The sequence below is a fragment of the Nocardia sp. NPDC060255 genome (genome assembly GCF_042727395.1).
GTDB lineage: Bacteria > Actinomycetota > Actinomycetes > Mycobacteriales > Mycobacteriaceae > Nocardia.
Genome location: NZ_JBHXAU010000019.1, coordinates 126,103 through 181,627, shown reverse-complemented (window position 1 = coordinate 181,627; position 55,525 = coordinate 126,103). Strand labels below are relative to the sequence as shown.

Genomic DNA, 55,525 nt, shown 5'->3' with positions numbered 1-55,525 from the left:
ATCGGGTCGGCCGGTCGATCCGCGCCGACATCCCCGCTGTTGCCGCCTCGTTCCTGGCCGAGCAGCCCATGGTGGTGATCGCCGCCGCCGATGACACGGGCAGGCTGTGGGCGAGCGAACTGGTCGGGCCGCCGGGCTTCGTGCATGCCGTCGACGCGGACACTATCGCCGTCGATACACGGCCTATCGCGGGAGATCCGTTGCGGGAGGCGCTGACTCACCCCGCTCGAATCGGCATGATCGCCCTGCAACCGCAGCGGCGCAGGCGGATGCGCATCAACGGCACCGCGACCACCGCGCGCGGCGGCTTGCTCATCGATACCGAGCAGGTCTACGCGAACTGCCCGAAGTACATCACCCGCAGGCACATCGAGTCGTACCGGCCGGATGTCGAGCCGCCACTGCCGCGGCACAGCACCGAACTCGATGCACGCCAGCAGGCGACTGTCACGGCGGCCGACGCGTTCTTCGTCGCCACCGCCGACACCCATGGCAACGCCGACGCCTCGCATCGCGGCGGCAATCCCGGCTTCCTGCAGGTGCTTTCACCGACTCGGCTGCGCTGGCCCGACTACCGGGGCAACTCGATGTTCATGACACTCGGGAACATCGAGGTGAACCCGCGCTGTGGCATCCTCATCCCCGACTGGGCCACCGGCGGCACCCTCCAGCTCACCGGAACAGCCGAGTTGACCTGGGCACCAGAAACTTTCGCCGCCGGTGCGCAATGCTCGATCGACTTCACCATCACCGAGGTCATCGAACGCCCCGGCGCGGGCCCGCTGCGCTGGGGTCCACCCGAACTATCCCCGGTCAACCCCTGAGCTACCTCAAGATAAGGAGTCGTTCGTGCGACCTCCACTGCCACCCTTCGACCTCGAATCCGCCAAGGTCAAGGTGCTCGCCGCCGAAAACGCCTGGAACACCCGCGATCCGGAGAAGGTCGCCGCCGCCTACACCGCGGACTCGGTGTGGCGTAACCGGGACGAGTTCTTCACCGGCCGCCCCGCCATCATCGAATTCCTCACCCGCAAATGGGCTTCGGAGAACGGCTACGCGCTCCGCAAGGACCTCTGGGCCTTCGAAGGCAACCGCATAGCGGTGCGCTTCCAATACGAATGGCACGACGAATCCGGCCAATGGTGGCGCAGCTACGGCAACGAACAGTGGGAATTCGCTCCCGACGGTTTGATGTCCCGCCGAGAGGCCAGCATCAACGACGTCCCCATCCCCGAATCCGCCCGCCGCATCTTCGGCCCCCGCGCCTCCGGCGACGACTCGGCCTTACCTCAGCAGTAGCTCGCCCAACGGGACATGATGGCGGCAAAGTGCGAGTGAGTCTGCCACCATGTCCCGGTTGATCATGACCGGGCGACTGTTGGCTGGCTGCCTCCGGCCGCGCGCACCGAATATGTTGGCGCGCACGAGATCATCAGCGAATGCATGCGCGGCACGAGAGTCCATGCGCTGCGGCAGAGCGCGGGTGCATGGTGGGCGGCCTAGATGTGGTGAGCCGAGACGGCGCCGTCCGAGGTGGACGGCGCCGTTGTCGGGCAACCCGTATCAGGCGGCGACGACCTGCTGCTCGATGTTGTCCAAAGTCACGATGGGGCGTTGGCGGTGGAACAAGACGAAGGCGATCACTCCGAACACGATGCCGACGGCCGCGGCGACCGTGAACGCCGCATCGAGCCCAGCTGTGAAGTGCGCCAATGTCATAGCCTGGTCCGCACCCGCGACCCCACGGAATACCGTGCCCAGCACCGCGACTCCGAGCGCGAGCCCCAGCTGCCGTGCCGTATTCACCGCTCCCGCCGCGGTGCCACCCTGGTGCGGCGGCACCGCCGCCATACCCACCGATACGAGCGCGGGCGCGTTGATGCCGATTCCCGCGCCGATCACCACGAGCCCGGGAATCAGTGCCGGCCAGGATGATCCGGCGTCGATCAACGTGAGCAGTCCGGTGCCGATGCCGACCAGCACCAGTCCCGCGCCGATGGTCCACTTCGGGGGAGCGTCGTGCATCAACCGGCCGAACACCCCGGCGACCAGGAACGCGGTCGCGGCCATCGGCAGCATCGCCAATCCCGCGTGCAGCGGCGTCATCCGCAATTGCTGCTGCAACCAGATCGAAACCAGGGGAGTGCTGGCGAAAGCTGCGAACGTCTGCCCGCTCGCCCCGAGCAGCGTCGCCCCGAAGTCGCGATTGCGCAGCAGCGCCAGGGGGAACATCGGTGCCGCACTGCGGGATTCGACGACCGCGAAGACCGCCACCGCGACGACGCCCAGTACCAGCGCGCTGACCGCGCGACCCTCCGACCAGCCGTGCTCACCGCCGCGGATGACGCCGTAGGTGAGCGCGGTCGCCGCGGTGGCGAAGGCGAGCATCCCGGGCACGTCGACGGCCCGGTCCGCCCGCCGCACCGAAGCGGGAAACACGCTGGCGGTCAACGCGATCGCCAGCACCGCGATCGGCAGGTTGACGAAGAAGATCCACCGCCACGACAACGCCTCGGTCAGCACGCCGCCGAGCACCACCCCGATGCCCGCCGCCGCACCGGACACCGCACCCCAGACGCCGAAGGCGATGCCGCGGTCGCGTCCGGTGTAGGTCGAGTGCAGCAGTGATAGCGTGGTCGCGAACATGGCCGCGCCGCCGATCCCCTGAAGTACCCGCCCCGCAATGAGATTCGACGCGGTGTCGGCGATTCCGCAGCCGAGCGAGGCGAGCGCGAACAGGACGAGCCCGGCGAGATAGGCGCGTTTCGCGCCGACCCGATCGGCGAGCGAACCGAGCACGAGCAACAGCGCCGCCAAGGCCAGCGCGTAGCCGTCGACCACCCATTGCAGGTTGGACAGCCCGGCGTGCAGATCGGTCGCGATCTCGGGCAGCGCGACATTCACGATGGTGACGTCGATGAGGAGCATCAGCGTGCCGAGGCACGCGGCGAGCAGGGGGAGCCATTTCTTCACAGGGGGCCTCCACGGCGGAATCGAACGATATCGACGCCAAGCGTGCGGCAATCGAACGTATCGCCATAGCCGGGCGACCTATCACGTTAGATTCCTCCTATGCCGCACGATATCGTCTCGGAATCCTCCGCACTGGACGTTCTGGATCGACAGATCCTGCACGCGCTGGTGCACGACGCCCGGATCCCGTTCGCCAAGCTCGGCGCCATCCTCGACGTCTCCGAGCAGACTGTCGCGCGGCGCTACCGTTCGCTGCGCGAGCGCGGCATCATGCACGTGTCCGGGCAGGTGAACGCGGTGCCGCTCGGGCACGCGCGGTGGGTGCTGCGGATCAAGTCGACACCGGACAAAGCGCTGCGGCTGGCCGAATCATTGGCCAGATTCCCGGATTTGAGCTGGGTCACGCTGCTGTCCACCGGTTCCGAGGTGACCTGTGTCAGCAGGCCGCGCTCCCTCGAACGCCGCGACGCGCTGCTGCTGCACACGCTGCCGCGGGCGAGTCAGGTGCGTGAGGTCACCGCGCACGAGGTGATGCACCGGTTCGAGGCCGACGAGGAATGGCCGCGCTTCAGTCACCTCTTCACCGACCAGCAGCTGCGCGACCTGGGTCCGCAGCGTTCCAGACTGGCGGGTACCGGACCGGATACACCGCCGGACCTGACGCGCGAGGACGAGGCGATGCTCGCGTTGCTCGGCCGCGACGGGCGCGCGCCCTACGCGCAGATCGCGGCCGAAACCGGTTGGACCGCACCACGAGTCGCGCGGCGGATGACCGAGCTCGCCCAGTCCGGCGTGCTCTATTTCGACCTCGATTTCGCGACCGAACGGATGGGGCACACCGTGCGCGGGGCGCTGTGGCTGCGGGTCCGCCCGGCCGATCTGGACGCGGTCGGCCGGGCGATGGCGACCCACCCCGAGATCGTGTTCGTGGCCGCGACCACCGGCCCGACCAACATGATGGCGTCGATCCTCTGCCGCGACACGCCCCACCTCTATCGCTACATCACCGAACGGCTCGGCGCGTTGGACGGCATCACCGACCTCGAGGTGACACCCTCGCTGCGCGTGTTCAAGCAGGCACAGACGCTGCTCGACAGCGACCGGGTGTCGCTGGTGCGCTGACCCGCGGCGTTTGCCGAGACCGCGAAGTTCGAGCGCGTGTTCGTGGGCGCGTCGCTTGACTCGAACACGTGTTCGTCTAATCTTGGCGCCAGAACTTGTCGGTGCCGCCCTCTAATGTTGGCGCCAACCACAGCAGAGACTTACCCGTCGAAAAGGGGATCAAGACATGGCACCACAGGCGTACGACCGCGACAAGGCTCTCGAACTCGCTCTTGCTCAGGTGGAGAAGAACTTCGGCAAGGGCGCGGTCATGCGTCTCGGTGATGAGGTACGTCAGCCCCTCGCGGTGATCCCGACCGGCTCCATCGCGCTGGACGTGGCGCTGGGCATCGGCGGCCTGCCGCGCGGCCGCATCGTCGAGGTCTACGGCCCGGAATCCTCGGGTAAGACCACCGTCGCGCTGCACGCGGTGGCCAACGCGCAGGCCGCGGGCGGTGTCGCCGCGTTCATCGACGCCGAGCACGCGCTCGACCCCGATTACGCCAAGAAGCTGGGTGTCGACACCGACGCGCTGCTCGTCTCGCAGCCGGATACCGGTGAGCAGGCGCTGGAAATCGCGGACATGCTGGTCCGCTCCGGCGCCATCGACATCATCGTCATCGACTCGGTGGCCGCCCTGGTGCCGCGCGCCGAGATCGAGGGCGAAATGGGTGACAGCCACGTCGGTCTGCAGGCCCGCCTGATGAGCCAGGCGCTGCGCAAGATGACCGGCGCGCTCAGCAACTCCAACACCACCGCCATCTTCATCAACCAGCTGCGCGAGAAGATCGGCGTGATGTTCGGTTCTCCCGAGACCACCACGGGCGGCAAGGCGTTGAAGTTCTACGCCTCGGTCCGCCTCGACGTGCGCCGCATCGAGACGCTCAAGGACGGCACCGACGCGGTCGGCAACCGTACCCGGGTGAAGGTCGTGAAGAACAAGGTCAGCCCGCCGTTCAAGCAGGCCGAGTTCGACATCCTCTACGGCCACGGCATCTCCAAGGAGGGCTCGCTCATCGACATGGGGGTCGAGCACGGCTTCGTGCGTAAGTCCGGCTCCTGGTACACCTACGAGGGCGATCAGCTCGGCCAGGGCAAGGAGAACGCCCGCAAGTTCCTGCTGGAGAACGTCGACATCTGCAACGAGATCGAGAAGAAGATCAAGGAGAAGCTCGGCATCGGCGCCGATGTGACCGCGGATGCGGCTGCCGCCGAGGTCCCCGCCGATTTCTGATCCGATGAACAGCCGACGCCAGTCCCCACCGCGCCGGACCGCGCCCGACGAGTCGCGGTCCGAGCCGGTGCAGGAGATGCGCCGCCGGCTCCATGAACTCCTGTCCGCCTCTGGTGCCGCCACCGATCCGGTTGGATCTTGGCCCGGCGAACAGGACCCCGGACGAGTTCGTTCGGCCGAAGGTGGTTCGGCCGAAACGGACACGTTGGGAACTCGGTCGAGCGCGTCCGATCCGCAGCGGGCGCGTTCGACTGGGTCCGGCCGCGGACGACGAAAGTCGTCCCGGCGCACAGACTCCCAGTCGGCTGACTCCGAACATGCCGAAGGCCGATGGGCGGATCCGGTGGCGGCCGGATCCGAGCGGGGTGCCCGCTCTACGGAGCTCACCCCGCCAGGCGGGACGGTCGAGCAGGCGAAGGAGGCATGTCTTCGCCTGCTCGCCGTCCGCGCCCGCAGCCGCGCCGAACTCGCGCAACGCCTCGCGGCCAAGGGCTACAGCCCCGAGATCACCGACCCGGCCCTCGACCGGCTCACCGAGGTCGGCCTGATCGACGACGCCGCCTTCGCCGAAGAGTGGGTGCACGCCCGGCACACCTTCTCCGGCAAGGGCAAACAGGCGCTCGCCCAGGAACTCCGCCGCAAAGGTGTCGCCGATGCCGACGCCGCGCCCGCCCTCGACGCCATCAGCTCCGACGACGAGGAATCCCGCGCCCGCGACCTCGTCCGCCGCAAACTCCGCAGCATCCCACCCGGCCTCGACCGCGACAAAACCATCCGCCGCCTGGTCGGCATGCTCGCCCGCCGCGGCTACAACCAGTCCACCGCCTTCACCGTGGTGAAATCCGAACTGTCCCAAGCCGAAATCGACACCTCGGACCTCGACCAGGACTAACGGCAAGTCACTTCCTCACTGGACGTCAGTTCGGATATTCGACGCCGTCAGGCCGCTGCCCCTCCGCAGCGTCGTCGAGGACCATTGCCGCCTTGGCCTCTCCGGGAGCGGGCCAGCGTTCTGTCGGTAAGACCCAGCGGGCGTAGGTGTTTTCCGGGTTCACCGTGATCACGTCGCAGACTTGCACCACCATATCCAGCTCGTCGGCCAGATGGGCGAGGGTTGGGATGACGACGGCATCCGCGCGTACCCGTGCGATTGTGTTCAGTAGCTGTGACACCGGCTCATCGGTGTGCGCGCCGAAGGCCACGATCTTGGCCAGTTCGTAGCCGAGTCTCTTTGCCACACTGCGGATCTGCGTCTCGTCCCAGACCTGCGATATCCCCGACACATCGCGGCGCAGATAGCCGATCGCGGTAGGCCGTCCCCACATCCCCAGTTGCCCTCTCGTCGGTTGCTCGTCTCCGTGCAATCTCCGAGATTAGAAGTGGCCAGTGCCGGTTGGATAGCATGTTGCGAAAGGTTGCGAGAGTGATGCACCGTGCGGCTACACGGCTCGGCCGCGCTGGCGGATTCCACTGCGCAGCATACATATTCAGTAGTTCCCAGGTGTACTTTTCCCTTGACCCGCGGTCCGGAAAGGCGCGACAATCGACACGCTCGGGGCAACAGTTCGCAACATCCCATGACAAGGGGTCAACGATGCGTCTGACTTTTATCGGCGAGGATCCGGGCTCGAATCCGAACGGTTCGCCCACGGTGTATCGCACCGACCGCGATTCGTGGATCGTGCAGGGATGGGTAGTGACCGACCCCGAGGCGCTGGCCCACATGAACATTCCGCAGGGCGAAACCTGCGTGGAGATCCCGGACCGGATGATTCAGTTCTTCAGGAAGGGGGACCGTGGCATCGATAGCCTATGAAGAGTTCGAGCGATTACTGGACGAGTTCGTTGTGGAGTCAATGCATCTGGAGACTCGGGACACCTATAGAACGGCGGTCGAGCTGCCACACATCGCACAGTGGACCGCCGGCGAGCCCGACGACCTGGTCTGGCTGCAGGACTGGTGCGCAACGGTCCGCGACCATGTGTCGGCGGGCCGGTCGGTGCGCCGAGCCAGGATCGTGTCGGAACCGCTGAGCGATTATCAGCGCTGGTCCCACAGCATCGCCGCGCCGATGGTGGCGGCGGGCGAGGACATTCGCTGGGTGCCGCGGCGCTTGACGTCGTCGGTGGCCATCCCGGGCAACGACTTCTACCTCCTGGACAACCGACTCGTGGTCTTCCTCCACTACGCGGGCAGCGGCGTGGCCACCGACCAGGTCACCTCCGTCGATCCGCACGATATTCAGCTGTGCCGCACCGCCTTCGAGGCCGTGTGGCGGCTGTCCATACCGCACCGTGACTACCGGCCCAGCTAGTTCCGCGCAGGAGGCCCGACGGGCCCTCGGCAGTCGGCTGCGGGAGATCCGCAAAGCCGCCGGTATCACGATTCGTCAGCTCGGCGCAGAGACTGGTCAACATTTCACTCGGGTCTCCAAGATCGAGAACGGTGTGCAGTTCCCGACCGATCGCGACATCCGCGCCTGGTGCCAGGTCTGCGCCGCCGTCGATCAGGAACTCGACCTGGTCGCTACCCTGCGCGCGGTCGACTCGGCCTACCTGGAATACCGGCGGCAGAGCCGGGCGGGCATGAAGCGGGTGCTCGGCGCCCACACACCCGAGCGGTACCAGGCGACGAAGGTGTTCCGCATCTACGAACACAACGTCATTCCGGGACTGTTCCAGACGGCGGAGTACACCGCGGCCATGCTGTCGTTCTGGATCCGCTTTCTCGACACCCCCAACGACATCGAGGAAGCCGTCGCCGTGCGGATGGAGCGGCAACGCGTCCTGCATCGCGGCGGCAAACGGTTCGTGGCCGTGCTCGAGGAGCAGGCGCTGCGCACCTGGTTCGGCACGGCGGAAGTTCAAGTGGGACAGCTGGGTCGGCTGCTGGAGCTGATGTCGATGCCGAACATCTCGCTCGGCATCATTCCCCTGATGATCGAACGCGAGGCGGTCGGTTCCACCGGCTTCTGGATCTTCGACGACGCCATGGTCGCCCTGGAAACGCCGACCGCGGGCATTCAGGTCACCCAGCCCGCCGAGTGCGCGATGTATGCGCGCATGTTCGAGGTGCTCAAGGGCGCGGCCGTCTACGGCCGCGACGCACGAGGACTCATCCTGCAGGTGCTGAGTGAACTGGACGGATAGCGGTCACAGTCCAGGGATCGTGACGAAGACGGCGCCCAGACTGTCCTGGCGGAAGAAGATGTCGGCCGGGGGATTTCGGAAGGACGGGATGCCGGAGTCGGGGAGCCAGGTGTAGTCCACCAGTTGCAGCGACAAGGGTCCGGCCGGTGCGACCACCTGGACGTCGATGCCGTCAGCAGCGGGTGCGTAGAACTGGAAGCCAGTTTTCGGCACCGGCGTCACGTCGCGGCCCGCCACCCGCAGCGAGGTGGGCGCGTTCTCGTAGCGCAGGGCGATGCTGGTCGCGCCGCGGTGGGAACGGAGCCGGAGCTGGACGGTGCGTTGTCCGGATTCTGTTGTGTCGGAGAGGATTTGGGCGGTCGGCGGCGAGAGTTTCTCGGCAGGCGCGAGGCCGCTCGCGACGATGGTCGGCCAGAGCTGGGCGAATCGCTGACCGGGCTCGGTGTCGTTGACGAGGTGGCGGGTCCAGCGATCGGGAGTCTCGCGCGAGAGCCACAGCGCCTCGTTCCGGTCGGCGTCGAGCGCGTAGATGAGCTGCGACGGCAGCGGATGCTGATCGTCGAAGCGGTCCACCGCCAGCCCGGTGGCCGCGAGCACCAGCGCGAGGACGAACGCGGCCGACGGAATCGCCCAGCCGCGCCGATCCGGCCACGCCTGAGTGAGGGTGAGCAGCAGCAGCCCGCCGAGCAACACCACCGCAGGCGCGACCAGGAACGGGGCCGTGGTGATGCCGGTCTGCAACGCGGGCCATGTTGCGCTGCCGACAAATATCGCCGCCGGGACGAGGAAGACGGTGAGCACTGGCAGCCGCCAGCGTTCGGGCACCGCGAAGGTGGCCGCCACCCCCAGCGTCGCGCCGAGGGTGGGCACCACCAGTACGTGTGCGGTGGCGGGCGCGAGGATCGCGAGCACCCCGCCCAGCAACGCCAGGCAGCACAGCAGCCCGGCCACCGCGGCGGTGGTGCCGAACAGGCGTCGCGCGATGGCATACCAAGCGACGAGCACCGCCGCGGACAGCACGAGGATCGCCACGTAGTAGAACTCGGGCCGATACGGGTCGCCGATCAGCGGCCGGTACTCCGGCCGAATGACCTGCACCACTTCCCACAGCCCGTACACCGCGCCGGTCGCCAGCGGCGCCGCGACGAAAGCGGTAGCGGCAGCACCGAGTATCCGCCGCACACTGGTCTCGCCCGCCCGCCGGAGCTGCCAGCACAGCCACGCCACACCGACGACGGTGACCGCCGCCAGCGCGATGATCACCCAGAACGGCAGCACCACAAGCAGACCGAACGGCAACTGGAAGTACGTGCGATCGGTGTCGTCCGCGGCGGTGAGATCCTTGCCGCCGAACTCCTCGATCAACGCGAGGCTGTTGTCGCCCATCTGCTGCACCGTCGCCAGGTCCACGTGCGCCGGGTCGTCATAGCGATTGTGGTAGTACGCACTTCGACCGGCGAACGCCCAGTCCAGCACGCGCAGCCCGGCCGGCTTGAACGAGGTGAAGTCGGTGTTGCTGCCGGTCTGCGCACCGGCCAGCGTCGTGGTCAACGAGTCGGTGTTCGGATGCGGCGCGACGTGCTCGACGGCGTCGATCAGCGCGCCGTCGGGATGGGTGGTGCGCCACAACAACACCGGGCCGCCCGCCCCGCGCGCCTCATTGTTGATGACCACACCGGTATTTCGACCGTTACTCGCCGCGACGAACGCTTCCGCGCCGAGCAGCCCGGCCTCCTCCCCATCGGTCAGCAGCACAACAACGTCGTTACGCAACGCGGTGCCGCCGGCCCGCAGCGCACGCACACTTTCCAGCGCCGCCGCGACCCCGGCCCCGTCGTCGTTCGCGCCGGGCCCGGAGGCGACGGAATCATAGTGCGCCGTCAGGAAAACCGTTCCGGTCGAATTCGTCCCCGGTATCCGAGCGACGATGTTGGCGACCCGCCCCATCCCGAGCACGTCCCGCTGCAGCCCGGTCGGGTACCGCCCCACCCCTTCTTGAATCTCGGTATCCACCCCGAGCTTGCGCAACTCCCCGACAAGATGGTCTCGAACCAGATCATGGTCCGCCGTACCGATCGGATGCGGCCGCTGCGCGATCTCCTGCACCACCCGAAACGCACGCTCAGCGCTGAAAACATCGGCCGGCGCGTCCGCGGAGCGATGCCCATGCGGCTGTTGATCCCACGCGGTCAGCAACACCACGGCCAACAGCACAGCAAACGCCACGAACCCGGAAACCCGTCGCCCCATCCGCACGCCCGCGATCGTAGCCCGCCGCACCGACCAAGTACGCGCCCCCAATATCTACGCCCCGAACCCCGCAGATCCCGCGCACAGATTCTCGACCCGCGTATGAATCCGCTGGCAGTTTCGTGCGCGGCGGGCAAACCGGTGCGCTGGAGGCGCCCTCGCGAATACGAAAGACGGTGCGCTGGAGCGGGTTACCGCGTCCAGCGCACCGTCTGGCGGTGCTTGATCGACTACTTTTTGGTGAGGTCCATTCCCGGCGCGGCATCGGTGAGGATCGACTCGGCCGTGAGCACGGCGACCTTGCCCTTCTTGCGGGTGCGCAGCCGCTGTTCCAGCTTGGTCGCGGTGAACGTCAGCGCACTGTTCAAGATGATCATGACGATCGCGACCACGATCAGCGACGGGATCGTGTTCTGTTGCGCCGCACCGAGTTGCTGGCTGGAGCGTACGATCTCGACATAGGTGATCTGATAGCCGAGCGCCGAATCCTTCAGCGCGACAACCATCTGCGAGACCAGCGCGGGCAGCATGGCGGTGATCGCCTGCGGCAGCAGGATCAACCGCATCAGCTGGTTCTTGCGCATGCCGAGCGCGACCGCCGCCTCGGACTGCCCCTTCGGCAGCGAACGGATACCCGCGCGCACGATTTCGGCGATGACCGACCCGTTGTAGATGGTCAACGCGATCACGACCGCGGCGAGCGCCAGTTGATCGGACGGGAACAGCTGCTTCTGGGAGAACAGCGCGAACAGGAAGATCATCAGGATCAGCACTGGGATGGCACGGGCCACCTCGACGATCGCGCCGGCGACCCAGCGCACCACCCGATGTTCGGACAGTCGCAGGATGCCGAAGATCATGCCGATGACCAGCGCGAACACGATCGACAGCAGGGCCGCGACGACGGTGCCCTTCAAACCGGGCAGCAGATACGTCTGCCAGACCTCGAGGTCGGTGAACGGCTTCCACTTGGCGGCCGTGAACTGGTCGTGGCTGGCGAACCCGCGGTAGAGCACCCAGAGGAACGCCGCCACCGCGACGACGACGACCACCGAGTAGATGCGGTGCCGAACGCGTCCCTTGGGGCCGGGCGCGTCGAAGAGAACCGAAGGCGCGGTAGTCATCGGGCCACCTCGTATCGTTTGGCGAGCCAGCCGAAGAGCAGCCCGGTCGGCAGGGTCAGGATGACGAAGCCGAGCGCGAAGATGGCACCGACGGCGATGACGGCTGCCTCGTTCTCGTTGACTTCGGCCATCAGGCTGGCAGCTTCGATGACGCCGATGGCGGAGGCGATCGTGGTGTTCTTGGTCAGCGCGATCAGCACGCTGCCCAGCGGTGCGATGACCGTACGGAAGGCCTGCGGCAGCACGATGAGCCGCAGATTCTGGGTGAAGGTCAGGCCGAGTGAACGGCCCGCCTCGGACTGGCCCATGGCCACCGTGTTGATACCGGACCGCAGCGACTCACAGACGAAAGCGCCGGTATAGATGCTGAATCCGAGGATGGCGTAGCGGAAGTTGTTGTTCGCCACCGAGTCCGGACCATCGGCCGCGAGGTGCCAGCCCATCGTGGTGTACAGACCGAGCGACATGAACAGGATGATCAGGGTGAGCGGGGTGTTGCGGAAGATGGTGACGTAGGCGGTGCCGACCGCGCGGGCGATCGGTACTGGGGACACACGCAGCGCAGCGACGATGGTGCCCAGGATCAGCGCGCCGACCGCCGAGAGGACGGTCAGTTTGATGGTCACCCAGAAGGCGTCGAGGATTTTGTCGTCATACCTCGAGATCAGGTCGAACACGGCGTACGTGTCCCTCCCATCGGGTCTCGATTGTCAGGGGGAAGAGTGCGGCGGGTGGCCTGATCCGTGGGAGCAGGCCACCCGTGCGGGGTGAAAACTCAGTACCGGTTGACCTTCGGCGGTTCCGGCGCCTGGTATCCCGAGCCGCCGACGGACGCGTCGAAGGCCTTCTTCCAGGAACCGTCGGCGAAGATCGCCTCGATCGCGTCGTTGACCTTGTCGCGGAGCTCCTTGTCGCCCTTCTTGAGGCCGATGCCGTAGTTCTCCGTGGTGAACGGCTTACCGACGACCTTGAACGCACCCGTGCTCTGTGCGGCGTAGCCGGCCAGGATGATGTCGTCGGTGGTCACGGCGTCCCACGAGCCGGCGCGCAGGCCCTCGAGGCACACCGAGTAGGTGTCGTTCTGCTGCAGCTGGGTGTCGGGGAAGTTCTTCTCGATGTTCTGCGCCGGCGTGGAGCCCTTCACCGAGCAGACCTTCTTGCCCTTGAGGGTTTCCGGGGTCGAGATGTCGGTGTTGTCGGAGCGCACCAGGAACGACTGTCCCGCAACGTAGTAGGGGCCGGCGAAGTCGACCTTCTGCTTGCGCGCGTCGGTGATCGAGTAGCTGGCCACGATGTAGTCGACCTGGCCGTTCTCGATCAGCGTCTCGCGCTGGCTGGACGGCGATTCCTTCCAGGTGATGCCCTCGGGCTTCACCCCGAGCTTGCCCGCGACCAGCTTGGCGACCTCGACGTCGAAGCCGCTGTAGGAGCCGTCCTTGTTGCGCAGGCCGATGCCCGGCTGGTCGAACTTGATACCGATGGTCAGCTTGCCGTTCTTGGCGTGATCCAGGGCGGACTTGCTGTCACCGCCGCCGCACGCGGTGGCGGTCGCGGCGACGACGGTCAGCGCGATCGCGCCGACTCCGAGTCGCAGAGCACGGTTGATCCTCATCGAGTTTCCTTCTCCCTCTCATGGGTTTGCTGGCCGTGTCCGTGGGACGAGGCCGTCCTTCGGTTCGGCACGAGCTCAGCGGGTCGATCTCTATGGTTCAGTGGCTCAATATCTTGCCGAGGAAGTCCTTGGCACGTTCGGACTTCGGCGCGGTGAAGAACACCTCGGGTTCGGCGTCCTCCACCACCTGGCCGTCGGCCATGAACAGGACCCGGTTGCCCGCGCGGCGGGCGAAGCCCATCTCGTGGGTGACGACCAGCATGGTCATCCCGTCCTTGGCCAGCGAGACCATCACGTCGAGCACCTCCTGGACCATTTCCGGGTCCAGGGCCGAGGTCGGCTCGTCGAACAGCATCACCTTGGGGTTCATCGCCAGCGCGCGGGCGATGGCGACGCGCTGCTGCTGGCCACCGGAGAGCTGGGCCGGGTACTTGTCGGCCTGGTTGCCGATGCCGACCCGGTCGAGCAGTTCCATGGCGTGCGTGCGCGCCGCGTCCTTCTTGATCTTGCGGACCTTCATCGGCGCGAGCATGACGTTCTCCAGGATCGTCTTGTGCGCGAACAGGTTGAACGATTGGAAAACCATGCCGACGTCGGCGCGCAGCGCGGCCAGGCCGCGGCCTTCGGCGGGCAGCGGGACACCGTCGATGGCGATGTCACCGGAGTCGATGGGTTCGAGGCGGTTGATGGTGCGGCACAGCGTCGATTTCCCGGAGCCCGAGGGCCCCAGAACAATGACTACCTGTCCCTTGGGGACTTCCAGGTCGATGTCCCGCAGCACGTGCAATTCACCGAAGTGCTTTTGCACGTTGCGCATCGAGATCATCGGCGCGCTGGCGGCGCTGGCGTCCCCGGTTGAAGCGTTCCCGGTTGTATCGGGCGCGGCGGCGTCGTCGGTCATGGTCCAAGACTGTAAAGGCAAAATGTGGATTTGCCCGAGTTTCCGCGACACACCGTTTTGGCACGCCGCCGTGACACGTCACGTTAACCGGATCGACCGGTTCGTCCGGATCGCCGGTTTCGCGGCCGTGGGCGAGCCCGCCGCCGTCGCGCAGTGCCTGATCAGGGGCTGTGTGAGTGAGCAAGGCCACTGCCGCGAGGGAGCGGGCCGACGGCTAACGCGCCGTCGCTTGACGGCGCATTCGCAAATTGCATGCCCCCAAAATTGGGGTTGGGCGTGCCCGTACCCTGGACCCGTGGAATCGATCGGACAGGCAGTGTTGACTCCCACCCACCTCGCCTCTGAAGGCACCCGCAGCTATGAGGTCCGCACCTTCGGCTGCCAGATGAACGTGCACGATTCCGAACGCTTGTCCGGACTCCTGGAGGACGCGGGGTACGTGAAGGCCGCGCCCGGCGCGACGGCCGACCTGGTCGTGCTCAACACCTGCGCGGTGCGCGAGAACGCCGACAACAAGCTCTACGGCACCCTCGGCCATCTGGCGTCGATCAAGGCCGACCAGCCCGGCATGCAGATCGCCGTCGGCGGCTGCCTGGCACAGAAGGACCGCGGCACGGTCGTGCGCAAGGCGCCGTGGGTGGATGTGGTGTTCGGCACACACAACATCGGCTCGCTGCCCGTCCTGCTGGAACGCGCGCGGCACAATGCCGAGGCGCAGGTGGAGATCCTGGAGTCGCTGGAGGCGTTCCCGTCGAGCCTGCCCGCCAAGCGCGAGTCCGCGTACTCGGGCTGGGTGTCGATCTCGGTGGGCTGCAACAACACCTGCACCTTCTGTATCGTTCCGTCGCTGCGCGGCAAGGAGGTCGACCGCCGCCCCGGCGACGTGCTCGCCGAGGTGCAGGCGCTGGTCGACCAGGGCGTGCTGGAGGTGACGCTGCTCGGGCAGAACGTGAATGCCTACGGCGCCTCGTTCGCCGATCCGGACGAGGCCCGCGATCGCGGCGCGTTCGCCAAGCTGCTGCGCGCGTGCGGAAACATCGATGGACTGGAGCGAGTGCGCTTCACCTCGCCGCACCCGGCCGAATTCACCGACGACGTGATCGAGGCGATGGCCGAGACGCCGAACATCTGCCCGCAGTTGCACATGCCGCTGCAGTCCGGTTCGGACAAGGTGCTCAAGTCGATGCGCCGGTCCTACCGCAAGGCGCGCTACCTCGGCATCATCGAGAAGGTGCGCGCGGTGATGCCGCACGCCGCGATCACCACCGACATCATCGTCGGGTTCCCGGGGGAGACCGAGGAGGACTTCCAGGAGACCCTGGACGTGGTGCGGCAGGCGCGATTCACCAGCGCCTACACCTTCCAGTACTCCAAGCGGCCCGGCACCCCGGCCGCCGATATGCCCGATCAGCTGCCGAAAGCCGTTGTGCAGGAACGGTATATGCGGCTCATCGCGTTGCAGGAGGAAGTCTCGCTCGACGCGAACCGGGAGCTCATCGGCACCGAGGTCGAACTGCTGGTCGCCGACGGCGCGGGCAAGAAGAACGCCGCCACCGCGCGGATGAGCGGCCGGGCCCGCGACGGCAGGCTGGTGCATTTCCGGCCGGGCGGCACACCGGAGTCGATCCGCCCCGGCGACCTCGTCACCGTCGATATCACCGAGGCGGCACCGCATCACCTGATCGCCGACTCGCCGATCAAGTCGCATCGCCGCACCGCGGCCGGTGACGCGCACGAACGGGGCGTCACGCCGAAGACCGAACCGATCGGCGTCGGCCTCGGACTGCCCCGCATCGGCGCGCCCGCGCCGGAACCGGTCGCGGCCGCGGGCTGCTCGACCGGTTGCGGCGCATGAGTCGGCGAATCGCAGACATCGCCCGGGCACTGGGTCATGCTGGAGCCGAACGCGATCCGCGACGCGGATCGCGCGGGCCGGAACCGCATATCGGCAAGGGGGCAGCGTGAACGACAAGCCTGGCGACAACGGCTTCGTGGCCGGCGGTGCGGAACCCGACCAGCCCGCGAACCGCAAACCTACTACCGACGGTAGTGGGTCGGCCGAGGCGAACGAACCCGGTGCTGGCACAGTGGACGCGGGCACGGCAGCGAACCACGAACAAGCCGAACGAAACGAGGGTTCAGTGAACTCGGTCGAGAGCAGCAACTTCGAGCAGTTCCGCGACGACCTGGACGCGGTGGAACGCCGCATCGCGGGCGAGATCGACCCCGGCGTGCGCGCCATGGTGGTGGCCGGCGCGGTGTTCGTCCTGTTGCTCTCGCTGGTGCTGCCGCACGCCGGCGGCGCACGCGGTTTCGACGTGCTGCTCGGCACCGAGGCCGCCCGGATGGAGCACATCGGGCTGCCGTCCCGGATCTTCGTCTGGTTCCTGGTGGTCTTCGGCGTCGGCTTCTCGACCCTGGCCCTGATGACCCGCCGCTGGTTCCTGGCCTGGATCGCGGTCGCGGGCACCGCCATCACCAGCGTCTTCGGCGTCTTCTCCATCTGGCACCGCCAGACCCCCGGCATCAACAACTACCACGGTGCGGGCCCTGCCGTCGGCCTCATCCTCGGCACCATCGCCGCGATCGTGTTGACGTTCCACTGGATTCGCGTCGTCTGGAGCCGCACGGCCTTGCAACTGGCCGCCGAAGAACAACGCCGCAACGCCTCAGCGGCCGCCGAGGAACGCGACCGCCGTCGCCTCACCGGCGAAAACTAGCGACCGAAGGCGCCCTTCAGTCCCCCAGACACACCGAAGGCCACCTTCGGTCGATCGCATGCAGTCGACTGAAGGTGGCCTTTGGACTGTCCGGCGGGGTGAAGGGCGCCTTCGGTCGGAACGGGGTTAGCGGTTGGTGACCGCGCCCTCGGCGGCTTCGGCCCACTCGCGCCACTGCTTGGCCTGTTCGAGGGCCTTCTCGGCGTCGCGGGCCTTGCCTGCGGCTTGGGCCTTGGCGGCCTGTTCCTCGAATTGGGCTACGCGCTCGCGGAATTGGGCCGCGCGGGCCATCGCCTCCGGGTCGGTGCGCCGCCACTGTGCGTCGACGGCGTCGCGGACCCGCTTCTCGATGGTGCGCAGCTTGCCTTCCAGTTCCTGCATGCGTTCGCGTGGGACCTTGCCGAGGGCGTCCCACTTGTCCTGCAGTTCGCGCAGCGACGCGCGGGCGGCTTCCAGGCCGTTGGCCGGGTCGATGTGCTCGTAGGCCTGCAGCAGCTCTTCCTTGGCGGCGGCGTTCGTGTCGAACTCGGCGTCGCGCTCGGTGACCGCGGCGTTGCGGGCGGCGAAGAACACGTCCTGCGCGCTCTTGAAGCGCCGCCACAGCGCCTCGTCGGCCTCGCGCGGCGCGCGGCCCGCGGCCTTCCACTCGGCGAGCAGGTCGCGGAAGATGCCCGCGGTGCCGACCCAGTCGGTCGAGCCGGACAGTTCCTCGGCGCGCACGCACAGCTCTTCCTTGCGCGTCTTCGCGGAGGCGCGTTCCCGGTCGAGTTCGGCGAAGTGCGCACCGCGCCTGCGGTTGAACGCCTCACGCGCCTTGGAGTACCGCTTCCAGAGCGCGTCGTCGACCTTGCGGTCCACGCCGCGGATCGACTTCCACTCGTCGAGGATCTCGCGCAGCCGGTCGCCCGCGGCCTTCCACTGGGTGGATTCGGCCGCGATCTTCTCGGCCTCGGCGCACAGCGTTTCCTTGCGCTCGGTGTGCTCGTGGCGCGCCTTGTCTTTCTCCTCCTTGGCCTGCGCGGCAGCCTCTTCGGAGTGTTCGGCGATCGCGGCCAGGCGCTTGGCGAGCCCGTCGATATCGCCGATGACGGCGGCGGTGGGCAGCGATTCGGCGAGGGCGACGGCGGCGGCCTTGGTCTTGCGGGCGTCCGCGCCCGCGGCCAGGCGGGCCTCCAGCAGTGCGACCTCGGTGGCCAGGTCGTCGAATCGGCGGCCGAAGTGGGCCAGCCCCTCGGCGGCGTCACCGGCCTGCCAGGAGCCGACCTGACGTTCGCCGTCAGCGGTCCGCACCCAGGCGGTGCCGTCGTCGTCGACCCGGCCCCACGCGCTGGGGTCGGAGACCGTCGGCACGACGGGATGCGGATGCTGGGCCTGGCCCGGCGTCGCGTGCGGCTTGGGCGGTTGGATCGAGCCACCGGGTTTCGGGGCACCGGAAGAGCGCGGCATCGCGCCGGGGCTGGCTTTCGCGGTTCCGTTGCTGTCGGTCATTGCTCCTCGTCCCTGCCGCGCGTCACGGCTGCCTGGTTACGCCCTAGCTCATCCCATTGAACCCGGTTTGAGCCCTTGTGACCATCGACCCATGCCTTCACTCGGCGGAATCTCGGGGATTGCAACCCCTGATGACCTGGGTTGTAGCTCATCGAACAGTATCAATCTCGACCAGCTTTGCGGCAGAGACACTCGAACCCGGGCGGTACCCGCGGTGCGTAAGGGCGTCGCGCGGAACGGTTACGGTTATCCGGTGTTCTCGATTGCCGCCCTGGTCCCGTCGCCGCCGATCCTGGTGCCCGAGCTCTGCGGCGGTATGACGGGCGAGCTTCCCGGTCAGCAGGGTGATCCGCGCGCGGTGCTGCGCGCGGCCGTGCTGACGGCTGCGGAAAGGCTTGCGGCAGTGACAGACCGCTGGACAGTTGTCGGCACCGGGGCCGCCGACCAGGTGTTCGGTTCCGAGTCGGCCGGTACGTTCCGCGGGTTCGGCGCGGACGTGCGGGTCGCGCTTTCCGCGGCTGCGACAGCCGAGCCGGATCCCCAGCATCCGCTGCCGGTATTGATCGCCGGCTGGTTGCGGGGACAGGTCGCACCGGGCGTGAGTGCCGAGGTTCGCATTGTTGCCGAAGACACTCCGGTGGCGTGCTGCTTCGAACTCGGCGCGAAACTGCGTGCAGAATTGGACAATTCGGACGAACGGCACGGTGTGCTGGTGATCGCGGATGGTGCCGCGACGTTGTCGTTGAAGGCGCCGGGGTATCTCGACGATCGGGCTGCCGCTGTGCAAGCAGAACTGGATCGTGCGTTGGCCGCGGGTGACCTTGCCGGATTGCGTGCGCTGGATCCTGCGCTGAGTGCGGAACTGGTGATGTCCGGGCGGGCCGCCTATCAGGTGCTGGCCGGATTGTTCGACACTGATCCGATGGTCGAGACGCTCTACCAGGACGCTCCGTTCGGCGTCGGCTACGACGTCAGTCTGTGGCGACCGGAGTCCGCATGAGCGAGCGCGGCGAGCGAAAATTAGGCACAGCCGAGCGAGCCATGCACGCAACGGCATCGGGCCGGGAACGGTGGGCGTCGGCGAGGTGCGATCGTGCGCGAGTGCCGCGGGATGGCGTCCCGCACCACGGAGGCGAGTCGTGAGCGATCCCGCCATCACCCCGATCGCCGTTGTTGGTCCCACCGCCACCGGCAAATCGAATCTCGGCCTCGACCTCGCCGAACGACTCGGCGGTGAGATCGTCAACATCGACGCGATGCAGCTCTACTGCGGCATGGATGTCGGCACCGCGAAACTCACCGTCGCCGAACGGCGTGACATCCCGCATCATCAACTCGATGTGCTCGACGTGACCGAAACCGCGACCGTCGCCGCCTACCAGTCCGCGGCGAGCGCGGACGTCGTCGAGATCATGGCGCGCGGTCGCGTGCCGGTCATCGTCGGCGGTTCGATGATGTATGTGCAAGCGCTGCTGGACAAGTGGGAGTTCCCGGCCACCGACCCGGTCGTGCGCGCCCGTTGGGAGAACGTGCTCGCCGAGGGGGGCGTCGACGCGGTGCACGCGGCATTGCAGGCCGCGGATCCGGCTGCGGCAGCGACCATCCTGCCCACCGACGGCCGCCGCATGGTGCGTGCGCTCGAGGTCGTCGAACTCACCGGCCAGCCGTTCGCCGCCTCCGCACCCGAGATCGGCACGCCGCGCTGGGGCACGGTGATCATCGGTGTCGACCGCGAGACGGCCGCGCTGGACGAACGGATCGAACGCCGCACCGAGCTGATGTTCGCCGCCGGACTCGTCGACGAAGTACGCACCTTGATCGAGCACGGCCTGCGCGACGGCGTCACCGCCCGGCGCGCCATCGGGTACGCACAAGTCCTGTCGTACCTCGACAACGAATACGACTTAGAGCACGCGCAAGAACGCACCCTGATCGGCACCAGGCGCTACGTTCGGCGGCAGCGCTCGTGGTTCCGGCGGGACCCCCGGGTGCGCTGGGTGGACGGCGCCGCCCCCGATCTGGTGGCGACCGCGCTCGCCCTGCTCGACGAGAAAGAACGGACTCCGCAGTGACCCGACGTGTGAGCACCCGCAATGCCTCGGTCCAGGTATGGCAGGCGTACCTGAACAACCGGACCAAACGCCACCGCGACGGGCGCTTCCTGGTGCAGGGTGTCCGCCCGATCACCCAGGCCGTCGCCAACGACTGGCCGCTGGAGACGCTGCTCTACCGCCTCGGCACGCCCGACCTGTCCAGCTGGGCCAGGGAGCTACTGGACACCAGCGACGTGCCGCAGGTCGGCCTGGTGCCGGAGTTGATGGCCGAGCTCGGCGAAAAGGTCGGCGGCATACCGGAATTGGTCGCCGTCGCGGTGTCGCGGCAGCAGGAGCTCGACACCTTCGAGCCGGGGGAGCCCGGCGAGGACGCGCCGGTGGTCGTGGTGTTCGACCGGCCTAATTCGCCGGGCAATCTGGGCACGTTGATCCGATCGGCCGACGCGTTCGGCGCCAGCGGTGTGATCGTCACCGGGCACGGCGCCGACCAGTACGACCCGCAGGCCGTGCGCGCGTCGACGGGCTCGCTGTTCGCCATGCCGATCGTGCGCGCGGCCGGGGCCGCACAGGTTCTCGAATTCCGGGACCGGCAGGTGCGGCGCGGCATCCCGACCCGGATCGTCGGCACCGACGAGCACGGTCCGCACGCGGCCTACGACCACGACTTCGGCGACGCCACCATCCTCGTCGTCGGCAACGAGACCAGCGGGATGAGCGCCGCCTGGCAGGAAGCCTGCGACGACATGGTGCACATCCCGATGGGCGGCACCGCCAGCTCGCTCGGCGCGCCCTCGGCCGCCGCCGTCGCGCTCTACGAAATTTCCCGGCAGCGCCGGACGTTTGCCAAATGACGAGTAGTTAGGGAGAACACGTACGTGTCGGATATCGAGTTCACCAAGGGGCACGGCACCCAGAACGACTTCGTGGTGCTGCCGGACCTCGAGGTTCGGCTGGAGCTGACCGCCGAGCGGATCAGCGCGCTCTGCGATCGCCAACGCGGCCTCGGCGCCGACGGTGTGCTGCGGGTGGCGCGGGCCGGTGCGTTGCGTGCCGCGGGCGTGCTCGCCGAGCTGCCCGAGGGTGTGGACGAGACCGACTGGTTCATGGACTACCGCAACGCCGACGGCTCGATTGCCGAGATGTGCGGCAACGGTGTTCGGGTGTTTTCGCACTACCTGGTGGCCTCCGGATTGGAGACCGAGCACGAATTCGTCGTCGGTAGTCGTGCGGGTGGACGCCCGGTCGTCGTGCACTCCGCCACCGCGGTCGACGGCGACGTCACCGTCGACATGGTCACGGTCGACATGGGCACCGTGCGCGAACTCGGCGAATCCACCGCCACCATCGCGGGCTGGGCCTACCCCGGCATCGGCATCGACGTCGGCAACCCGCACCTGGCCTGCGTCGACCCCGAGCTCTCCGCGGACGGCCTGGCCAAACTCGACCTCACCGTGCCCCCCGGCTACGACCCCGACCTCTTCCCGCACGGCGTCAACGTGGAAATCGTGACCGCCCTCGACGCCGACCGCTCCGTCGACATGCGCGTCTACGAACGCGGTGTCGGCGAAACCCGTTCCTGCGGAACAGGAACCGTAGCCGCGGCCGCCGCGGCCCTGGCGCGCGAAGGTTTCGACCTCGCGACCGACACCGGCGAGGTCCGCATCCGCATCCCCGGCGGGGAGGTCACCGTCGGCCTGTCCAACGGCACCGCCTGGCTGCGCGGGCCTTCGGTACTCGTCGCGTCCGGGACCATCGCCGAGGGCTGGTGGCAGCACCTCGGATCGCTTTAGGTCTACCGGATTCGCACCGGCCGTGCGCGGTTGGTGGCATCGCTTGGTTGCGCGGGCTCGTGGATCTGATCGCGTCGGGCGCTGTCGCCGACGGGCGGTGGTTGAACCGTTTCCGCGAACCCGCTGCGGCCGAGTGGCTCGTCGGTTCTCGTCGTGTCGGCCATTCGCGCGAAGGGCGGCGGCAGTCGTGGAGTCCGTCCTTGTCTCGGCCCGTGCAAGGTTTGGCGGCGCGGATTGGATGCATAGCTGGTCGGGGACGACGTCTGGCGGCGCCAATTGGCTGGGGTGGTCGTCGGTTGTGGGCACTCGCGGAGGGGCGCTGACAGCCGGTCTGCTCCGCCCACCAGGTCGTATCCAGGTTTCGTGTCAGCGCCGCACGGACTTGACCCGACAACCCCCAACACGCTGTGCGCAATATCCGAATGCGCCATGTCGGTGCATCGTGGGATCATGGATCTTGTATGACGAAATCTAAAGTTTATGAATTCACTCCGGCCGACGACTTCACCGAGACGGCCGATGACGACATCCAGCTCGACGCTGCCGCCGACGGCGCGCTGTCCGACGACGCCGAGACCGGCGATGTCGTCGCCGAGCACGCCGCGCGGATGAAGCGCTCCGGCGGCTGGACGTCGGCAAACCCCACGGTCGGCGAGATGCAGCTCGACGAACGCAGCTCGCTGCGTCGCGTCGCTGGGCTGTCCACCGAACTCACCGACATCACCGAGGTCGAGTACCGGCAGCTGCGCCTGGAACGGGTCGTGTTGGTCGGCGTGTGGACCACGGGCAGCGCGGCGCAGGCCGACGCGAGCATGACCGAACTGGCCGCGCTCGCCGAGACCGCGGGTTCCGAGGTGCTCGAAGGACTGATCCAGCGCCGCGACAAGCCGGACCCGGCCACCTACATCGGCTCCGGCAAGGCCGAAGAGCTGCGGGCCGTGGTGCTGGAAACCGGCGCCGACACCGTGATCTGCGACGGTGAGCTCACCCCTGCGCAGCTGACCGCGCTGGAAAAGGTCGTCAAGGTCAAGGTGATCGACCGGACCGCGCTGATCCTCGACATCTTCGCCCAGCACGCCACCTCCCGCGAGGGCAAGGCTCAGGTCGCGCTGGCGCAAATGGAATACATGCTGCCGCGACTGCGCGGCTGGGGTGAGTCCATGTCCCGGCAGGCCGGTGGTCGCGCGGGCAGCAACGGCGGCGTCGGCCTGCGTGGCCCCGGTGAGACGAAGATCGAAACCGATCGTCGCCGCATCCGCGAGCGAATGGCCAAGCTGCGCCGCGAGATTCGCGAGATGAAGACCGCGCGCGACACCATGCGGGCCCGCCGCAGTTCCAGCGGCATCCCGTCGGTGGCGATCGTCGGCTACACCAACGCGGGCAAGTCCAGCCTGATGAACGCGCTCACCGGCGCCGGACTCCTGGTGCAGGACGCGCTGTTCGCCACCCTCGATCCGACCACCCGCCGTGCCGATCTCGACGACGGCCGCGAGGTCGTGTTCACCGACACCGTCGGTTTCGTCCGGCACCTGCCGACCCAGTTGGTCGAGGCGTTCCGGTCGACGCTGGAGGAAGTGACCGGCGCCGACCTGCTACTGCACGTGGTCGACGGTTCCGACGCGCTGCCCGCCGAGCAGATCAAGGCGGTCCGCGAGGTGATCACCGACGTGATCAAGGAGCAGGGCACCTCGGCCCCGCCGGAACTGCTGGTGGTCAACAAGATCGACGCGTTGGACCCGATGGCGCTCACCCGCCTGCGCGGCCAGCTCCCGGACGCGGCGTACGTCTCCGTCCGCGCCGACCTCGGCATCGACGCCCTGCGCGACCGCCTCGCCGAGGTGCTCGGCGGCCTCGACGCCGAAATCAGCATCCTGCTCCCGTACAGCCGCGGCGACCTGCTCGCCCGCATCCACGCCGACGGCCGCATCATCGATTCGACCCACGAGGAAGGCGGCACCCGAGTCCACGCCCGCGTGCCCCACTCCCTCGCCGCGGCCCTCTCGGAATACGCCCACGCCGGCGGCGCGGAACCCAACGGCCACGCCGAGTAGCCAGCTCCCGTGACACCGAACGGGACATGACGGCGGCCTCACTCGCACGTCGCCGCCACCATGTCCCGCTCGGCGGACTCCTGCTGCTTCCGTCGGCGCTGCTCACGCCCCCGGCGCACGGTTTGTGCCGCTGCGTATGAATTTGCTGGCAATTTCGTACGCAGCGCGAGGGATCGTGCGCGGCGGCTACTGCATGCAAACCAGGGGCACCCGATCGGCGCCGTGCGCGTTGTCGGCAGACGCGCGTGGCGCTACCTCGCGCGCGCAAGTTGTGTCGGTGCGCATGAAAGTGTCAGCAAATTGACGCGCAGCGGGAGAATCGGTGCGCGGCGACTTTGCCAACAAGGCCGAGGGCCGGTTCGCTGCGGTCAGCGTCGACGCGAGCGATGCCACCCGCGCGCGCAAGTTGTGTTGGCGCGCATGAAATTGCCAGCAATTTGAGGCGCAGCGCGCGAATCGGTGCGCGGCGACTTTGGTCAGCAGGCCGGGGCATGGTTCGGTGGTGTCACTGTCGATGCGAGCGCTCGCGGTGCCGCCCTCGCGCGCGCAAGTTGTGTCGGTGCGTATGAAACTGCCAGCAAATTGACGCGCAGCGGGAGAATCGGTGCGCGGCGACTGGGCCAGCAGGTCGGCTGTGCGGGGCGGTGTGGTCCGGCGTCGCTAGTCTGTGTGTGGGCTAGAGCTGTGAACGTTTCCGTGGTTAGGTCTCGCATGTTCGTGCTGGCGCACATGAGCCATGGTCGCGCGCACGTATTGTGCTGATGCGGATGAAATCGTCAGCAAATTTTTGCGCGGGACGACGAGTTGTGCGCGGCAGGCGGGCGGTGGTTTCGGTCGTGGGGGAGCGGGCGGTGAGCTCATAGCAGACCGGTCAGATTGTGTTGGCGCTCACATTCGATGCGGCACAGTGGATTTCGTTACGGTATCGTTCGAGGCGACATCAGGAGGGATGTATGTCGCACGACCGTGTGGGTTCGGCCGATTCCGCAGATAAGGCGTCCGGTGCGCTGTTGCTCGACAAGCCGGCGCTCAGCGACGGTGCCCCGCTGGCGGTTTCGCTGACCGACAGCGATCTTCGGGTAATCGAAGCGCTGCTGTCGCCGTTGCGCGCGTGGACCAGTCCGCGGTTCTACGGACTCGACAACATTCCCACCGACGGTCCCGTCCTGCTCGTCGGCAACCACAATCTGATGGGCGGCATCGACGCCCCGCTGCTGCTGCCCGAGGTACTGCGCCGCCGCGGCCGCCTGATCCGTGGCCTCGCCGAGAACGTGCTGATCGCGGTCCCCGGCGTGCGGCACTTCCTGCACCGCTACGGCGCGGTCCGCGGCACCCGCGGCAACTGCCTCGCTCTGCTGAAGCGCGGCGAGGCCGTCATCGTGTTCCCCGGCGGTGGCCGAGAGGCGGTGCGTCGCAAGAACGAGAAGTACGTCCTCAAATGGGAGGGCCGCACCGGCTTCGCTCGAATGGCGATCGAAGCGGGCGCACCGATCGTGCCGATCGCGATGATCGGCGTCGACGACGCCTACGACATCGTCATCGACGGTGACCACCCACTGCTCCGCCCCCTGCGCTGGACCGTCGAAGCCCTCGGCATGAACCCCGAGCTGACACCCCCACTCCTGCGCGGCCTCGGCCCCACCGTCCTCCCACGCCCCGAACGCTTCTACTTCTCCGCAGGCACCCCCATCGACCCAGCCCCCTGGCGCGACGCCGACGACATCACCACGGCCGCAAAGGAATTGCGCGACGTCGTCCGCAAGGCTCTGGAGGAGGAACTGAAATTCCTCTTCACCGAACGCGACCACGACTCCGGCCGCACCCTGTTCGGCCGACTGCGCGACCGCCTCCGCCGCTGACCCCACACCACCGCTGACTTCCCGCCCCGAGAATCGCACGCGAATTCGGTGCGCCTAGTCAAAGTGGTGCGGCGGTCGGCCGGTGCCCGCGCCGAACTCTCCCACCCGACCTGGCGAACGCAGTGATGCCGCCGCACCACTCCTGATTTCCCGCACCGGGAATCGCATGCGATTTTCAGTGCAGAGCATCAGAAGTGGTGCGGCTGGCGGGTTTGCGCCTGCGCCTCGCGCCCAGCTCGCCGCCGACCTTGCGCCTACTGACGCTGCGCTGATGTCGACGCACCATTCCTGATTTGGTGCACCGAGAATCGCATGCGAATTTCGGTGCGGGAGATCAAGAGTGGTGCGGGGATGGGTCTAATTCGGGTGCGGGGTCAGGTCGTACACCGCGATGTTGCCGATGTGCGTCGCGGTGTAGTGGTGGCTCACCCATTCCGCGATCTCTGGCTTCCCGGTTACCTGCCACGGCTTTTCGGGTGCGGATGGTGTGGTAGTGCCCGGCTGTCCGCCGGTTTTCCATGACGCGGGTAGCTGCATCTCCTGCACCAGGTAGTACGTCAACTCATGGTCGGCCACGATCTGCTGGAACTCCTCTAACGTCGGTACCGGGTCTTCGGCCGCGAATCCGCCGATGGCGATCACCGGGGTACGGCTGGCTAATTCGAGTGCGGCGGCGATCGAACCTCGATCTACCGCGGCGGACCACCTGGTGGTGCTGCTCATCAGCATCGTGACGAGCTGTGGATTGGTGAACGCGCCACCGTCGGCGAAGTTCTGCGTCTGGCGGTGGATCAGCGCCGCGATCCCGGTCTCGACGGGTTTGGCCGGTCCGACCAGGGGACTGCGGCCGACGTGGGCTTGCGGCAGCGTGGCCGCCGCGTACGCCGTCGACCCGCCGAGCCCGGCGAGCACTCCGACGACCACCAGGATCGCGGTAGCCCTGGTCCGCGCGACCCGCCACCCGGCCGTCACCGGAATCGCGGTCGCCAGCACTCCGAGCGCCGCCGCCACCGTCACCCCGGCGACGGTCCAGCGCACCCACGGCATCCAATCCGAATTACGTTGCAGCACAACAAAAGCCCACAGGCCCATGGTCAGTATCAGCGCGGCGGCCCCGAGCTTGCCGAGCAATTCGTCGCGCCGCACCCACAGCTCATGCACGCCAACCGCGACCATCCCGGCCGCGGCAGGCGCGAGGGTCAGCGTGTAGTAGGAGTGCTCGATGGCCTTCATCGCACTGAAGGCGCCACCCATCGTGATCAACCACAACCCGAAAACCAATGCTGCGCCACGTATTTGATCGGTGCGCTGCGCACCCCACCGGGACGCCAGCACCACCACGAACGCCAACAGCGCGGCCGGAACCAGCCACGAGATCTCGAACCCGCTCTCGCCGGCAAACAGTCGGCCGATCCCGGGCGAGCCGAAATCGTTGAAGCTCTGCAGAAGTCCGGGCGGCGTCTGATAACCGGACGGCAGGTCGATCTTCCCGGTCGCGGGAGTGTGACCGAGGAAGCGCCCGAATCCGTTGTAGCCGAGCACAGAATCCATGAAGCTGTTGTCCGTCGAGCCGGCGAGATACGGTCGCGATGATTCAGGCCACAGGACGGTCAGCAACACGTACCAGCCGGCCGAGACGATCAACGCCGCAGCGGCACCGACCAAGTGCCACAACCGATTACGCAGGGACGTGGGCGCGACGATGAGATACGTGACACCCAGCGCGGGCAACACCATCAACCCTTCGAGCAACTTGGCCAAGAACGCGAACCCGAGCGCGACACCGGCCATCATCAGCCACCGCCCGTTCGCGCGCTCCAACGCCCTGATGGTGCAGTAGCCGCCCGCGGTCATCAGCAACACCAACACCGCGTCCGGGTTGTTGAACCGAAACATCAACGCCACCACCGGCGTAACCGCCAACACCACCCCGGCCAACAGCCCGGCGGCCCGGCTCCGCGTCGCACGCGCCACCGCCCCATACGTCAACCCGACCGCGCCCACCGCCATCAACGCCTGGGGAATCAGCATGCTCGCACTGCTGAATCCGAACAACTGCCCGGACAGCCCCATTACCCACTGGGAAACCGGCGGCTTGTCGACAGTGATGAAGTTGCTCGGATCGAGCGAGCCGAACAGCAGCGCCTTCCAGTCCCGCGACCCCGCCCAGGCCGCGCCCGCGTAGAAGTTGTTGCCCATGCCGTTGACGGTGATATGCCACAGATACGCGATCGCGGTCCCGAGCAGCAGCACGGTCACTCCGAGGCGTTCCACCGGACGGGCCGGTGGCAGGGCTGTCGGACTGGAGATTGGGGCAACGGAACCGGTCGGAGCCGTCGCGATGAGGGTCGCCGCCATCGTCCAACGGTCGCATGCTGATGTTCACCAAAAGTTGGACAGCGGGTTAACACGACGTCGGAATTGTGTGGTCGAGGACACTGCGGGCTCGGCCGGGGTTTGTCGAGAATCTCGGTCTTCTTCCACGATGCCCGACGCCGCGCCTGGTTAGCCAACGATTCCGCCCCAGAAGTGAACTGCGATTCTCGTTCCGGGTACCGTATGAGGCAATGACGGGTCGGTGTCGACCGGCCGGTGGGTCACTAGGAGGTTGGTGTGGAGCGCACACTGTTCGAACCCGAACATGATCTGTTCCGGGAGTCGTTCCGCAAGTTTCTCGATCAGCACGTCGCGCCGAACCACGCGAAGTGGGAAGAGCAGGGCATTGTCGACCGCGCGGTCTGGCTCGAGGCAGGCAAGCAGGGCTTCCTGGGCATGGCCATGCCGGAGGAGTACGGCGGCGGCGGGGTCAAGGACTTCCGCTACAACGCGATCGTGGCCGAGGAATCGGTCCGCGGCCAGTACTCCGGCCTCGGTTTCGCCCTGCACAACGACGTGATCGCACCGTATCTGTCGGAGCTGGCCAACGAGGAGCAGAAGCAGCGCTGGCTGCCCGGCTTCTGTTCCGGCGAGATCATCACCGCGATCGCGATGACCGAGCCCGGCACCGGCTCCGACCTGCAGGGCATCAAGACCCGTGCGGTCCGCGACGGTGACGACTGGGTGCTCAACGGCGCCAAGACCTTCATCACCAACGGCATCAACGCCGACATCGTCATCGTGGTCGCGCAGACCGACCCCGAGAAGGGCGCGATGGGCTTCAGCCTGCTCGTCGTCGAGCGCGGCATGGCCGGCTTCGAACGCGGCCGCAACCTGGACAAGCTCGGCCTCAAGGCGCAGGACACCGCCGAGCTGAGCTTCACCGACGTCCGGGTGCCCGCCGCCAACCTGCTCGGCCAGGAGGGCGCGGGCTTCATCCACCTGATGCAGAACCTGCCCCAGGAGCGCCTGTCCATCGCCGTGATGGCCGCCGCCGCGATGGAGGCGTGCCTGGACATGACCATCCAGTACGTCCGCGACCGCAAGGCCTTCGGCAAGCCCATCGGCACCTTCCAGAACACCCGCTTCGTGCTCGCCGAACTCGCCACCAAAACCACCGCCGTCCGCGTCCTGGTCGACCGCTTCATCGAAGACCTCAACCGCGGCAAGCTCTCCGTCGAAGACGCCGCCATGGCCAAATGGTGGAGCACCGAAGAACAGGTCGACCTCATCGACCGCTGCCTCCAACTACACGGCGGCTACGGCTACATGAAGGAATACCCGATCGCCAAGGCCTACATGGACGCCCGCGTCCAAACCATCTACGGCGGCACCACCGAGATCATGAAGGAAATCATCGGGCGTTCGCTGAAACTGTCCTGATAGGAATGGCTCGAGCGAGCCTGCACGGTCCTGACCGATGCGCCACGTTGGATCAACGCTGAAGCGTAGAGGTGGCGTAGGCGGGAGCGCGGGAGCGCTTGACCATACCGTCCGCACACCACGGATTACCGCCCTTGGTGCGGACGGAGATTCGCGCTTCCGCTGCGCGCTCTCGAGGAACTCGCTGAGTGCTTGCCTTGACTGCAATCAGGGCTGGACAGCAACAGCGGCGCTGCCAGACCGTGAGCCGCCCGCGGTGTAGCCCTCGCCGAGCTCGGCCTCGGTGTCGCGTTGGTGTCAGGGCGGCGAAGCCGGTTTCTCACCCGGGAAGAGGATCGGGCTGATCAAGTATGGTCTGCGGCCTAGCCCGGGCTGGTTCGCGGTGAGGGGCGTGACGAGGTCCCGGAAGCCGGTGAGCATCGTGTCGAGTTCCTCGGGGCTGAGCCACAGCGTGCCTTGGCGGTAGCCGACCGCGTCGGTGGCGGGGTCGGCGTCGGGGCGATCGAGGTAGGCGTTGAACTCGGCGATCAGGACGGCCATGGCGGCGGCGAATCCTTGGCGATGATCGTTCGGGGTCATCGCGGCACTCGCCTCGGGGGAAATGGTCGGGCGGTCGGGTCGCAATCGGTAGGAGCGTTCCACCGCGCCGCGCACGCGTCGTTCGTGACCGATCTCGAGCATTCCGCCGTCGGTGAGCAGGCCGAGCTGCCGGTAGACGCTGGTCCGAGGCACATCGGGCATGCGGTCGCACAATTCTCCGGCGGTACGCAACCGGCCGCCGGACAACGCGTGGATGATGCGCAATCGCACCGGATGGAGCAGCAACTCAGTCGGGTCCATACCGGAACTATCCCATATTTGGTACCATTCCCAAAGTTGGGATAATAGGAAGGCGGCCGCGATGCGGGATGTACCCGGGCGTCGAATGATGCTGAACAGCAATGAGATCTACGTCGAAGAGTCCGGTACCGGGAATGCCTGGGTAGTGTTCGAATCCGGTGCGGGCGCCGGGCGAACACTCTGGGATCCGGTGATGCCACTACTGAGGGAGGTCGTGCATACCGTCGCCTACGACCGGGCCGGTCGTGGCCGCAGCGGCCGCCCCGCGGAACCGCAGACCATCGATGACATGGCGGCCACCCTGGTCGCATTGGTCCAGGCGCTCGCGCCGGAGCGGTTGATTCTGGTGGGCCACAGCATGGGTGGGCTGATCGTCCGTCGCGCCGCCGAAACTCTGTCACCGGCTGGGCTCCTGCTCATCGATCCGACACCGGAATCCGCTCCGAACTACGACAATTGGGCGCCGACCGTCAAAAAGACCGACCGCATCCTCGCCGTGGAGCAGGTCCTGAGCCACGTCCCACCGCTCATGCGGATACTGACAGGCTCCTACGGGCGCAAATTCCCCGTCGACACCTATGCGACCATGCTGGCCGAGGACTTCACTCCCGCCGGGCTCGCGACCACCCGGCACGAGATAGCGGCCGTCGCGGCGGCGATCGACGAATTCCGCCGCCGCCCACCGGAACCGCCGAAATCCGGCGTCATCGTCATCTCGGCAATCCACGCCGCCGGCCACCAGGCTCGCAATCTCGGACACATGCGTGAATACCAGCGCCGATACGCTGACCAGGTCGGCGCCCAATACGAAGATGCCGACTCCGAACATGTCATCCCCGCCGAGCGGCCCGAACAAATCGCCGCCGCGGTTCGACGACTGGCGACCACTTAGCACTCGGTGCCGAGGGGGAGGCGGTAGACGAGGGAGTCGCGGGGGCTGAAGCCTGCTCGCTGGTAGAGGCGGTTGGCGGACTCGCGGGATGGTCGCGAGGTCAGGTCGACGGTGCGGGCTCCGGCTTTGCGGGCGAGTTCGACTGCTGCGTTGGTGAGTTCGAACGCGACACCCTTGCCTCGGGCGGATTCGTCCACGACCACGTCTTCGATGCGGGCGCGCACGCCGGTCGGGATCGCGTAGGTGATGAGCGTGAGCATGCCGACGACGGCCGCGTCGGACGAAGCGATGAGTAGCGTCGCGGAGTCGGACGCGATGAGTTTGGCGAGCGCGTCGACGGTCAGCGGCGCGGCCGTCGTCGACAGCTGCCGAACGAGCGCGTTGACCTCTGCTGCGAGGTCTGCCGTGGCATGCAGCGCCGTTGTGATTTGGATGTCACCCATCGGCACAAAGTAATGGACGGGTCAGGGCGGCGGTCAGCTGAGGCGGTGTTTGGCGAGAAGGGCTGTGTCGTCGAGGATTTCGGGGGTGGGGCCGTCGGCGACTATGTGGCCTGCGTCGAGGATTACTGCTCGGTCGCAGATGCGGTGGGCGTAGGGGAGGTCATGGGTGACCATGAGGATGGTGGTGGGGAGGGTGGTCAGGACGTCGGCCAGTTCGCGGCGGGCTACGGGGTCGAGGTTGGCGGCTGGTTCGTCGAGGACGAGGACTTCTGGTTGGCAGGCGAGGACGGTGGCCAGGGCGGCGCGGCGGCGTTCGCCTACGGAGAGTTGGGTGGGGGAGCGGTCGGCTCGGTCGGACATGCCGACGGCGGCGAGGGCGTTGCGGACGTTTTCGGTGAGTTGGGTGCCGCGGATGCCGAAATTGGCGGGGCCGAAGGCGACGTCCTGTTCGACGGTGGGCATGAAGAGTTGATCGTCGGGGTCTTGGAAGACTAGGCCGACGCGTTGGCGGATGGCGCGAACGGTGTTGCGGTTCAACAGGGTTCCGCCGATATGCACCTCGCCCGAGGCTGCGATGAGGACGCCGTTCAGATGCAGCATCAGGGTGGACTTTCCGGCGCCGTTGGGGCCGAGGACGGCGACCCGTTCGCCGGGGGCGATGTCGAGATCGACGCCGTGCAGGGCGCCGGTTCCGTCGGGGTAGGCGAAGGTCAGATCGACCAAACGTACTGCGGGCGTTATCGAGTCGGTCATCGGAGCGCCCATGCGTTCAGGCAGACGCAGATCGCGGCGACGGCGGGCAGGCAGCCGAGTAACCATTGCGTTCGTGTCGCGGGCAGGGTGCCGAAATCCGGTACGGCACCGTCGAAACCGCGCGACAGCATCGCCAGATGCACTCGCTCGCCGCGTTCATAGGAACGCAGGAACAAGGTGCCCGCACCCCTTGCCGTAGCGCCGGCCTGGCGCAGAGTTCGTGGGTCGTCACCGCGGGAGATCCGCGCCAGCCGCATCCGTGCCGCCTCCTCGAGCAGCACGTCGATATAACGGAGCATCAGCACGACAATGGTCACGATCATGCCGGGAACACGCAGCCTGGTGAGCCCGCCCGGCAATTCGCGCACGTTCGTAGTAGCGGCCAACGTCAACGAAACTCCCACGCCGATAGTCCCTTTCGCGACGATCCCCCATGCGGCATACAGCCCGGTAGTAGAAAGCGACATCCCGAGAAACGTCGTCCGCGGCTCACCCGCCGCGAATGGCAGCAATACGGCCAGCACAACGAAGGGCAGTTCGATCAGCAGCCGGGGCACGATCCACCGCAACGGAATGCCCGACCATCCCCAGAACACGACCAAACCGAGCGCATAACAGCCGAAGGGCCAGAACAATTCTCGCGGCGTCGCCACTACGGCGAACACCGTCAGCACCGCGCAGACGATCTTCACCTCGGCCGGAACCCGATGCGCCGGTGAACTTCCCGGCAGATACAGGCGATGGCTGGTGACGGTCACTTACGTCGACTCCGGCTCGGTAGCACTGTGGGCGTGGTTCTTCCGTCCGGTCCGAATCAGGTTCACCACACCGAACAGCACCGCGAACGCGGCACCGACCCCGAGAATGCCTGCCACGCCGGTGAGTTTGTTGTCGCCATCGATCGTGTAACCCGCCAACGGCGACTTCGCGAGGTGGTGCTCCTTGGCGTTCTTGGCGATGCAGTCGCCCTGTAGCTGCTCGGCACCGTCGACCTGGACCACGGTGCACCCACGCTGAGTGGTGGCGTCGAGCCCGTCCGGCTGCGAACTCGCCACGTACGACAGCAGTCCCGCGACGAGCACCGCCACCGCGGCGAACGCGAACAGGAATCCGGTCATCGACAGCCGTGCCCGCAGCGGTGTCGCGGCGGTCCGGCGCTGACCGGTGACCCGCAACAGATAGACGAGATCGGGTCGTGCGTTGACCACCGCGATGAGCGTGATCGCGGTGATGATCCCTTCCCCGACGCCGATCAGCGCGTGCGTGATGAGCATGTACCCCGCGACCGCTCCGACCGTCGAGCCCGCCGCACCGCCGATCGCGTACTCGATGACGAAACCCAAGGAGGCGCCGACAGTTCCGACGAAGGCGGCCACGAATCCGACGATCCCGATCCCCGCATCGGCTCGCCGCCGGGACAGTACCGGCAGCACGAGGCGCGCGACCGTGTACCCGACCGTGACCCCGATCAGCGACATGTTCGTGATGTTCGTGCCGAGCGCGGTCAACCCACCGTCGGCGAACAGAAGTGCTTGCACGACAAGCACAATCGCCACGCACAGCGCACCGACATATGGCCCGACCAGAATCGCGGCAAGCGCGCCGCCCAGCAGGTGCCCGCTCACCCCCGGCATGATCGGAAAGTTCACCATCTGCACCGCGAAAATGAACGCCGCCACCAGCCCGGCCATCGGCGCGGCCCGCTCGTCCAGCTCGGCACGGGCCCGCCAGGCCGCGAAACCTAGGCCGCCGACCGCGATCACCGCAAAGATCAAGGAGGTCGGCACGTTGACGATGCCGTCGCTCATGTGCATGGCCTGGGTGGTGCTGTAGCTCACCCCTCGAGACGATACTCGCGATACATGATCAGTTGAACAGATGTTCCTATAACGGTAAGGACTGGTCGTATCCGCCCAGGACCGGCAGAGTAGACATGTGGCAGTGAGCATTCCGCTGGACCCCGATCACGCAGGCCGTGCCGCATCGGGTTTGGATATCGCCGGCATCGAGCACTGGGCGGGCCGTTTCGACCTGCTCTCCGACGCCAACCGGCTCCGCCTCCTGGTGTGCCTGCATCACGCGCCCGACATCAGCGTCAGCGATCTCGCCGCCGCCGTCGGCATGTCCGGCACCGCGGTCTCGCACGCGCTGCGCCTGCTCCGCCACCAAGGCTGGGTATCCAGTGCCAAGCACGGCCGCATCGTCCGCTACCGCCTCGCCGACGACACCATCCACGACCTGCTGCATTGGATCGGCGCCACGCATGCGGAGGAATCGATCGAGCACGAAGTCGTAGGCACCTGATCGCACACGGTTCCTGCGCGAGCGTTGGTTGCCGGTCGGTGGCTGTGAGGATTGAGCACGTGCTGAGCGGTTACTTGTACCGCGACAGGTGTTTCCGGTCGAGCGAAAGACGAGGTAGCCATGGCCGCCAAATTGGAGCTGTACACAGATAAGGCCGCGAAGACCCGTTGGCGACTCGAGGCGCCGAACGGCGAGGTCATCGCCGCCAGCCAGGCGTATGAGAGCAAGGCCGCGGCGAAGAGCGGCATCGAGTCGGTGCAGAAGAACGCTTCCGTCGCGACGGTCGACGATCAGACCGGGTAGTCAATCGGCGGTGCGGACAACCTCGTTGCCTGAGATTGTCCAGCTGCCGCCCTCGCGGGTCGCCCCGCGTAGTCCGTCGAGGACTTCGGGGCCCGCGAGCGCCGCGCTCATCGGATCGGCCAGCGACGCGAACGCGAAGGTGCGGCGCGCGGTCCAGCGGGTGGAATGCACGAGCCGTCGGCTCAATTGCACGAAACCCGGGACGGAGGCGGCGATTACCCACGCATCGGGGGCTCCGGCGGTGAGGCGTTGGGCCTGCCGCAGCCAGGATGCGGCCTCCTCGGGCCAGTCGACGACGGCCGACACGCGGTATCCGAGCTCGCGGCACGCCGAAGAAAAAGCATTCGCCGCAGCGGCGGAGTGGAAATCTCGGCTGTGTCCGATGCTGACGGTCGTGCCAGATTGATGTTGTTGCTGCAACATCACCAGGAGGCGCTCGAGTTCGGCTTCGGTGTGCGGCAGGGGAGTCGGCGGCGGCGGAAACAGCCCTAGATTTCGCAGCCGCGGCGAGGGACGATCGACCGCACCGCGCGCACGAAATGCGTGGTTTCCGGACAACTTCCGTTGCATGCTCACACCTCGAAGACGCTGGCACCACGCGATTCGTGAGATGGCGAGATCCGTCGTCGTCCCCAATGCGGCTGGACCAGTTCAGGATGCCGGACCGAACCAGGTGGCCAGCGCTTCGACCAGGCCGTCGTCACCGGCCTGGTCGCTGACCCAGGCCGCGTAACCGTCGGGCCGGATGAGGATAGCGGCCGGAACCGCGATGTCACCCACGCCGGGGACGGCCCAGCGCTCATCCCGGCTGCGCGCGTCGACCACATCGACCCGGTCCCGCCACCCCTGCGCCGACGGAGCCTGGTTCCCGTTGAGCCGCAACAGCATCGGACGGCCCGAGCGCAGCAGTTCGAAGACCCGAGTGTCGCCTTCGTCTGTGCTGAGATCTCCGTCGGGCACTCGCCGTCCGGCCAGCGGATGATCCCCCTTGGTGTCATACCGGATGTCGAGCGCGGTGATCATCAGTCCGAGCCGCTCCCGCACCACATCCATATCGATCAGATCGCCCATGATGTCCCGCAACGCCTCCATATGCGCCCCCGGGCGCTGCAACGCGGTCTGTGCCCGGGTGTTGTGCAGCACGCGAGCGCCCACCGGAAGCCGCTCGGACTCATAGGTGTCGAGCACTTCGTCGGACCCGTTGCCGCGCAACGCGATTGCCAACTTCCAACCAAGATTGACCGCGTCCTGCACGCCGAGGTTCTGCCCCTGCCCACCCGCGGGGTAGTGGATGTGCGCCGCATCGCCGGCGAGGAAGACGCGCCCGTCGCGGTAACGATCCGCCTGCCGCGCCGCATCACCGTAATGCGTCACCCAGCGCGGGCTGTGCATGCCGAAATCGGTGCCCGCGATCTCGACGAAGTTCTTCCGGAAGTCCTCGAACGACAGCGTCGATCCACGCTCCATGACGAGGTCGTGCCGCTGTACGACCAGCCGCCACCAGCCGGGCTCGAACTGCACCGCCGAGTAATCGCCTGCCCCACGCCGCAGCCCGAAGAACGGCTCCGCAGGCGGCTCGGCCAATTCGACATCGGCCAGCATCCCGGTCGCGGTCGCATCGGTCCCGGTGAACCCGATCCCTGCCAGCTTGCGCACCGTACTGCGCCCGCCGTCGCAGCCGACCAGATAGGCGGCGCGAATCTGGTAGGTCCCGTCCGGTCCGCCGACCTCGACGTCGATCCCGGTCGCGTCCTGCCGGAACCCGGCGACCGGCGATCCCCACCGCACCGGCGCGCCCAATTCGGTTGCGCGCCGGTCGAGTTCGCGTTCGACCACCGACTGTAGTACAGCGAGCATGAACGGATACCGCGTGTGGAAGTCGCTGAAATCCAAACGCAACGCACTGAAGTGTCCCGCAGGCATGACGCGCCCCTGTGGCATCAGGTCGTCGAGCAACCCGCGCTGATCGAAGATCTCCATGGTGCGTGCGTGGATGCCACCGGCACGCGATTCGCCGGTACGCGCGGGCAGCCCGTCGAGCAGGACCACGTCGACTCCGGCCAGCCGCAATTCGGCCGCCAGCATCAGCCCGGTAGGCCCGCCACCTGCGATAACAACCTCGGTCGTCTCCATGACCCGCTCCTTAACAACGTTAAATCCTTTAACGCCGTTAAGTAGACAGCGAACGTTGTTAAGCTGTCAAGAGTTTCCCGATCAGGAGGCGGCAGTGAAGCTCGATACCCAGGTCATCGCCCAGGCGGCACTGGACCTGCTCGACGACGTCGGCCTCGAGGGCCTGACCATGCGCAAAGTGGCCGCGGCACTCGACGTCCAGGCGCCCGCGCTCTACTGGCACGTCAAGAACAAGCGCGAACTACTCGACGCGATGGCGCGGACCGTCTTCGTCGCGGCCGTCGACGGCGTCGAGGCGCCGCGGCAGGGCGAGGCGTGGCAAGAATGGGCGATCGGGCTCGCCCTCCGGCTGCGCCGGTCGATGCTGCGCTACCGCGACGGCGCGAGCGTGCTCGCGGGTACCTACGTCGACGACGAAGCAATGTGGCGCACAGTGGAATTGAGCTTGCGCACGCTCGAGGACGCCGGCTTCGAACTCGCCGACGCGGTCCGCGTCTTCCCGATCCTGCTGCACTACACCGTCGGTTTCGTCATCGAGGAGCAGGCGCGCGGCGGAGCGGAATACGACAACAATCCCTACCGGCCCGATCGCATCGAAAAGGTCGTCGACACCACCCGATACCCATTGACCGCCAAATTGGTAGACACCCTTTTCACTGCTGATTACGACGCCGAGTTCGACCACGGTCTGCGCGTCATTCTGGCCGGAATCGGCACTACTAGAACGGGACAACCGCGCTGATTCGGCCACGACGGCGCCGGTCGCGGAGGTAGCCTCGAAAGGGGTCCTACTCGATGATCCGAGAACCGCGATGCACGAAATGGCCATTACCCAGAGCGTCATCGACGCCGTATGTGAGCACGCCGCCGGCCGGACCGTCCACAGTGTCACCGTCGAGGTCGGCGCGTTATGTGCGGTGGTGCCCGACGCGATGCAATTCTGTTTCGAACTCGCCGCCGAGGGGACGGTCGCCGAAGGCGCGCGACTGGTCATTCAGCAAATACTCGGCACCGCCGAGTGTCGTTCTTGCGGCGCCGAATTCGGGCTGGCCGATCCGATTGTGCTGTGTCGTTGCGGGAGCGCTGACGTCGAGATCCTTTCCGGACGCGACCTACGCATCCGGTCGATGGAAGTGAGCGAAGCATGTGCGCAACCTGTGGATGTGGCGACGACGCGGCAGCCGTGATCCGCGTCCCGCACGAGCACCACCAGCACGGCGATCATGAGCACGACCACGAGCACGGCCATGATCATCACCACGAGCACCAGCACGGCCCCGGCGCCGATCATGTGCACCTGCCGCGCACCGAGACGGTGAGCCTGGAAATGAAGGTCCTGGCCAAGAACGACCAACTGGCGCAACGTAATCGGGAATGGCTGGCCGAGCGCGACATCCTCGCGCTCAACATGATGAGCTCGCCCGGCGCCGGCAAGACCACGCTGCTGGAGCGGACCATCCGGGAGCTCGGCGAGCTGCCGGTCGCGGTGATCGAGGGCGACCAGGCCACGCTGCTGGACGCCGAGCGGATCCAGGCGACCGGCTGCAAGGTGGTGCAGGTCAACACCGGCGCCGGTTGCCATCTGGATGCCGAGATGCTGCACCGCGCGCTGGACACCCTGGACCCCGCGCCGGGCACCTTGCTGTTCATCGAAAATGTCGGAAATCTCGTTTGCCCGGCACTGTTCGATCTCGGCGAACGCAGCAAGGTCGTGGTTATCTCGGTGACCGAGGGCACCGACAAACCGCTGAAGTATCCGCACATGTTCGCCGCCGCCGAGTTGGTGCTGATCAACAAGATCGATCTGCTGCCCTATGTCGACTTCGATCTGGACAAGTGCGGCGAGTTTGCCAGCGCGGTGAACCCGGGCGTTCAGATCCTTCCGCTCTCGGTAACCACAGGTGAAGGCGTGGATCGATGGTACTCGTGGCTTTTCGAGCAACGACGTCCTCTGAAATCGGCCGCCCTTGAGGATGCCGTGAAGCAGGGCCTAGAATAACGTGATCAGGATCACATTCGGATGATGTGTCTTCAAGCCCAGTGAGACCGCGAACCGAAGATCCGCTGTGGAAGGTGGCAGCTAGATGCCAACTCAGGAAGCAGTGCGAGCCGAAGAGACTCTGATCCATGTGCTCTGGATCAACGCGGGTCTCAGTTGCGATGGCGACTCGGTAGCGCTAACCGCCGCCACCCAGCCAAGTATCGAAGAGATCGCCTTGGGCGCCCTACCTGGGCTGCCCAAAATTGCGGTGCATTGGCCGCTGATCGATTTCGAGTGCGGTCCGAACGGTGGGGCCGACGACTTCCTGGAGTGGTTTTTCAAAGCCGATAGAGGCGAGTTGGAACCCTTTGTGCTGGTCGTAGAGGGTTCGATACCTAATGAAAACCTGCACGATGAAGGCTATTGGTGTGGTTTCGGCAATAACCCCGCGACGGGCCAGCCGATGACCACCAGCGAGTGGCTGGACCGTCTCGCGCCGAAAGCGACCGCGATTGTCGCGGTCGGTACCTGCGCGACCTATGGCGGCATCCACGCGATGGCAGGCAACCCGACCGGAGCCATGGGGGTGCCCGACTACCTCGGCTGGGATTGGAAGAGCAAGGCGGGCATTCCGATTGTCTGCGTGCCCGGCTGTCCCATTCAGCCGGACAATCTGTCGGAGACGCTCACCTATCTGCTCTACATGGCCACCGGTCAAGCGCCGATGATCCCGCTCGACGAGGCGTTACGACCCAAGTGGTTGTTCGGCGCGACCGTGCACGAAGGATGCGATCGCGCAGGCTATTACGAGCAGGGCGATTTCGCGACCGAATACGGCTCGCCGAAATGCATTGTGAAACTTGGCTGTTGGGGCCCGGTTGTGAAATGCAATGTGCCCAAACGCGGTTGGATCAACGGCGTCGGTGGCTGCCCGAATGTGGGCGGTATCTGCATCGGCTGCACCATGCCCGGCTTCCCCGACAAGTTCATGCCGTTCATGGACGAACCACCCGGCGGGAAGCTCTCCTCCGCCGCATCAGGGCTCTACGGATCCATGATCCGCAGCCTCCGACACATCACCGGCCGCACGGTCGACAAAGAGCCGCGCTGGCGGCACAAGGGCGAGAAGCTGACCACTGGCGCGACTCGCACCTGGTAGGAGGATCTTCGATGACTGCCATCGTCCCCGAGCCGTCGCACAAGAAGATCGACCCCAACAGCCTCGTCGAGATGGCCTGGGATCCGATCACGCGCATTGTCGGCAGCCTGGGCATCTATACCAAAATCGATTTCGAGAACCGGGAAGTCGTTGAGTGCCATAGCACTTCGTCGATCTTCCGCGGCTACTCGATCTTCATGAAGGGCAAGGATCCACGCGACGCGCACTTCATCACCAGCCGCATCTGCGGCATCTGCGGTGACAACCACGCGACGTGCTCCTGTTACTGCCAGAACATGGCGTACGGGGTGAAGCCGCCGAACCTGGCCGAGTGGATCGTCAATCTCGGCGAGGCCGCCGAGTACATGTTCGACCACAACATCTTCCAGGAGAACCTGGTCGGCGTCGATTTCTGCGAGCGGATGGTCGCCGAGACCAATCCCGGCGTGCTGGCGATGGCGGAGAAGACGCTCTCGCCGCACTCCAACGACCACGGCTACCGGACCATCGCCGACATCATGCGGGCGCTCAACCCGTTCACCGGCGAGTTCTACCGGGAAGCCCTGCAGGTCAGCCGGTATACGCGCGAGATGTTCTGCCTGATGGAAGGCAGGCACGTGCACCCGTCCACGCTGTATCCCGGCGGTGTCGGCACCGTCGCGACCATTCAGCTGATGACCGACTACATGTCCCGGCTGATGCGCTACGTCGAGTTCATGAAGAAGGTCGTGCCCATGCACGACGACCTGTTCGACTTCTTCTACGAGGCGCTGCCCGGTTACGAACAGGTCGGCCTGCGCCGCACCCTGCTCGGCTGCTGGGGCTCGTTCCAGGATCCCGATTTCTGCAACTTCAACTACAAGGACATGGCGGAGTGGGGCCGCAAGATGTTCGTGACCCCGGGTGTCGTCGTCGACGGCAGGCTGGTCACGACCTCGCTGGTCGACATCAACCTCGGCATCCGAATCCTTTTGGGCAGTTCGTATTACGACGACTGGACCGATCAGGAGATGTTCGTCAAGTCCGATCCGCTCGGCAACCCGGTCGACCGGCGCCACCCATGGAACCAGCACACGAATCCCCGGCCGCAGAAGCGCGACATGGACGACAAGTACAGCTGGGTCATGTCGCCGCGCTGGTACGACGGCAAGGACCACCTCGCGCTGGACACCGGCGGTGGGCCGCTGGCCCGGCTGTGGCCGACGGCGCTGGCCGGGCTGGTCGACATCGGCTACGTGAAGTCGACCGGGCACAGCGTGCAGATCAACCTGCCGAAGACCGCGCTGAAGGGACCGGTCAGCTTCGAATGGCACATCCCCGTGCACGGCAGTAACACGATCGAACGCAACCGCGCCCGCACCTACTTCCAGGCCTATGCCGCGGCGTGCGCGCTGCACTTCGCGGAGAAGGCGCTGGAGGAGATCCGGGCCGGCCACACCAAGACCTGGGAGAAGTTCGAGGTGCCCGACGAGGGCATCGGCTGCGGCTTCACCGAGGCGGTGCGCGGCGTGCTGTCGCATCACATGGTGATCCGGGACGGCAAGATCGCGAACTACCACCCGTACCCGCCGACACCGTGGAACGCCAACCCGCGCGACACCTACGGCACGCCGGGCCCGTACGAGGACGCGGTGCAGGGTCAGCCGATCTTCGAGGAGAACGACCGCGAGCACTTCAAGGGCATCGACATCATGCGCACCGTGCGCAGCTTCGATCCCTGTCTGCCGTGCGGCGTGCACATGTATCTCGGCAACGGCAAGACGCTGGAGAAACTGCACTCACCGACGCAAACGCTGACCGCGGAGTGAGGCCCGGTCGAGCGGAGGGTCGGAGAAGATGACAGTAGACGATCGCCCGGGAGACCAGCCAGACACCGCACTCGACGACGAAACCCGCTGGCGCACAGCGGGGGAACGGATCGAGACCCTGCTGGACGCGAGTTCGGCGGGCGGCGCCATGGCCCGTGAGCGCGCCGAGAACCTGGTGCGCGAGGTCGCGGATCTGTACGGCGCCGGGTTGCAACGGGTGCTCCGGTTACTCGGCAACGACACCGACACGATCGATCGCCTCGTTCGCGACGATCTGGTCGCCAGCCTGCTGCTGGTGCACGGACTGCACCCGCACGACGTGCACACCAGGGTGCGGACGGCACTCGACACCGTGCGGCCCTACCTCGGGTCGCACGGTGGGGACGTGGCGCTGCTCGGCGTCGCCGACGGGGTGGTGCGGCTCGAGCTCTCGGGCAGCTGCAAGACCTGTCCGTCGTCGTCGGTGACGTTGGAGCTGGCGGTCGAGGACGCGGTGCGCGCCGCCGCGCCCGAGATCGTGTCCATCGAAGTGGCGGAAGCGCAGGCGGCGTCGGCGGGTGTGATCGCCGCCGACTCGCTGTTCTCCCGGGTGCACGCCAACGGTCAGCAGTCCGGCCAGCCCGCCGGAAACTGGGTGGCGGTACCGGAACTCGCGGAACTGCAGCCCGGCGAGGTGGGCGGGTTCGATATCGCCGGGCTGATCGTGCTGGCCTGCCGGGTGGGCGACAACCTGTTCGCCTATCGGGATCACTGCCCGGCCTGCGACAACTCGCTGGCCGGGGCCGCGCTGCATCGCCGGGTCGGCTATCCGGTCGGCGACGCGGTGCTGCGCTGTCCGACCTGTCTCGCGCATTTCGACGCGGTGCGGGCCGGCGCGCGGGTGGACGGCGAGGGACATCTCGAACCGCTGCCCGTGCTGGTGCGTTCCGGTGAACTGTCGGTGGCGGTACCGGTGGGGGTGAGTGGGTGACCTCGCCGTTTCGCGCCCTGCAGCGGATCACCGCCGACCGGCCCCCCGTGGTGCCGGTCGGCGAGCGGTGCGAGATGTGCGCCGAGCCGATCTCCGACGAACACCAGCATGTGGTGAATGTCGAAGGCAGACAGTTGATGTGCACCTGCCGCGGGTGCTATCTGCTGTTCACCGATCAGGGCGCCCAGCTGCGCTACCGGGCGGTGCCGGACCGCTATCTGCACTTCCCGGAGTTCACCATCAGCCAGGGGGAGTGGGACGGGCTGGAAATCCCGGTGGGACTTGCCTTCTTCTTCCGCAACTCGGCGCTCGATCGGACCGTCGCGTTCTATCCGGGGCCGGCTGGTGCCACCGAATCCGAACTGCCGCTTGCCGAATGGCAGGTGGTCCTGGATCGGCATCCCGAATTGACCGTGCTGGCACCGGATGTCGAGGCTTTGCTCATCCGGGTCCCCGAGCACGGCACCGGCGATGCCGTGTGCCTGCTGCTGCCGATCGACACCTGTTACGAATTCGTCGGCCGAATGCGCACGCTGTGGCGCGGTTTCGACGGCGGGCAGGATGTGCACGACTACCTCGACGAGTTCTTTGCCGCCGTGTCCGCTCGCGCGAAACCGGCACGACCGGGCGGTGCGTGATGAGTCCGGTCAACTCGATGACCTTCGCGGTACTCGACGTGAAGCCGGAACCCTATGCCGTCGCACCGAATCTGACCGCGCGCATCGGCATAGCGTCGCTCGCCGACGAACCCGTACACGCGATCGCGTTGCGGGCGCAGGTGCGCATCGAACCACACCGTCGTCGTTACTCCGAGGAGGAGGGCGAGGGCCTGGCCGACCTGTTCGGGCCGCGGGAACGCTGGCGCGACACCCAGCGGACCTTTCTCTGGATGCACTGCGCCACCATGATTCGCGGGTTCAGCGGCGGGTCCGAGGTGGATCTGCCGATGCCGGTCACCTACGACTTCGAGGTGACCGGGTCCAAGTATCTGCATGCGCTGCGTGAAGGCAGTGTGCCGTTGATCTTTTTGTTCAGCGGAACTGTATTTCTCAAAGGAACAACGGGTTTCGGGATTCAGCAGATTCCGTGGGACCGCGAGGACAAGTTCGACATGCCGGTGTCGGTCTGGCGCGACGTGATGGCCGCGCACTATCCGAACTCCGGCTGGTTGCGGCTGACCAGGGAGACCCTGGATGCGCTTGCCACCTACAAGTCCGAGCACGGGATGCTCGGGTTCGACGACGCGGTGACCTCGCTGCTGGCGCGTTGTCCGGAAGAGACTCCGTCGACCGGCGAGGCGCCGTCATGACCGCCGAGACCAGGGCCAGAGCGCGTGCCGTCGCCGACGCGGTGCTCTACGAGGGGTACCTGCTGTATCCCTATCGGGCGAGTTCCCGAAAGAACCAGTCGCGCTGGCAGTTCGGCGTGCTCGGACCCGAAGGCGCCGCCGCGAACGGGCTCGGCGAAGAGCCGAGCATGTCGGCGCAATGTCTGATCGACGGGACCACCGGCACGGCGATCACCCTTACGGTCCGGTTCTTGCAGTTGCAGCGGCGTGCGGTCGAGGATCGGGACGGGTCGCGGATCGCGGAGCTGACCGTCGGCACGCGTTCGTGGATCACCTGGGACGAGGCCGTCGAGCGCGAATTCGTCATCGGCCCAGTGCCGCTCGCCGCCGGGACGTGGCCGGTGCGGGTGCCGGGTGGCACCGATATCGAAGACATCACCAACGCGACGGGCAAGGCGGCAGGTCGATTGGTGCGCACCCGCCTCGCGCTGGACGCGCAACTGGAACTCGCCGTCGACCAAGACGCGGGCTACCTCAGGCTCACGGTGCTGCTCCGCAATGCCGGCCCGTCCGCGACGGATCAGCGCGACGCGATCGCCCGCTCGCTGATCGGCGCCCACATCATCGCCGAAGTCACCGACGGACAGTTCATTTCGCTGCTCGAGCCACCCGACGACGCGGCCGACGCCGCCGCCCGCTGCGTGCGCGACCGCTGGTTCCCGGTACTCGCCGGCCCACCCGGCGACCAGAGCCTGCTGCTGATCTCGCCGATCATCCTCTACGACCACCCGGAGATCGCCGAGCAGAGTGACGGTCCACTGTTCGACTCCACCGAGATCGACGAGATCCTCACGCTGCGCGTGATGACGATGACCGACGACGAGAAGGCGCAGGCCCGCGCCACCGATCCGCGGGCGGCCCAGATCATCGACCGCTGCGACGCCATGACACCGGAGTCGATGCAGCAGCTGCACGGCGTGCTGCGCGACCCGCATCTCGGTCAGCCGCAACTGATTCCGGAAATCCCCGAGGGCGTCGACTGGTGGGATCCGCTGGCCGACAACGCCGTTCAACCCGAATTCGACGCGGTATCCATCGCGGGTGTGCGGGTGAGCAAGGGCAGCCGGGTCCGGCTGCACCCCTCCCGGCGGGCCGACGCGCAGGACCTGTTCTTCGACGGCAAGCTCGCCCGCGTCACCTCGGTGCACGAGGACGTCGACGGCCACGCCCACGTCGGCGTCGTCATCGAAGACGACCCGGCGGCGGATCTGCACGAATGGTACGGCCGCTACCTGTATTTCGCGCCGGACGAGATCGAACCACTCATCAGCCCCGAAAAGTAAAGGAAGGTCCGATATGGAGATCGTCGGAATTGTTGCGACCGCGGTTGTCGCGGTGATCGTCCTCGCAGCCGCCTATGTCGGCGTGCGATCGATACCGGATTTGCGGCGGTACCTGAAGATTCGTCACATGTAGCACTGAGGAGATGTCATGACCGACCCTGATCAGCGCGAGGAACCCCAGTCGGAACGGGGCGAGCCGGGCTCGCGAGATACCGGCTCCGACGAGGTAGCGGGCGGGCCCGCGGACCGTCCCTCGGGCGATATCGGACACGAGGAGACGACCTCCGCCGAGGGCGCCGATCCCACGCGGACCGCCGAATTCACCAATGAGACAGCCGGTTCCGATGCCGAGGCACCGATCCCGCCGTACGAAGGCCGCAAAACCGAGGCGAACGACCCGGACGAGACGGCCACCGGCGAAGTCGGCGGCGCGGACGTCGGCGGGGCGACTGCGCCGACCGAGGATCAGGGGTGATCTGACGACGACAGTGCTGGTCGCGGGGATCGGCAACATCTTCCTCGGTGACGACGGATTCGGACCGGAGGTGGTGCGGCGGCTGCCACACCATCCCGACCCCGCGGTGCGCGTGATCGACTACGGCATCCGCGGCATGCATCTCGCCTACGACCTGCTCGACGGGTGGGACGCGCTGATACTGATCGACGCGCTACCGAATCGCGGTGCGCCGGGCCGTATCCGGGTGTTCCAAGCCGAACCGGACAACGCCGGTGCCGCGAATCTCGATGCGCACGCCATGAATCCGGAGGCGGTGTTCGCCAGCGTCCGCGCGCTCGGCGGCACGCTACCGCCGACCTACGTGATCGGCTGCCAGGTCGAGTCCGTGGACGAGGGGATGGGCCTGTCCGAACCTGTTGCCGCCGCGGTGGATACGGCGGTGGCGGCGGTCGTCGAAGTCCTCGCGGATCTGTCGCCGGTGCCGATCGCCGAATCACCCACTCCCGCAGCAGCCCGACAGGAGGAATGACCGATGTGCCTTGGCATTCCCGGCCGCGTCGTCGAAATCCTCGACGGCTACCACAATCAGATCGCGCTGGTCGATGTCCAGGGCGAGAAGCGCAAGGTGAATATCGGTCTGCTGGAGGACGATCCGGCGCGGCCCGGCGACTGGGTGATCATCCACATGGGCTTCGTGATGGAGAAGACCGACGAGGCGGGCGCGGCCGCGGCGCTGGCCGGGTTGCGCATGCTCGGGAGCGGTGACGAACCATGACCGTGCACCGGTCGCGGCGCAAGGTGGTGGTGCGCGGCGTGGTGCAGGGGGTCGGCTTCCGGCCCTTCGTCTACACCACCGCCGCCGAACTGGCGCTGGCCGGCCGGGTATCGAACGACAGCTCCGGTGTGCTCATCGAAATCGAAGGCGCACCAGCCGATCTGGACGAATTCGTGCGCCGGGTACGTGACAGCCCGCCGCCACTGGCGGTGGTCGAATCAGTCGAGCAGCAAACGATCGCGCTGCGCGGCGGCACCGGCTTCCACATCGCCGACACCACCCGCGACGGCGCGGGCCGCACCCTGGCCTCGCCCGACGTCGCCCTCTGCGCCGACTGCGCCCGCGAACTCGCCGACCCCGAAAACCGCCGCCACCGCCACCCGTTCATCAACTGCACCAACTGCGGCCCCCGCTTCACCATCATCGCCACCCTGCCCTACGACCGCCCACAAACCTCGATGGCCGACTTCCCGATGTGCGCCGACTGCGCCCGCGAATACGCCGACCCCGCCAACCGCCGCTTCCACGCCCAGCCGATAGCCTGCCCCCGCTGCGGCCCGACCCTCGCCTATACAGGCCAGGGCGACCCCCTGACCGCCGCCCGAAACCTGTTGCGCGACGGCGGCATTCTCGCCGTCAAAGGCATCGGCGGCTACCACCTCGCCTGCGACGCCACCAACGAATCCGCCGTCGCCGAACTCCGCAAGCGAAAGCGCCGTGGCGACAAGCCTTTCGCGGTCATGGTGCCGGACGTGGACGCTGCCCGCGCGATTGTCGAAGTCGATGCCGCGGCCGCCGCATTACTGACCAGCCCCGCGCGACCGATCGTGCTGCTGGCCCGCCTCGACTCCGCCGGCCCCGCGCCCTCGGTGGCTCCGCGTAACCCCGACTTGGGCGTGATGGTCGCGTATGCCCCGCTGCACCTGCTGCTGTTCGGGTTGCCCGGCGATCCGCCCGGCCCGCAGGTGTTGGTGATGACGTCGGGCAATCTCGGCGGAGAGCCGATCTGCTACGACGACAACGATGCCCGGACTCGCCTCACTGGGCTCGCGGATGGCTGGCTGTCGCACAACCGGCGCATCCTCGTGCCGTGCGATGACTCAGTCGTCCGCCTGGTCGACGGCATCGAACTGCCCGTGCGCCGCTCGCGCGGCTACGCACCGCTGCCTCTCGCCTTGCCCATCCCGATGCCGCCGACGCTGGCGGTCGGCGCGGACCTGAAGAACACCTGCGCGGTGGCCGACGGGCGCTACGCGTGGCTCAGCCAGCACATCGGCGACATGGACGACCTCGCCACCCTGCGGGCCTTCGACGACGCCGAGCACCATCTCGAGCAGCTCACCGGCGTTCGGCCGAGCCAACTCGTCGCCGACGCGCACCCAGGCTATCGCTCCACCGCGTGGGCGCAGCGCAATGCGGGCGACCGCCCGGTGCGCCTGGTGCAACATCATCACGCGCACATCGCCTCGGTGATGGGGGAGCACGGATTGGGCGCGGCGGCAACGGTTCTCGGTATCGCGTTCGACGGCACCGGATTCGGCCCGGACGGCGCGGTGTGGGGCGGTGAGGTGCTCTTGGCCGGTTACAAGGGTTTCCGGCGGCTCGCCCATCTGAAGTACGCCCCGTTGGCGGGCGGTGACGTGAGCGTGCATCGGCCGTATCGGATGGCGCTGGCGCACCTGTGGGCGGCGGGCCTCGACTGGTCGGAGTCGATCCCTTCGGTGCGCGCCTGCCCCGCCGACGAACGTGCCGTGCTGGCCCATCAATTCGAGACCGGCCTCGGCTGCGTGCCGACCTCCAGCATGGGCAGGTTGTTCGACGCGGTGTCGTCGCTGGCCGGCGTCCGGCACGTGGTGGACTACGAGGCGCAGGCGGCGATCGAGCTCGAGGGGCTGGCTCGCGGCGTATCGGACGACGCCGGATACCGGTTCGCGGTGAATGCCGACGAAACCGCCCCCGCACTACTCGACCCGACCCCGGTCCTCGCCGCGGTAGTTGCCGACGCGGCACACGGCGTCCCGGCCGCCGTCATCGGCGCGCGCTTCCACGCTGCGGTGGCGCACCTGATTCTCCAACTGGCGGTGGCCTATTCGGCACCGTCGACCCCCGTCGCCCTCTCCGGCGGCGTCTTCCAGAATGCCCTCCTGCTGACGCGCTCCCGCGCCCTGTTGCAGGACAACGGCTTTCACGTCATCACCCATCGCAGACTGCCGCCCAACGACGGTGGACTCGCGTTCGGGCAACTACTCGCCGTCAGCGCGGGATGAGGAAAGGAGCGCGGCTATGTGTCTGGCAGTACCAGGAAAGGTGCTCGACCTGCAGGAGCGGGACGGCACCCTGATGTCGGTCGTCGACTTCGGCGGCGTGCACAAAGACGTGTGCCTGGAATACATCCCGGACGCGGCGGTCGGCGACTACGTGGTCGTCCATGTCGGCTTCGCGATCCAGCGCCTCGACGAGGAATCGGCGCTGAAGACGCTCGCCGAGTTCGAGCGCCTCGGCGTGCTCAACGAGGAATTCGGCGACGGCTTCGCCCTCGCCGCCAAACAGGCCGGGCTCGCCGACCCGACCGCCGCACCAGCCCCACCACAACCAGTTACCGAGGTGACGCCATGAAGTATCTCGACGAGTTCAGCAATCCGGAACTGGCCGCGAGGCTGCTCGACCAGATCCGCGGCGTGACCACGCGACGCTGGGCCATCATGGAAGTCTGTGGTGGACAAACGCATTCGATCATCCGGCACGGCATCGATCAGCTACTGCCAAACCAGATCGAGATGATCCACGGCCCCGGCTGTCCGGTGTGTGTCACCCCCCTCGAGGTGATCGACAAGGCGTTGGCGATCGCCGCCCGCCCCGGCGTGATCTTCTGCTCGTTCGGCGACATGCTGCGCGTGCCCGGCAGTGCGAAGGATCTGTTCCACGTGAAGAGCGAGGGCGGCGACGTGCGCGTCGTTTACTCGCCGCTGGACGCGCTGAACATCGCGCGGCAGAACCCCGACCGCCAGGTGGTGTTCTTCGGCATCGGCTTCGAAACCACCGCCCCGGCCAACGCGATGACCGTGTATCAGGCGAAACGCCTTGGTATCGACAACTTCTCGCTGCTCGTCTCGCATGTGCTCGTCCCGCCCGCCATCGCGGCGATCATGGAGTCGCCGAGCTGCCGGGTCCAGGCCTTCCTCGCGGCAGGCCACGTCTGCAGCGTGATGGGCACCGAGGAGTACCCGCCGCTCGCCGCGAAATACAAGGTGCCGATGGTGGTTACCGGCTTCGAGCCGCTCGACATCCTGGAAGGCATCCGCCGCACGGTGATTCAGCTGGAGGCGGGCAAACACGAGATGGAGAACGCCTATCCGCGCGCGGTGCAGGCGGCGGGCAACCCGGCCGCACGGGCGATGCTGCGTGACGTCTTCGACGTGACCGACCGGGCCTGGCGCGGGATCGGCATGATCCCGCAGAGCGGATGGAAGCTGTCCGAGCGCTATCAGGACTACGACGCCGAGCTCCGGTACTCCGTCAGCGATATGCACACCGACGAGTCGTCGATCTGCCGCTCCGGCGAGGTATTGCAGGGCCTGATCAAACCGCACGAATGCGCCGCCTTCGGCAAGGAATGCACGCCACGAAACCCGTTGGGCGCCACCATGGTTTCCTCCGAGGGCGCGTGCGCGGCCTACTACCTGTACCGGCGCCTGGATCTGCCCGCGGAGGTGGCTCATGCCTGACGAAACGGTCGTCGCGGGGGCGACCATCGACATGGAGAGCTGGGTCTGCCCGATGCCGCTGCGGGACTCGCCCAACATCGTGATGGGGCACGGCGGCGGCGGCGCGATGTCCGGCGAGCTGATCGAGCACCTCTTCCTGCCCGCCTTCGGTGCGGCCGCGGACGCGGGGCTCGGCGATTCCGCGGTGATCACCCTCGGCGGGGTCCGGCTGGCGTTCTCCACCGACTCGTTCGTGGTGAAGCCACTGATGTTCCCGGGCGGCTCGATCGGCGATCTCGCGGTGAACGGCACGGTCAATGATCTCGCGATGTCGGGCGCGCGCCCGATGGTGCTGTCCACCGCGTTCATCCTGGAGGAGGGCACCGCGCTGGCCGAGATCGCCCAGGTCGCCAAGGCGGTGGGCACGGCGGCGCTCGCGGCGGGCGTCACCCTGGTCACCGGCGACACCAAGGTGGTCGATTCCGGGCACGGCGACGGCATTTTCATCAACACCGCGGGCATCGGCATTGTCGATGACGGTGTCGACATCCGGCCGCAGCGGGCGCGACCCGGTGATGTCGTGATCGTCAGCGGCGATATCGGGGTGCACGGTGTCGCGGTGATGAGCTGCCGCGAAGGCCTCGAATTCGGCACCACCGTGTGCAGCGATACCGCGCCGCTCAACGGCCTGGTCGCCGCGATGCTGGCCACCGGCGCCGACCTGCACGTCTTGCGCGACCCCACCCGAGGTGGCGTGTCGGCCACGCTCAACGAGATCGCGCGGGCCGCGAAAGTCGGTGTGTCACTGGATGAGCGGAAGCTGCCGGTGCCCGCCGCCGTGCGCGACGCGTGCGGACTGCTCGGGCTCGACCCGATGTATGTGGCCAACGAGGGCAAGTTGGTCGCCTTCGTCGCGCCGCAGGAGGCGGACATGGTGCTGGCCGCGATGCGCGAGCATCCGCTCGGCTCCCGCGCCGCCGCCATCGGTGTCTGCGTCGAGGAACATCCCGGCATGGTGGTCGCGCGGACTGCACTCGGCGGCACCCGCGTGGTCGATCTTCCGGCAGGAGAGCAACTGCCCCGGATCTGTTGAGCAGCAAGGTCATCGAAAGGAGTTCACTATCGAGCAGGTCATCAGCGGGACCGAGTTCTTCGCCAGGTACGCCTACGCGCCGAACCGGCTCGGCTACTGCGGACCACCGGAAGCCGTCGCGCTGCGCGGCGGTGCCGAGGCCGACGTGCGCGCGGTGGCCCGGCAGTTCTCCGGCGCGTGGCCGTACCTGCAGGTGATGTCCAGACTGACCGGGATCGCCGACCCACTGGATCACCGCCTCGTCGAATCGTATTGGCTGGGCGGCGGTCTCGGCGCGGACCTCGACCCCGACGCGTTCGCGGCCGAACTGCTCGCCGTCATCGGTCCGATGGCCGGCCACTACTGGACGCATCTGACCGCGGACCTCGCCACCGAGGCCGCCGCCAACCACTGCTTCCACGTGCTCGGCGTGTACCCGTGGACTCGCCTGCTCGGCAAGGGGAAAAGCAATCACCCGCTCCAGGTCCTCGACGGCTGCCGCATCTCCTGGGGCACCGTAATCGACTGCACGGGAACCGATATCACGCTGAGCCGCCGCGAACTAGGGTGGGACGGCCGCGAACTGAGCCTGTCGGCCCCCACACCCCAGCACGCCGAGATCTGGACCGACGGCTACTCGGCCGTCCCTGACCTGACACCCGGCGACCAGGTTGCCGTGCACTGGGGACGACTGTGCGGCCGCTTGGATCCCAACCAGGTCCAAGACCTCGAGACCAGCACCGACCGCCAACTACACGTCACCAACCAGCGACTAGCCGGACCGCAATGATCTCAGGTCGCGCCCTTGCCGACGACATTCATGATCATGGGGAACCTGTGCAGGTGCCCTCTCGACCGATCCCAGCACAGGTTCCCGATGATCTTGGTCGCGGCCACGCGCCGTGTTCCGTTTGATCACGAAACCCTGCCTTCGGTCTACGGGATCAGACTGTGAGGACGAGCTTGCCCTGGAGGTGGCCGGCGTCGAGTAGTCGGTGTGCGTCGGCGACGCGTTCGAACGGGAACGTCTCCTGCACGTGGACGCGGAGTTTGCCCTGTTCGACGAGTTCGACGAGACCACGCAGGGCGACCGGATCGGGGTCGACCGCGATGCCGCTGAACCGCAGACCGCTCGCCGCGAACTTGGCGGCGAGCTCCGAATCCTCCTCGGCGACCGCCGTGACCAGATGCCCTCCGGGGCGGAGCACGCCGAGCGACCGCTCGACGGTGTCGCCGCCGATCGTGTCGAACACGACGTCGACCTCTCGGACCACATCGGCGAAATCGACTGTCGTGTAGTCGATCACCTCATCGGCGCCGAAACCCTCGACGAACTCCCGCTTGCTCCTGCTGGAGGTCGTGATCACCTGCGCACCAAGGGCTTTCGCGATTTGGATCGCGACATGGCCGACCCCGCCACCACCGCCGTGGACCAGGACGCGGTCGCCCTCCGTCACGCCGCCGAGGTCTACGAGGCCCTGCCACGCCGTCAGCCCGACGACCGGCAACGCCGACGCCTCGACGTGCGAGAGCGCGGCCGGCTTGCGCGCCAGGTGCAATGCCGGAGCAGACACGAACTCCGCGTACGCGTTCGCCGCCCGCGGGAAAAGTGGCATCCCGAACACCTCGTCGCCGGGCCTGAACCGCCATGTCTGCGGCGCCTCCTCGACCACGCCGCTGATGTCCCAGCCGAGGACGAACGGTGGCCGGCCGAGCAGTGGGAATTCGCCTGCGCGCAGTCGCGCCTCCAGCGGGTTCAGCCCGATCGCCTTGACACGGACGAGAACTTCGGTCGGCATGGGCTGGGGCGCGGGCGCGTCCACGATGGTGAGTACCTCGGGACCGCCGAGCTGCTGCTGGGTAATGATTCGCATGACAACCCAGGCTATTTTTCCCATAGGAACCCGCAGGTACCTTTGGCGCCATGAGCGGTTTCGGTCCCAGCGATGTCTTTCTCGCCGATTGCCCGGCGCGCCTGGCGGTCGAATTGATCGCAGACAAGTGGACGGTGGTCGTGCTCTACGGCCTCAGCGAAGGCCCGGTGCGCCATGGTGAGCTGATCGAATTGATCGGTGGCATCTCCCGCAAGATGCTCACTCAGACGCTTCGACGGCTCGAGTCGCACGGACTGGTCCGCCGCCACGCGTATGCCGAGGTACCGCCCCGCGTCGAGTACGAGCTCACCCCGCTCGGAGCGACGCTGATCGATCCGATCCACATACTGACCGAGTGGGCGAGGGCGAACGGCGACGCGGTCCTCGATGCGCTCGACGCTGGCGCGGACCGGTCGCCGACTGAGTCAGGCGCCCAGTCGTTTTGACGACTGGGCGTCCTACGTGCTCAACGGCGTTTGGTCACCTGCACGCCGTGGCCGGGCCGCCACACCTCGACGACCAGTAGTTGTTGTTCCTGGTCCACACTGGTCAGGACTGCGGCATTCAGGTCGAGGCGGAATGCGTGATCTTCGCCCGCTGGGTCTGCGCCGACTGCCTCGCGTGCGGCTGGATCGGTGAGTTCGATTGCGGTGCCGGATATCTTGGCGTCACCGTCGGACGGGTGGGCGTGGATCGCGCAGCGGCCGTCGCGTTGGAGGTCGCGGGCTTTCCTTGCGCCGGGCATGGAGCCGAAGGTGAGGTCCGGGTCGTGGAAGGCGACTTCGGAACCGCTCACCCGGGGCGAGCCGTCGCGGCGAATCGTTGCCAGCACATGACTCTCGTGTAGCTGGAATCGTCGCTTCACCTCCGCTGCCAACTGCGGAGCCTCGTTCTCGAATTCGCGCCAGGTAGCCACGATCTCTACCTTCTCACGACCCACCGACATGTTTCGGTGGGTCGTGAGATCTGTCAGTGCGGCGTCGTCAGGTCGTACACCGCGACGTTGCCGATGTGGACCGAATTGAAGTGGGCGGCAACCCAATCGGCGATCTCCTTGTTGCCGGACGGCCGCCACAGTCCATTGCTCTTCGGCTGACCCGGTTCGGTGAGGACTCCCGGCTGGTCGGCGACTTTCCAGGAGTCGGGCAGCTGCACTTCCTGGGCGAGGTAGTACGTCACCTGGTGGGTGCTGACGAGTTTCTGGAAGTCGGGGAGGGTCGGCACCGGGTCGTCGGACGTGAAGCCGCCGATGGCGTTCACCGGGGTGCGACTGTCGAGTTCCAGGATCGGGGCGGTGGAGGAGCGGTCGAGCGCCGGCGCCGAGGTGGTGGGGGTGTTGGGGAGCTGCTGGGTGACCTGC

57 protein-coding genes and 2 pseudogenes (1 of these 59 cut by a window edge) are annotated in these 55,525 nt (G+C 67.0%); 39 read left to right on the top strand and 20 right to left on the bottom strand.

Annotated elements, in window-relative coordinates:
* Window positions 1–824 carry the 3' portion of a pyridoxamine 5'-phosphate oxidase family protein gene (locus ACFWF1_RS30285; RefSeq protein WP_379283740.1) on the top strand. It extends 64 nt beyond the left edge of the window, so the window shows 824 of its 888 coding nt (coding positions 65–888); its start codon lies beyond the left edge, outside the window; the stop codon is at window positions 822–824.
* Between the two features lie 25 nt (window positions 825–849).
* Window positions 850–1,299: a nuclear transport factor 2 family protein gene (locus tag ACFWF1_RS30280; protein WP_379283741.1), complete on the top strand. Its 450-nt coding sequence runs from the start codon at window positions 850–852 to the stop codon at window positions 1,297–1,299.
* A 264-nt stretch (window positions 1,300–1,563) separates the two neighbouring features.
* Here ACFWF1_RS30280 and ACFWF1_RS30275 read toward each other — a convergent pair whose 3' ends face one another.
* Entirely contained in the window at window positions 1,564–2,973 is a 1,410-nt protein-coding gene (locus ACFWF1_RS30275) for an MFS transporter (protein WP_379283742.1), read from the bottom strand.
* A gap of 99 nt (window positions 2,974–3,072) precedes the next feature.
* Between ACFWF1_RS30275 and ACFWF1_RS30270 the strand changes: the two genes are divergently transcribed.
* The 3 genes from ACFWF1_RS30270 to recX all read left to right on the top strand — a co-directional run bounded on the left by ACFWF1_RS30270 (window position 3,073) and on the right by recX (window position 6,200).
* Window positions 3,073–4,095, top strand: a complete 1,023-nt coding sequence (locus ACFWF1_RS30270) for an Lrp/AsnC family transcriptional regulator (RefSeq protein WP_379283744.1) — start codon at window positions 3,073–3,075, stop codon at window positions 4,093–4,095.
* A 166-nt stretch (window positions 4,096–4,261) separates the two neighbouring features.
* Window positions 4,262–5,308 (top strand): recombinase RecA, encoded by a 1,047-nt coding sequence (gene recA, locus ACFWF1_RS30265; protein ID WP_379283745.1) that lies wholly within the window; start codon window positions 4,262–4,264, stop codon window positions 5,306–5,308.
* Window positions 5,309–5,651: 343 nt separating this feature from the next.
* Window positions 5,652–6,200: a recombination regulator RecX gene (gene recX, locus ACFWF1_RS30260; protein ID WP_379283746.1), complete on the top strand. Its 549-nt coding sequence runs from the start codon at window positions 5,652–5,654 to the stop codon at window positions 6,198–6,200.
* Window positions 6,201–6,225: 25 nt separating this feature from the next.
* Here the strand turns inward: recX and ACFWF1_RS30255 are convergent, their stop codons facing one another.
* The gene (locus tag ACFWF1_RS30255) at window positions 6,226–6,633 is read right to left on the bottom strand and encodes a hypothetical protein (RefSeq protein WP_379283748.1); all 408 of its coding nucleotides are present in this window, start codon (window positions 6,631–6,633) and stop codon (window positions 6,226–6,228) included.
* A 269-nt stretch (window positions 6,634–6,902) separates the two neighbouring features.
* On the opposite strand from ACFWF1_RS30255, the gene ACFWF1_RS30250 reads away from it, so the two are divergent.
* The 3 genes from ACFWF1_RS30250 to ACFWF1_RS30240 are packed head-to-tail and all read left to right on the top strand — an operon-like array spanning window position 6,903 to window position 8,458.
* Window positions 6,903–7,124: a hypothetical protein gene (locus tag ACFWF1_RS30250; protein WP_135232271.1), complete on the top strand. Its 222-nt coding sequence runs from the start codon at window positions 6,903–6,905 to the stop codon at window positions 7,122–7,124.
* Between the two features lie 40 nt (window positions 7,125–7,164).
* Window positions 7,165–7,623: a DUF6879 family protein gene (locus ACFWF1_RS30245; protein ID WP_379283914.1), complete on the top strand. Its 459-nt coding sequence runs from the start codon at window positions 7,165–7,167 to the stop codon at window positions 7,621–7,623.
* Window positions 7,604–8,458 carry a helix-turn-helix domain-containing protein gene (locus ACFWF1_RS30240; RefSeq protein ID WP_379283750.1) on the top strand — a complete coding sequence of 285 codons (855 nt, stop codon included), beginning with the start codon at window positions 7,604–7,606 and terminating at the stop codon, window positions 8,456–8,458. The genes ACFWF1_RS30245 and ACFWF1_RS30240 overlap by 20 nt, the downstream gene beginning before the upstream one ends.
* A gap of 3 nt (window positions 8,459–8,461) precedes the next feature.
* On the opposite strand, the gene ACFWF1_RS30235 is transcribed toward ACFWF1_RS30240, so the two are convergent.
* The 5 genes from ACFWF1_RS30235 to ACFWF1_RS30215 all read right to left on the bottom strand — a co-directional run bounded on the left by ACFWF1_RS30235 (window position 8,462) and on the right by ACFWF1_RS30215 (window position 14,270).
* Window positions 8,462–10,708, bottom strand: a complete 2,247-nt coding sequence (locus tag ACFWF1_RS30235) for a M20/M25/M40 family metallo-hydrolase (RefSeq protein WP_379283915.1) — start codon at window positions 10,706–10,708, stop codon at window positions 8,462–8,464.
* Between the two features lie 230 nt (window positions 10,709–10,938).
* Window positions 10,939–11,832, bottom strand: coding sequence for an amino acid ABC transporter permease (locus ACFWF1_RS30230; RefSeq protein WP_379283751.1), 894 nt, complete (start codon window positions 11,830–11,832; stop codon window positions 10,939–10,941).
* Entirely contained in the window at window positions 11,829–12,509 is a 681-nt protein-coding gene (locus tag ACFWF1_RS30225) for an amino acid ABC transporter permease (RefSeq protein WP_379283752.1), read from the bottom strand. Before ACFWF1_RS30225 ends, ACFWF1_RS30230 begins: the two co-directional genes overlap by 4 nt.
* A 98-nt stretch (window positions 12,510–12,607) precedes the next feature.
* A complete protein-coding gene (locus ACFWF1_RS30220) occupies window positions 12,608–13,444 on the bottom strand; it encodes a glutamate ABC transporter substrate-binding protein (protein WP_379283754.1) in 837 nt (278 codons plus the stop codon).
* A gap of 97 nt (window positions 13,445–13,541) precedes the next feature.
* The gene (locus ACFWF1_RS30215; protein ID WP_357379363.1) at window positions 13,542–14,270 is read right to left on the bottom strand and encodes an amino acid ABC transporter ATP-binding protein; all 729 of its coding nucleotides are present in this window, start codon (window positions 14,268–14,270) and stop codon (window positions 13,542–13,544) included.
* A 370-nt stretch (window positions 14,271–14,640) separates the two neighbouring features.
* On the opposite strand from ACFWF1_RS30215, the gene miaB reads away from it, so the two are divergent.
* Together miaB and ACFWF1_RS30205 are read left to right on the top strand one after the other, a co-directional pair.
* Window positions 14,641–16,200 (top strand): tRNA (N6-isopentenyl adenosine(37)-C2)-methylthiotransferase MiaB, encoded by a 1,560-nt coding sequence (gene miaB / locus ACFWF1_RS30210; protein WP_379283755.1) that lies wholly within the window; start codon window positions 14,641–14,643, stop codon window positions 16,198–16,200.
* 232 nt (window positions 16,201–16,432) lie between these two features.
* Window positions 16,433–17,065, top strand: a complete 633-nt coding sequence (locus ACFWF1_RS30205; protein ID WP_379283916.1) for a hypothetical protein — start codon at window positions 16,433–16,435, stop codon at window positions 17,063–17,065.
* A 126-nt stretch (window positions 17,066–17,191) separates the two neighbouring features.
* On the opposite strand, the gene ACFWF1_RS30200 is transcribed toward ACFWF1_RS30205, so the two are convergent.
* Complete coding sequence (locus tag ACFWF1_RS30200; RefSeq protein ID WP_379283756.1) at window positions 17,192–18,553, bottom strand: DUF349 domain-containing protein; 1,362 nt, start codon at window positions 18,551–18,553, stop codon at window positions 17,192–17,194.
* Window positions 18,554–18,806: 253 nt separating this feature from the next.
* Here ACFWF1_RS30200 and ACFWF1_RS30195 point away from each other — a divergent pair, with 253 nt between their 5' ends.
* From ACFWF1_RS30195 to ACFWF1_RS30170, 6 genes are all read left to right on the top strand, one after another.
* Window positions 18,807–19,553 carry a hypothetical protein gene (locus ACFWF1_RS30195; protein WP_379283757.1) on the top strand — a complete coding sequence of 249 codons (747 nt, stop codon included), beginning with the start codon at window positions 18,807–18,809 and terminating at the stop codon, window positions 19,551–19,553.
* 139 nt (window positions 19,554–19,692) lie between these two features.
* The gene (miaA, locus tag ACFWF1_RS30190) at window positions 19,693–20,625 is read left to right on the top strand and encodes a tRNA (adenosine(37)-N6)-dimethylallyltransferase MiaA (RefSeq protein ID WP_379283758.1); all 933 of its coding nucleotides are present in this window, start codon (window positions 19,693–19,695) and stop codon (window positions 20,623–20,625) included.
* On the top strand, window positions 20,622–21,458 hold the full coding sequence (locus ACFWF1_RS30185) for a TrmH family RNA methyltransferase (RefSeq protein ID WP_379283760.1): 837 nt from the start codon (window positions 20,622–20,624) through the stop codon (window positions 21,456–21,458). The genes miaA and ACFWF1_RS30185 overlap by 4 nt, the downstream gene beginning before the upstream one ends.
* A 33-nt stretch (window positions 21,459–21,491) precedes the next feature.
* On the top strand, window positions 21,492–22,397 hold the full coding sequence (gene dapF / locus ACFWF1_RS30180) for a diaminopimelate epimerase (protein ID WP_379283917.1): 906 nt from the start codon (window positions 21,492–21,494) through the stop codon (window positions 22,395–22,397).
* Window positions 22,398–23,005: 608 nt separating this feature from the next.
* Complete coding sequence (gene hflX, locus ACFWF1_RS30175; RefSeq protein WP_379283918.1) at window positions 23,006–24,448, top strand: GTPase HflX; 1,443 nt, start codon at window positions 23,006–23,008, stop codon at window positions 24,446–24,448.
* 953 nt (window positions 24,449–25,401) lie between these two features.
* A complete protein-coding gene (locus ACFWF1_RS30170; RefSeq protein ID WP_379283762.1) occupies window positions 25,402–26,307 on the top strand; it encodes a lysophospholipid acyltransferase family protein in 906 nt (301 codons plus the stop codon).
* A 357-nt stretch (window positions 26,308–26,664) separates the two neighbouring features.
* Here ACFWF1_RS30170 and ACFWF1_RS30165 read toward each other — a convergent pair whose 3' ends face one another.
* Window positions 26,665–28,665: an ArnT family glycosyltransferase gene (locus ACFWF1_RS30165; protein WP_379283763.1), complete on the bottom strand. Its 2,001-nt coding sequence runs from the start codon at window positions 28,663–28,665 to the stop codon at window positions 26,665–26,667.
* 255 nt (window positions 28,666–28,920) lie between these two features.
* Between ACFWF1_RS30165 and ACFWF1_RS30160 the strand changes: the two genes are divergently transcribed.
* On the top strand, window positions 28,921–30,066 hold the full coding sequence (locus tag ACFWF1_RS30160) for an acyl-CoA dehydrogenase family protein (RefSeq protein WP_357378807.1): 1,146 nt from the start codon (window positions 28,921–28,923) through the stop codon (window positions 30,064–30,066).
* Between the two features lie 297 nt (window positions 30,067–30,363).
* Here the strand turns inward: ACFWF1_RS30160 and ACFWF1_RS30155 are convergent, their stop codons facing one another.
* Window positions 30,364–30,906, bottom strand: a complete 543-nt coding sequence (locus ACFWF1_RS30155; protein WP_379283765.1) for a helix-turn-helix domain-containing protein — start codon at window positions 30,904–30,906, stop codon at window positions 30,364–30,366.
* A 61-nt stretch (window positions 30,907–30,967) separates the two neighbouring features.
* Between ACFWF1_RS30155 and ACFWF1_RS30150 the strand changes: the two genes are divergently transcribed.
* Entirely contained in the window at window positions 30,968–31,798 is an 831-nt protein-coding gene (locus tag ACFWF1_RS30150) for an alpha/beta fold hydrolase (RefSeq protein WP_379283767.1), read from the top strand.
* Here ACFWF1_RS30150 and ACFWF1_RS30145 read toward each other — a convergent pair.
* From ACFWF1_RS30145 to ACFWF1_RS30125, 5 genes and pseudogenes are all read right to left on the bottom strand, one after another.
* The gene (locus ACFWF1_RS30145; protein WP_379283769.1) at window positions 31,795–32,241 is read right to left on the bottom strand and encodes a GNAT family N-acetyltransferase; all 447 of its coding nucleotides are present in this window, start codon (window positions 32,239–32,241) and stop codon (window positions 31,795–31,797) included. The two genes, ACFWF1_RS30150 and ACFWF1_RS30145, sit on opposite strands and share 4 nt — an antisense overlap.
* 33 nt (window positions 32,242–32,274) lie before the next feature.
* The gene (locus ACFWF1_RS30140) at window positions 32,275–33,006 is read right to left on the bottom strand and encodes an energy-coupling factor ABC transporter ATP-binding protein (protein ID WP_379283770.1); all 732 of its coding nucleotides are present in this window, start codon (window positions 33,004–33,006) and stop codon (window positions 32,275–32,277) included.
* Entirely contained in the window at window positions 32,991–33,752 is a 762-nt protein-coding gene (gene cbiQ, locus ACFWF1_RS30135; RefSeq protein ID WP_379283772.1) for a cobalt ECF transporter T component CbiQ, read from the bottom strand. Before cbiQ ends, ACFWF1_RS30140 begins: the two co-directional genes overlap by 16 nt.
* Window positions 33,753–34,112, bottom strand: a complete 360-nt coding sequence (locus ACFWF1_RS30130) for a PDGLE domain-containing protein (RefSeq protein ID WP_379283919.1) — start codon at window positions 34,110–34,112, stop codon at window positions 33,753–33,755.
* A 33-nt stretch (window positions 34,113–34,145) separates the two neighbouring features.
* Window positions 34,146–34,808, bottom strand: a pseudogene (locus ACFWF1_RS30125) (energy-coupling factor ABC transporter permease); the annotation flags it as partial.
* A 127-nt stretch (window positions 34,809–34,935) separates the two neighbouring features.
* Here ACFWF1_RS30125 and ACFWF1_RS30120 point away from each other — a divergent pair.
* Together ACFWF1_RS30120 and ACFWF1_RS30115 are read left to right on the top strand one after the other, a co-directional pair.
* Complete coding sequence (locus ACFWF1_RS30120; RefSeq protein ID WP_379283773.1) at window positions 34,936–35,298, top strand: ArsR/SmtB family transcription factor; 363 nt, start codon at window positions 34,936–34,938, stop codon at window positions 35,296–35,298.
* 120 nt (window positions 35,299–35,418) lie between these two features.
* Window positions 35,419–35,601: a YegP family protein gene (locus tag ACFWF1_RS30115; protein ID WP_379283775.1), complete on the top strand. Its 183-nt coding sequence runs from the start codon at window positions 35,419–35,421 to the stop codon at window positions 35,599–35,601.
* Here the strand turns inward: ACFWF1_RS30115 and ACFWF1_RS30110 are convergent, their stop codons facing one another.
* Together ACFWF1_RS30110 and ACFWF1_RS30105 are read right to left on the bottom strand one after the other, a co-directional pair.
* Window positions 35,602–35,907: a hypothetical protein gene (locus ACFWF1_RS30110; RefSeq protein ID WP_379283776.1), complete on the bottom strand. Its 306-nt coding sequence runs from the start codon at window positions 35,905–35,907 to the stop codon at window positions 35,602–35,604.
* Between the two features lie 345 nt (window positions 35,908–36,252).
* Window positions 36,253–37,734, bottom strand: a complete 1,482-nt coding sequence (locus tag ACFWF1_RS30105; protein ID WP_379283778.1) for an FAD-dependent monooxygenase — start codon at window positions 37,732–37,734, stop codon at window positions 36,253–36,255.
* A 94-nt stretch (window positions 37,735–37,828) separates the two neighbouring features.
* Between ACFWF1_RS30105 and ACFWF1_RS30100 the strand changes: the two genes are divergently transcribed.
* From ACFWF1_RS30100 to ACFWF1_RS30015, 18 genes are all read left to right on the top strand, one after another.
* Window positions 37,829–38,476 carry a TetR/AcrR family transcriptional regulator C-terminal domain-containing protein gene (locus ACFWF1_RS30100; RefSeq protein WP_379283780.1) on the top strand — a complete coding sequence of 216 codons (648 nt, stop codon included), beginning with the start codon at window positions 37,829–37,831 and terminating at the stop codon, window positions 38,474–38,476.
* Between the two features lie 70 nt (window positions 38,477–38,546).
* Complete coding sequence (locus tag ACFWF1_RS30095; RefSeq protein WP_357378855.1) at window positions 38,547–38,921, top strand: hydrogenase maturation nickel metallochaperone HypA; 375 nt, start codon at window positions 38,547–38,549, stop codon at window positions 38,919–38,921.
* Window positions 38,879–39,733, top strand: a complete 855-nt coding sequence (gene hypB / locus ACFWF1_RS30090) for a hydrogenase nickel incorporation protein HypB (protein ID WP_379283781.1) — start codon at window positions 38,879–38,881, stop codon at window positions 39,731–39,733. Before ACFWF1_RS30095 ends, hypB begins: the two co-directional genes overlap by 43 nt.
* Window positions 39,734–39,818: 85 nt before the next feature.
* Window positions 39,819–40,874, top strand: a complete 1,056-nt coding sequence (locus ACFWF1_RS30085) for a hydrogenase expression protein HypE (protein ID WP_379283782.1) — start codon at window positions 39,819–39,821, stop codon at window positions 40,872–40,874.
* 11 nt (window positions 40,875–40,885) lie between these two features.
* The gene (locus tag ACFWF1_RS30080; RefSeq protein WP_379283783.1) at window positions 40,886–42,682 is read left to right on the top strand and encodes a nickel-dependent hydrogenase large subunit; all 1,797 of its coding nucleotides are present in this window, start codon (window positions 40,886–40,888) and stop codon (window positions 42,680–42,682) included.
* Between the two features lie 28 nt (window positions 42,683–42,710).
* Window positions 42,711–43,652 (top strand): NifU family protein, encoded by a 942-nt coding sequence (locus tag ACFWF1_RS30075; RefSeq protein WP_379283784.1) that lies wholly within the window; start codon window positions 42,711–42,713, stop codon window positions 43,650–43,652.
* On the top strand, window positions 43,649–44,290 hold the full coding sequence (locus ACFWF1_RS30070) for a DUF5947 family protein (protein WP_379283785.1): 642 nt from the start codon (window positions 43,649–43,651) through the stop codon (window positions 44,288–44,290). The genes ACFWF1_RS30075 and ACFWF1_RS30070 overlap by 4 nt, the downstream gene beginning before the upstream one ends.
* The gene (locus tag ACFWF1_RS30065) at window positions 44,290–44,961 is read left to right on the top strand and encodes a DUF6084 family protein (protein ID WP_379283786.1); all 672 of its coding nucleotides are present in this window, start codon (window positions 44,290–44,292) and stop codon (window positions 44,959–44,961) included. Before ACFWF1_RS30070 ends, ACFWF1_RS30065 begins: the two co-directional genes overlap by 1 nt.
* Entirely contained in the window at window positions 44,958–46,283 is a 1,326-nt protein-coding gene (locus ACFWF1_RS30060) for a hypothetical protein (RefSeq protein WP_379283787.1), read from the top strand. Before ACFWF1_RS30065 ends, ACFWF1_RS30060 begins: the two co-directional genes overlap by 4 nt.
* Before the next feature lie 13 nt (window positions 46,284–46,296).
* Window positions 46,297–46,416: a DUF6893 family small protein gene (locus ACFWF1_RS30055; protein ID WP_379283788.1), complete on the top strand. Its 120-nt coding sequence runs from the start codon at window positions 46,297–46,299 to the stop codon at window positions 46,414–46,416.
* 15 nt (window positions 46,417–46,431) lie between these two features.
* A complete protein-coding gene (locus tag ACFWF1_RS30050; RefSeq protein ID WP_379283790.1) occupies window positions 46,432–46,758 on the top strand; it encodes a hypothetical protein in 327 nt (108 codons plus the stop codon).
* Window position 46,759: 1 nt separating this feature from the next.
* Window positions 46,760–47,269, top strand: coding sequence for a hydrogenase maturation protease (locus ACFWF1_RS30045; RefSeq protein WP_379283921.1), 510 nt, complete (start codon window positions 46,760–46,762; stop codon window positions 47,267–47,269).
* Window positions 47,270–47,272: 3 nt separating this feature from the next.
* Window positions 47,273–47,515 (top strand): HypC/HybG/HupF family hydrogenase formation chaperone, encoded by a 243-nt coding sequence (locus ACFWF1_RS30040; RefSeq protein ID WP_379283792.1) that lies wholly within the window; start codon window positions 47,273–47,275, stop codon window positions 47,513–47,515.
* Window positions 47,512–49,782, top strand: coding sequence for a carbamoyltransferase HypF (gene hypF / locus ACFWF1_RS30035; protein ID WP_379283793.1), 2,271 nt, complete (start codon window positions 47,512–47,514; stop codon window positions 49,780–49,782). The genes ACFWF1_RS30040 and hypF overlap by 4 nt, the downstream gene beginning before the upstream one ends.
* 16 nt (window positions 49,783–49,798) lie before the next feature.
* Window positions 49,799–50,131, top strand: a complete 333-nt coding sequence (locus ACFWF1_RS30030; protein WP_379283794.1) for a HypC/HybG/HupF family hydrogenase formation chaperone — start codon at window positions 49,799–49,801, stop codon at window positions 50,129–50,131.
* Window positions 50,128–51,240: a hydrogenase formation protein HypD gene (hypD, locus tag ACFWF1_RS30025; protein WP_379283795.1), complete on the top strand. Its 1,113-nt coding sequence runs from the start codon at window positions 50,128–50,130 to the stop codon at window positions 51,238–51,240. Before ACFWF1_RS30030 ends, hypD begins: the two co-directional genes overlap by 4 nt.
* On the top strand, window positions 51,233–52,312 hold the full coding sequence (gene hypE, locus ACFWF1_RS30020; protein WP_379283797.1) for a hydrogenase expression/formation protein HypE: 1,080 nt from the start codon (window positions 51,233–51,235) through the stop codon (window positions 52,310–52,312). Before hypD ends, hypE begins: the two co-directional genes overlap by 8 nt.
* A 28-nt stretch (window positions 52,313–52,340) precedes the next feature.
* Entirely contained in the window at window positions 52,341–53,081 is a 741-nt protein-coding gene (locus ACFWF1_RS30015; RefSeq protein WP_379283923.1) for a DUF6390 family protein, read from the top strand.
* A gap of 154 nt (window positions 53,082–53,235) precedes the next feature.
* On the opposite strand, the gene ACFWF1_RS30010 is transcribed toward ACFWF1_RS30015, so the two are convergent.
* Entirely contained in the window at window positions 53,236–54,165 is a 930-nt protein-coding gene (locus ACFWF1_RS30010; protein ID WP_379283798.1) for an NADP-dependent oxidoreductase, read from the bottom strand.
* A gap of 50 nt (window positions 54,166–54,215) precedes the next feature.
* Between ACFWF1_RS30010 and ACFWF1_RS30005 the strand changes: the two genes are divergently transcribed.
* Window positions 54,216–54,611 carry a winged helix-turn-helix transcriptional regulator gene (locus tag ACFWF1_RS30005; RefSeq protein ID WP_379283799.1) on the top strand — a complete coding sequence of 132 codons (396 nt, stop codon included), beginning with the start codon at window positions 54,216–54,218 and terminating at the stop codon, window positions 54,609–54,611.
* Between the two features lie 20 nt (window positions 54,612–54,631).
* Here ACFWF1_RS30005 and ACFWF1_RS30000 read toward each other — a convergent pair whose 3' ends face one another.
* On the bottom strand, window positions 54,632–55,081 hold the full coding sequence (locus ACFWF1_RS30000; protein WP_379283800.1) for a pyridoxamine 5'-phosphate oxidase family protein: 450 nt from the start codon (window positions 55,079–55,081) through the stop codon (window positions 54,632–54,634).
* Window positions 55,082–55,134: 53 nt separating this feature from the next.
* Window positions 55,135–55,525: pseudogene (locus ACFWF1_RS29995) on the bottom strand (mannosyltransferase); the annotation flags it as partial.

Bases quoted from the DNA above. Each gene is read 5' to 3' on its own strand.
- ACFWF1_RS30055 (WP_379283788.1), top strand. From the start codon at position 46,297: ATGGAGATCGTCGGAATTGTTGCGACCGCGGTTGTCGCGGTGATCGTC.
- ACFWF1_RS30250 (WP_135232271.1), top strand. From the start codon at position 6,903: ATGCGTCTGACTTTTATCGGCGAGGATCCGGGCTCGAATCCGAACGGT.
- ACFWF1_RS30085 (WP_379283782.1), top strand. From the start codon at position 39,819: ATGCCAACTCAGGAAGCAGTGCGAGCCGAAGAGACTCTGATCCATGTG.
- ACFWF1_RS30050 (WP_379283790.1), top strand. From the start codon at position 46,432: ATGACCGACCCTGATCAGCGCGAGGAACCCCAGTCGGAACGGGGCGAG.
- ACFWF1_RS30255 (WP_379283748.1), bottom strand. From the start codon at position 6,633: ATGTGGGGACGGCCTACCGCGATCGGCTATCTGCGCCGCGATGTGTCG.
- ACFWF1_RS30060 (WP_379283787.1), top strand. From the start codon at position 44,958: ATGACCGCCGAGACCAGGGCCAGAGCGCGTGCCGTCGCCGACGCGGTG.
- ACFWF1_RS30105 (WP_379283778.1), bottom strand. From the start codon at position 37,734: ATGGAGACGACCGAGGTTGTTATCGCAGGTGGCGGGCCTACCGGGCTG.
- hypD (WP_379283795.1), top strand. From the start codon at position 50,128: ATGAAGTATCTCGACGAGTTCAGCAATCCGGAACTGGCCGCGAGGCTG.
- ACFWF1_RS30155 (WP_379283765.1), bottom strand. From the start codon at position 30,906: ATGGACCCGACTGAGTTGCTGCTCCATCCGGTGCGATTGCGCATCATC.
- ACFWF1_RS30075 (WP_379283784.1), top strand. From the start codon at position 42,711: ATGACAGTAGACGATCGCCCGGGAGACCAGCCAGACACCGCACTCGAC.
- ACFWF1_RS30095 (WP_357378855.1), top strand. From the start codon at position 38,547: ATGCACGAAATGGCCATTACCCAGAGCGTCATCGACGCCGTATGTGAG.
- ACFWF1_RS30165 (WP_379283763.1), bottom strand. From the start codon at position 28,665: ATGGCGGCGACCCTCATCGCGACGGCTCCGACCGGTTCCGTTGCCCCA.
- ACFWF1_RS30010 (WP_379283798.1), bottom strand. From the start codon at position 54,165: ATGCGAATCATTACCCAGCAGCAGCTCGGCGGTCCCGAGGTACTCACC.
- ACFWF1_RS30170 (WP_379283762.1), top strand. From the start codon at position 25,402: ATGTCGCACGACCGTGTGGGTTCGGCCGATTCCGCAGATAAGGCGTCC.
- hypE (WP_379283797.1), top strand. From the start codon at position 51,233: ATGCCTGACGAAACGGTCGTCGCGGGGGCGACCATCGACATGGAGAGC.
- ACFWF1_RS30005 (WP_379283799.1), top strand. From the start codon at position 54,216: ATGAGCGGTTTCGGTCCCAGCGATGTCTTTCTCGCCGATTGCCCGGCG.
- ACFWF1_RS30040 (WP_379283792.1), top strand. From the start codon at position 47,273: ATGTGCCTTGGCATTCCCGGCCGCGTCGTCGAAATCCTCGACGGCTAC.
- ACFWF1_RS30030 (WP_379283794.1), top strand. From the start codon at position 49,799: ATGTGTCTGGCAGTACCAGGAAAGGTGCTCGACCTGCAGGAGCGGGAC.
- ACFWF1_RS30200 (WP_379283756.1), bottom strand. From the start codon at position 18,553: ATGACCGACAGCAACGGAACCGCGAAAGCCAGCCCCGGCGCGATGCCG.
- ACFWF1_RS30245 (WP_379283914.1), top strand. From the start codon at position 7,165: ATGCATCTGGAGACTCGGGACACCTATAGAACGGCGGTCGAGCTGCCA.
- ACFWF1_RS30065 (WP_379283786.1), top strand. From the start codon at position 44,290: ATGAGTCCGGTCAACTCGATGACCTTCGCGGTACTCGACGTGAAGCCG.
- ACFWF1_RS30215 (WP_357379363.1), bottom strand. From the start codon at position 14,270: ATGATCTCGATGCGCAACGTGCAAAAGCACTTCGGTGAATTGCACGTG.
- hypF (WP_379283793.1), top strand. From the start codon at position 47,512: ATGACCGTGCACCGGTCGCGGCGCAAGGTGGTGGTGCGCGGCGTGGTG.
- ACFWF1_RS30130 (WP_379283919.1), bottom strand. From the start codon at position 34,112: ATGACCGGATTCCTGTTCGCGTTCGCCGCGGTGGCGGTGCTCGTCGCG.
- ACFWF1_RS30115 (WP_379283775.1), top strand. From the start codon at position 35,419: ATGGCCGCCAAATTGGAGCTGTACACAGATAAGGCCGCGAAGACCCGT.
- hypB (WP_379283781.1), top strand. From the start codon at position 38,879: ATGTGCGCAACCTGTGGATGTGGCGACGACGCGGCAGCCGTGATCCGC.
- ACFWF1_RS30140 (WP_379283770.1), bottom strand. From the start codon at position 33,006: ATGGGCGCTCCGATGACCGACTCGATAACGCCCGCAGTACGTTTGGTC.
- recA (WP_379283745.1), top strand. From the start codon at position 4,262: ATGGCACCACAGGCGTACGACCGCGACAAGGCTCTCGAACTCGCTCTT.
- hflX (WP_379283918.1), top strand. From the start codon at position 23,006: ATGAAGCGCTCCGGCGGCTGGACGTCGGCAAACCCCACGGTCGGCGAG.
- ACFWF1_RS30150 (WP_379283767.1), top strand. From the start codon at position 30,968: ATGCGGGATGTACCCGGGCGTCGAATGATGCTGAACAGCAATGAGATC.
- ACFWF1_RS30220 (WP_379283754.1), bottom strand. From the start codon at position 13,444: ATGAGGATCAACCGTGCTCTGCGACTCGGAGTCGGCGCGATCGCGCTG.
- ACFWF1_RS30270 (WP_379283744.1), top strand. From the start codon at position 3,073: ATGCCGCACGATATCGTCTCGGAATCCTCCGCACTGGACGTTCTGGAT.
- ACFWF1_RS30145 (WP_379283769.1), bottom strand. From the start codon at position 32,241: ATGGGTGACATCCAAATCACAACGGCGCTGCATGCCACGGCAGACCTC.
- ACFWF1_RS30235 (WP_379283915.1), bottom strand. From the start codon at position 10,708: ATGGGGCGACGGGTTTCCGGGTTCGTGGCGTTTGCTGTGCTGTTGGCC.
- ACFWF1_RS30230 (WP_379283751.1), bottom strand. From the start codon at position 11,832: ATGACTACCGCGCCTTCGGTTCTCTTCGACGCGCCCGGCCCCAAGGGA.
- ACFWF1_RS30080 (WP_379283783.1), top strand. From the start codon at position 40,886: ATGACTGCCATCGTCCCCGAGCCGTCGCACAAGAAGATCGACCCCAAC.